This window comes from Pseudomonas sp. SW-3 (assembly GCF_016615645.1).
Taxonomy (GTDB): domain Bacteria; phylum Pseudomonadota; class Gammaproteobacteria; order Pseudomonadales; family Pseudomonadaceae; genus Aquipseudomonas; species Aquipseudomonas mandelii.
Genome location: NZ_CP067098.1, coordinates 4781646 through 4839316 on the forward strand (window position 1 = coordinate 4781646; position 57671 = coordinate 4839316).

The window sequence follows — 57671 nt, forward strand, 5'->3', positions numbered from 1 at the left end:
TCAAAACATCCCTGTAGCGGCCCAAGGCTGCGATCTTTTGACGTTTAGAGGGTAATCACGGAATCAGTCAGGCAACCAACCCCACAACCAGTGATTGAGGTTGTCGCCCCGCAGCATGAAATCGCGGTGAACCGCTTCACGCAATTCATCGCCCATACGGTAGCTGGCGTCCGGGTCGGCCAGGTGCATGCGGATCGCCTGCAGCCATTCGTCCGTGCTGTTGCTATAGACCCTGGTACACGGCAGATGGCCGCGATAGGCCTCGGTGTCGGTGCAGATCACCGGGTATCCACAGGCGCCGTACTCCAGCAAGCGCAGGTTGCTTTTGCAGTCGTTGAAGATATGGAATTCCAGCGGTGCCAGCGCCAGGTCGAGGTTCAGGCTGGCCAGTTTGAACGGGTAGCTCTGCAAGCCGATGGTGGAGTGAAACTCGTGGACATACGGACGCAAGGCATCAGGGCACATGCCGAAGAACACCCACTCGACTTGGTCCGCCAGTTCGCGCACAACCTCGGCAATGATCTCCAGGTCACCGGTGTGGCTGGTGCCGCCCCCCCAACCGACTCGCGGCTTGCTGGAGGTGCGCCGATGGCTGGTCAGCGTCGCCCATGGGGCCGGCGATAGCATGTTCGGTACTACGCGGATTTCGCTATGCATGCTCGACAAGGCATCGGCCAGCGGCTGAGTGGTGACCACTACGCGATCGCACAGGCCAATGCCTTCGCGCAACAGCTGCTCGGTATTGACCGGTTTGTTGCGGGCGTGGGTGTTTTTCTTCGGCGCACTGACGATGTAGTCGTCGAGTTCGAAAATTCGTAGCGCACTGGAGTACTTTTTCATCCGCAGAATGTCACCCGCAGCGCCTTCGCTGTAACGCCCTTGCAGAATGATCGTGTCTGGTGACAGACGCTCGATCTCCACGGTCGACGGCGACTCATAGGCCACCCGCGCGATCACCCGACCGGCTGCTTCGAGCTCAGCCAGTGGCGCGGTTACCCGGTAATGGCCAACGGCGGTGCTGTTAACCGGCAGACCGAGAATCAACGGCAAGGCACGGGTGCAGAACGGGTTCCAGTTATTGCGCAGTGACGGCTCCAGACTGAAGCTGGAAATCCCAAGGCTCAGCGCCGGGCTGTAGGCCGGATCCTTGGCGATCTTCGGCAGCCATTTGCGATAGAAATCCTCCTGTTCACGCTCGCGCAGTGCCAGTGTCGAAAGCCCTGCCGGCGACACCTCTTGCTGCACCCATACCACGCTGGCGTAAGGCGTCCAGACCACCAGATAACCATCGTTGCCTGCCCGTAAACACAAGTCGACGTCGCTGAGGCCCTGGGTGAAGGTCACCTCATCGAACTGCTCGAGTTCATCAAACACTTGCTTGCGCACCATCAGGCAGAGATTGCTCACCGCACTCCAATTCTGGGTTACGTGTAATCGCTGCATGTAGCCGCGAGAACCGGCCGCTTCGCCATAAAATGGCGAACCGACCGGCCCGGCCAGGCCAAGAATCAACCCGGCACTGACGATCGAGCCCTCGGGGCTGAGGATACGAGCACCGACCACACCCACTTCGGGGCGCTGGGCGTGATTGAGCATTTCATCCAGCCAGTCGCTGTCGCAGATCACTGTCTGCGCGCTGAGCAGCAGCAAATATTCGCCATGCGCCAGGCTCGCGGCAAAGTTACGGATCGCCGCGTCGTTGGCATCACCGGCGTAACGCAATACTCGCAGCATTGCGGCGCCCAGCTGCGCCATCGCCTCCAGCCAGTCGAGCATCGCCGGGTCGTCCGTGCCGCTGTCGACGATCAGGATTTCGTATTGGCCGTAAGCCGTGCGCTCGATCAGGCCTTCGATGCACCGCTGCAACGCGTACAGCGAATCGCCGGTCTGGATGATGATCGACACCAAAGGGCGCGCCCCATGGAGGTAGTCGATTCGGTTGATCAACGGCAACTCTTCCTGCCGGATCGAGTGCGCCACACCAATACGATCCAGGTGTGCGCTGACCATCCCGGCATTGTTCTCGATCACCTCCGGCAACGACAGCCAGGCGGCGAAAGACTGACTCGACTCAATCTGGATTTCGGCGATGTGCTCAATGGTTTGCGGCCCGGCCTCTTCCACCAGACGCCATAACAAATCGTGCGGCGCCAGCTCACCGTGAGCCGAATCGAAGCCGCCCAGCGTCATGAAGCGCTGCCGCTCGAAGGCCAGAGTTCGGCCGACGTAGGGATAAGCACGCATCAGATCGAGATTGAAATCGGGTTTGAACACCGGGTCGATCGACTCGCCATCGACCAGCGCGCCCTCATCGCTGTAGGCACAGAGAATGCCCGCCGAACCCGCAATGCGTTCAGCCAGGATCAGCAGGGCCGACTCGCGCAAAGTGTCGCCAGCTTGCAGCAGATAAAACCAGTGAGCGCCTTCCAGCTGCGGCACCACCGCGTTGAGTTGTTGCGCCCAATCCGCCTGGAACGGCAACTGCACCACACGATCGTCGGTCGCACACAAGGCATCAGAAAGCACCACCACCGCCTGCGGCGTGTAAAGCTGTCGGCTGATGCTTTGCAACGTAGTGTTCAACGCTGCACTGTCAGCGCCGCTGTCGATCACAATCGGCACGATCTGCGGACGGAACGCCCAGCTGTCGAGGCGTTGCGGCATGAGCTGCTGCTCGACATCGGAGAACCTGCGGATCGCCAGCCATTCGCGATAGAAATCGGCGTAGCTTTCGCTCTCCCCGCCCACCCGACCATTCACCACTGTGTTGCGGTTGCCCAAAATGCGCACCACGCACAATTCTTCCCAGGCGTGGGGCTGGTCGGTGATTTTAGTCAGCTCGATGTAGCGCACCCAACCCGATGCCGGTGCCGATTCACCGCTGCGTGCCGCGAGCATCTGCGAAAGCCAGCTCCACTCCACCGCTGCGGCCTTGACCATTTCCGGGGTTTTGCTCAGACGCTCCGGGTACAAACGTTCGGTACTCAGCACAGTGCTCAGCGACACCAGATTGCCGCGACGCATCAAGCACACGAACAAGGCGAAATCGAGCATGGCGACGAAACCGGCGCCTTCCTGAATCAGCGCCGGCAACAGCTCCAGTACATCGACGCGACGCATCAGGGTCGAACTGAAGTTGCCGAGGAAATTCTTCGGCGTACCTTCGAAGATCGCCAGCATGTCATCGCCCTTGAGCAAGGCGTCGTTCGGTGAGAACCGGCAATTGTCGACCCGTGGCGGCAGGATGAAATTGCCGGCGTCGCTGAGCATCCGCAGGGCAAAGACCACATTCACGTCCGCGTGGTCGATCAACACCTGCGCCTGCAAGGCTACGCTGGGTGAAAACAGACGGTCGTCATCACACAGCACTTTGATGAATTCGCCACGGGCTTCTTCGACGCAACGCAATACGTTCTTCTGCAAGCCCAGACGCTGCGGATTACGCAAGTAGCGAACCGGGTGAGCCGGGTGAGCCGGCTCGATGAAGGCCTCGACAATGTCGCGGATATCGTCGCCGGACGAATCGTCACAAATGACGATCTCGATGTGCTCGTAGGTCTGGGCGAGCGCACTTTCCAATGCCTGACTGAAGAAGCGCGGGTTGAAGGCTGGGATGACGATACTGACGAGGGGGCGTTGATTCACGGCAGGAAACTCTCGAGCGGCGGGCCTCTACCCTTTCAGGCAGAGGCCCCGGAACCGCTTACAAAAAGACGGTTGGCAGCTCGGCAGGCGCTGGCTCAGACCTTGTTGAACAGGCCCAACTGAGCGATCTTGCTGAAGGCCAGTTGCGAGGCCTGCAACATGGTTTGTTGCAAGGTCAGACGGGTCATCACTTCAGCCGGATCGGAATCGCGGATTGACGATTGGGTCTGGGCATTGGCCAGCGTCAGGCTCTGGTTGGTATCGTTCTGGGTCTCCAGAGCAGCACCGCGACCACCCACCGAACTCAAGGCGCTGGACAGCTGATCGGTGCCGCTGGCCAGGTTGGCAATACCGGAAGCCAGTGACGCTTGCAGCTTTTGAGTAGCGATCGGGTCACCATTGGTTGGTGTATTCAGAGCGGTTTTCAGTTGGCTCACGGTGTCCAGGATGTTCTGGGTTTCGTGAGTGTTGACCGCGATGCTGAACTGATCGTTGGCAGCCGGCGCACCGCTCAACGTGAAACTCACACCCGATGCAGTGGCGACGCTGCCGGCCATGGTTCCGCTAGACACAGGCTTACTGCTGGCCGTCAAAGGCGCCGCATACAGGTCGAAGGCGGTGGCGCTGGTGAACTTGAGGATCGCCGAACCGGTAGGGAAACTGGCGTGGTAATCCGCCGGGTTGGTGATGCTGCTGGTGGTGACCTGCGCCGCCGAAGCGTTGCCCGGGCTGCCGGTTGCACTGAAGGTGTCCGGCTTGGCCGCCAGGGTAAACGTGTGGCCAGGCAGCACGGTCGCCGCCGTATCGCCGGCACTCAGGTTGATGTTCAGGGTCAGCTCGACGCCACGGAAAGTGACGGCCTGGCCGTTCTTGCTGGCAGGGTCGAACGCACCGCCCTGACTGGCTTCGGCAGTCACGTCGTTGCCGCCCGAGTCAGTGATTTTCAGCTGGGTGCCGCTGACGAAGTCCACGGTATACGGCTCGCCGCTGCGGAATTTGGCGTTGTAGGTGACGTTCGACGACACCTGGCCGTTGGACAGGGTCACGCGGCCGTCATCCACGACCGGCGCGGTCCGGGTGACCTCGCTACGGCTGGTGTTGATCGCCTGCTGGAACGCTTCCCAACCGGTGCTGTTGGTGGCCATCGACATGGTGTCGCCGATCGCCAGGTCAAGCGTCACCTGGTCGCCGTTGTAGCTGTAGGTGCCATCGTTGTTACGCGTGAACGGAATTGTATCGCCCTTGGAACCGGCGAAGATGTATTTGCCGTTCTCGTCCTTGCTATTCATCAGGCTCAGCAACTGCTCTTCGATCTGCCCCAACTCCGATGCGTTGGCCTGGCGATCGGCATCGGTGTAACCGGCGTTGCCGGCGCCCACAGCCAATTCCTTGGCGCGCTGCAACACGCTATTGATGCTGGTCATCACCGCTTCGGTCGTGCCCAGGGTCGCCTTGATGGTCGTGGTATTGGCCTTGTACTGATCAAGCATCGACGCCTGTTGACCCAACTGCAGCAGACGCGAGGCGCCAACCGGATCATCGGCGGCGGTGTTGACGCGAACCAGGCTGCTGGCCTCTTCGCTGCTTTTGACTACGTTGGCGAAATTTTTCTGGTAGTTCGCAGCAGAGGACTCGTAAAACTGGGCGGTAGAAATGCGCATGGGCTACGACTCCTTAAAGACTGTTGATCAGTGTGCTGAAGATTTCCTGCGCAGCCTTGATGATCTGCGAAGACGCGGTGTAGTACTGCTGATATTTGACCAGGTTGCCGGTTTCCTCATCGAGGTCGACACCCGACAGCGAATCGCGAGCGCCCTTGGCGTTGGCCAGGATAGCGGTGGTCGCGGCACTGTCGAGCTTGCCTTGCGCGGCCTTGGCGCCGACGCCTTCGACCAGTTTGCCGTAGGCGTCGGTCAGGGAAATGCCTTTACTGGCCGAACCGGTATCCACGGTCTGCTTGGTCTGCAAGCCGGCCAGTGCGGTACCGTTACGGTTGTCCAGCGTACCCGGTTGACTGAGCGTGACGTTAATTGCACTGCCTTGACCTGGCGAACCGGCCACGGTCATATCAAAGGTCGCCGTACGCTGCACGGCGGGTGGCCCCGGATCCATGATCGCGGCGCCGCTGGCGTCGACCAGTGGAATGCTCAGGCTGAGCGTATTGTTCTGGCCAGGCACAATGGTGCCGCTGCTGAGTGCATTGCCTTTGGCATCGAGCAATTGGTAAGTCTGGGTGGTGCCACCGCCGGCACCGAAAACCACTTTGACCGGAGTCGAATTCTGCAGCCCGTTCTGAATGGCCAGAGTGGTCGCCGAGTCATAAATATCAAACTGCGTGGTCAGGGTCGGTTGACCACTGGCCGGGATCGTCAAGGTGCCGCTACCGCCCGGTGCGATGGACGCGCTCAACGGTGCCGCGATGGCCAGACGCTTGCTGTCGGTCATCTCGGTCTTGATGTTCGCCGCCGCGTTGCGGGTCGGCGTGATCTTGAACGTGTCGCCCGCCGCGGCGGTGCCGCCGGAAAGCTTCAGCGAGAAACCGTCGATTACCGGCGGCGGCGTGGTCAGGGTGCTGAAAGCGCCCATGGACGTGCCATCTGGCAGACGCGACACGGTGTAGTTGGTGCCGCTGGTGAAGGTGACCTTGTAGTCGTTGATGGTCAGCTTGCCGCTGTCTTCGATACTCACATCAAAGTTACCCGAGCCGGCACTGTTGCCGACGGTGGCAACACTGCGGCTGGCCATCTGCGCGGCACTGTTGATGCTGTTGAACAGGTTCGAGCCGAACGCACCGTTTTTGTCGATGCCCTGAGCCTGGAGGCTGTTCATCTGATCGGCGACAACCAGCGCCACGCGGCCCAGTTCGTTCATCGCCGGGTCCAGTACGGTGCTGCGATAGCGCAGCAAACCACCCATTTCACCACCGGTCATCACCGACGTGATGTCAACGGTGCTACCGGCGCGATTGAGCTGAATGCCCATGCGCGAAGGGTCGTTCAGGCTTGACGCCACGGACAGGGTGCTGGCGGTGCCGCCGATGACCAGCGGCTGGCCGCTGCCCAGATAAACGTCAAGGTTACCGTCGCGTTCGATGACCTGCGCACCGGTGAAGGTGGAGAGCTGACGCACGGTTTCGTTACGCGCATCGAGCAGCTCGTTCGGCATGCCGCCGGATTTGGAAATCTCGGAAATCTTCTGGTTCAACTGCGCCACGGTGGCGGCCAGTTTGTTGACCTGATCGGCCATGTTCGCCAGGTTGCCGTTGACGTTGGCGTTCTGCTGCGTCAACTGGCTGGAGATCGAGTTGAAACGATTGCTCAAGGCCTGGGCATCGCTGAGCAGCAGCTGGCGCGACGCGTCATCACCCGGCTTGGCGTTGACGTTCTGCACCGAGGCGAAGAACTTGGTCAGGGCGCCGTTGAGGCCGGTGCCGCTGTCCGAGAGCAAGGCGTCGAGCGGGCTGATCTGCCCGGCATACGCAGCCGCATCGCTGTTGAGCGAGGTGGTGGTCTGCAGTTGCGCATCGAGGTAGCTGTTGTAGACGCGACGCACATCGGCCAGGGTCGTACCGGTGCCGATGTAGACATTGCCGAACTGATTCGAGGCTTTGGTGCCCTGCACGGTTTGCTGGCGTGAATAACCGGCGGTGTCGGCGTTGGCAATGTTATTGCCGGTAGTCATCAACGAGGATTGGCTAGCAGCCAGACCCGACATCCCGATATTGAGCAAACTCATGGTTCAGACCTTATGCCTTGTGCCTATAGAGGCGTAGTAGAAGCGCCCGCCGCAGCGTAGTTTTGGTAACTCGTCATCTGCTTGGCTATCTGCGAAATCTTGCTTGCGTAGGCCGGGTCTGTCGCATACCCGGCTTTCTGCAGCTCGCGTACAAACTGTTCTGGGTTATCGGCAGACTTCAGAACATCTTGATAGCGATTATTGGTTTGCAGCAAAGTCACCAGGTCATGGAAGCTGTCTTTGTACGAATCGTAGGAGCGGAACTCTGCCGTCTCCTTGACCATCTCGCCATTCCTGAATTCGCTGGTGATCGCTCGCGCCGATTCCCCCTTCCAACTGCTGCTGGCCTTGATGCCAAACAGGTTGTGACTGCTGCTGCCATCCTGGGCACGCATGACCGATTTGCCCCAACCGGTTTCCAGGGCCGCCTGGGCCACCAGGTAACGCGGATCGACGCCGATACGGTCGGCGGCTTCCTTGGCCATCGGCAGCATGGTGTTGACGAATTCGTCGGCGGAACTGAAGGCTTTCTTCGGTGGTGCCAGCGGAATCTGCGCCATCGCACGGCCGTAAACCTGCAGACGTCCGCTCGACTTGTTATCGGTTGGCGAGGGCAGCCAGTCGCCATTGAACAGCGGGCCGGCACCGGTCACGACCGGAGTCGCGGCGCGCTCAGGCAGCAAGGCTTTGTTCGGGGTTGTAGCGGCAGTCGTTGCCGAAGGCACCAGGCCGGCGAGCAAGCGATCGGCCAGTTTCGGCGGCAAGGCCAGACGGCGCTGATTGATCAGCTCCATGTCATTGTGATGCGTGCCCTCGCCTGTTGGCGCTTTCACCGAACGCGAGGCCCACAACGGACGCTGACCATTGAGCCGCGACAGCGGACCGTCGGTGGCCGCGGTGCCTGCGGCAACCGGTGTCGGCACGGCCGCTTTCGCCGCTTCCTGCTTGGCGGCGGACGCGGCTGCGGCCTCGCCCGGCGCCAGCGGTTTGTTCTTCGACATCTGGCGCATCAGCACGTCCGCCAGACCGATACCGCCGCCCTCGCGGGACATGGAAACGGCCAACTGCTGGTCGTACATTTCCTGGTATTGCTTGGCCGCTGGCGTGTTGAGCGGATTGTCCTTGCCCAGCGCATCGGTGGCCGAGCGCATGGACTTGAGCATTTCACCGAGGAACAGCGACTCGAATTCCTGCGCCACTTTGCGCATGTTCGCGTCACTGTCCTTGTCGCCGACCTTGAGCTGGTTCAAACGATTCAAGTCCGAATAGGACCCCGAATCGTTGCTGCTGACACCCAGGCCGCCCTTGCGCATATCCATGGTCGCTGTCCTCAGATCACAATCAGGTCGGCTTGCAACGCGCCAGCCTGTTTCAATGCTTCGAGGATCGCCATCAAGTCACCCGGTGCCGCGCCGACCTGGTTCACCGCACGCACAATTTCGTCGAGGGTGGTGCCCGGGCCGAACTTGAACATCGGCTTGGCTTCTTGCTGAGCGTTGACCCGCGAGCGCGGCACAACGGCGGTCTGGCCATTGGACAGAGGGCCGGGCTGGCTGACAATCGGGTCTTCGGTGATGGTCACCGTCAGGCTGCCGTGAGTCACGGCGGCCGGTGAAACCTTGACGTTCTGGCCGATCACGATGGTGCCGGTGCGCGAGTTGATGATGACTTTCGCCACCGCCTGACCCGGATCGACTTCAAGGTTTTCGATGATCGACAGATAGTCGACGCGCTGACTTGGATCGAGCGGCGCGCTGACCCTAATCGAACCACCGTCGATGGCCTGGGCAACGCCAGGGCCGAGCATGTCGTTGATCTTGTCGACGATGCGCTTGGCGGTGGTGAAGTCCGAACGGTTGAGGTTCAGGGTCAGGCTGTTGCCCTGGTTGAAACCGCTTGGCACCGAACGCTCCACCGATGCACCGCCCGGGATACGACCGGCCGACGGAACGTTGACGGTGATCTTCGAACCGTCGCGGCCTTCGGCATCAAAACCGCCGACCACCAGGTTGCCTTGGGCGATTGCATAGACGTTGCCGTCGATACCCTTGAGGGGTGTCAGCAGCAAGGTGCCGCCGCGCAGGCTCTTGGAGTTACCGATGGACGAAACGGTGATGTCGACCTGCTGACCCGGCTTGGCGAACGCCGGCAGATCAGCACTGATCGACACGGCGGCGACGTTCTTCAACTGCACGTTGCCCGAACCCGGCGGCACCTTGATGCCGAACTGCGAGAGCATGTTGTTGAAGGTCTGCAGAGTGAACGGGGTTTGCGTCGTCTGGTCGCCGGTGCCATTAAGCCCGACCACCAGGCCGTAGCCGATCAATTGGTTGGAGCGCACGCCGGAAATACTGGCGATATCCTTCAGCCGCTCGGCTTGCGCGTTGAACGCAGCCGAGAGCATCAGGGCAGCCACCATCAGGTGTTTAAGATTCAACGTGGCCACCTAGAAAGGGAACAGCGGGCTGAGGAAGAAACGGTCGAACCAGCCTGGCTGACTCGCATCGGCAAACGCACCGGTGCCCGAGTAGGTGATGCGTGCATCGGCGACGCGGGTCGACGACACGGTGTTGTCGGTGGAGATGTCATCGGCGCGCACCATGCCGGCAATCCGCACCAGCTCATCGCCGGTGTTGAGCGTCAGCCACTTCTCTCCGCGCACGGCGATGATGCCGTTGGGCAGCACGTCAGCGACGGTCACCGTGATCGAGCCGGTCAGGCTGTTGCTCTGCCCGGACTTGCTGTCGCCCTTGGTCGCGCGATCACCTTCGTAGCCAACGTCCAGGCTCAGGCTACCGCTGCCCACAGGGTCGCTGGTGCTCAGGCCACCGCCAAAGAACGAGCTCAGGCCGATGTCGGTCTTGCTGTTCTTGCCGATTTGCGAGTTGGCGTTCTTGCTGGCCTGGGTGCGCTCGTTCAGGGTGATGGTGATGATGTCACCGACCCGGAACGCCTTGCGGTCGCTGTACAGGTTCTGTTCAAAGCCGGCCTGATAGATCGAGCCGTTATTGGCGGCAGCCGGCAACGGCGTGCGCGGCAACACCGGGGCGTAGTAAGGGTCATTGGGCTTGGGTGGCGGAGCGACGCAGCCCGCGAGCACGACGACCCCACTCAGTGCCAGAACAGATACAAAGCGATTCATGACCCTACCTCACGGTGTTGCAGACGACCTCATGGCCGCCTCATAGACTGATTACAGATTCTGCGTTACGAACGAGAGCATCTGGTCGGCGGTGGAGATCACCTTGGAGTTCATCTCGTAAGCGCGCTGAGTGGTGATCATGTTGACCATCTCTTCAACGGTGCTGACGTTGGACGTTTCCAGGGTGTTCTGCAGCGTGGTACCGAAACCGTTCAGGCCCGGGGTGCCGACTTGCGGCGCGCCGCTGGCAGCGGTTTCCAGGAACAGGTTGTTACCCACGGCTTGCAGGCCGGCCGGGTTGATGAAATCGGCGGTTTGCAGGTTGCCGATCACCTGGCTGGCCGGGTTACCCGGAACGGTGACCGACACAGTGCCGTCGCGACCGACCGTGAAGGTCTGCGCGTCGTTCGGAATGACGATGGCCGGTTCCAGGGCGAAGCCGCTGGCATTGACGATCTGGCCGTTGGAATCGAGGTGGAACGTGCCGTCACGGGTGTAGGACGTGGTGCCGTCCGGCTGCAGAATCTGGAAGAAACCGCGACCATCGACGGCCAGGTCCAGCGGCTGCTCAGTGGTTTGCAGGCTGCCGGCGGTGAAGTTTTTCTGGGTGCCGACGATGCGCACACCGGTACCCACTTGCAGACCCGACGGCAGTTCGCTGTCCTGGGTCGACTGGGCGCCTGGCTGGCGCTTGATCTGATAGAGCAAGTCCTGGAACTCGGCACGGTCACGTTTGAAACCCGTGGTCGACACGTTGGCCAGGTTGTTGGAAATGGTCGTCAGGTTGGTGTCCTGGGCGGACAGACCTGTTTTGGCAACCCATAGAGCCGGAAGCATTCGATTCTCCTCGTGCGCCTGTTTTACGGCGCGACGTTCTGATAATTAGCTGATCTGCAAGACCCGAGCCATGGCCTGGTCATCGTCTTTGGCGGTGTTCATCATCTTGATGTGCAGCTCGAACTGCTTCGACAAAGCCAGCACCGAGGTCATCTCTTCCACGGCGTTGACGTTGCTCGACTCAAGGAACCCGGACACCAGTTTGACGCCTGCATCGGCTTGCGCCGGCTTGCCGTCCTTGGTGTGGATCGAACCATCCAGGCCTTTGGTCATGTTCTTCAGGTCAGGGTTGACCAGCTTGATACGGTCGACTTCAGCCATCACACGCGGGCCTTCGCCCATCGCACGGATGCTGATGGTGCCGTCTTCGCCGACTTCGATCTGCTGCTCGGGCGGCACGGCGATCGGTCCGCCATTGCCCATCACCGGCATACCGTTGCCGGCACGCAGCACGCCCAGGGCGTCCACGTTCAGGCTGCCGGTGCGCACGTAGCTTTCAGCGCCATCGGGGGTCTGCACGGCGATCCAGCCGTTGCCTTGCACCGCGACATCGAGGTCGCGACCGGTTTCAACCAGCGAACCTGGTGAGAAGTCGGTGGCCGGACGCTCGGTCATGGCAAACGCACGCGCCGGAAAGCTGTCACCAAACACCGGCATCGAACGGGCCTGTTCCAGGTCCTTCTGAAAACCGTTGGTAGAGATGTTTGCCAGGTTGTTGGCATGAGCCTTCTGCGCCAGTGCATTCTGGCTGGCGCCGGTCATTGCCACATAAAGGTACTTGTCCACACTCTTTCCTCTGCATGCCGGACGTTTGCCGCCCACCGCTGTACTGTTGAGCGATAAGCAATTTACAGACCAACTTTTTTCTGGCGGTGCGAGGCCCGGCAAACAAAGGACTTGAGGGGTTTTGCGGGGATTGGGGAAATGTATCGGAGACGAAAAACCGGCGGTGTTATGCCGGTTGGTGGCAAGTGCTGGCCTTTGCAGCCAACAGGATCCCCTGCGGCGAGGGAGCTTGCTCCCGCTGGGCTGCGAAGCAGCCCCAAAAAGATTGGCCGAGCGTGACAGTCAGATCATGCCGGATGGTCTTACGGCCGCTTCGCGCCCAGCGGGAGCAAGCTCCCTCGCCACAAAGTTGTCATTGCTTCAGCTTAAGCGTCGGGGTCTTTGCCGACTTCATACTCACGCAACTTGTTGGCAATGGTCGTATGCGAAACCCCCAACCGCTTGCCCAGCTGCCGACTGCTCGGATGCTCGGAATACAACCTCTCCAGCACCGCTTTCTCAAAGCGCCCGACGATCGCATCCAGCCCGCCTTCGAGGGAGAAATCGCCAAGCGGCTGACGCACGCCGTAATCCGGCAAGCGAATGTGCTCGGCCTTCACGGTCCCGCCTTCGCACAACGAAACCGCCTGGAACAACACGTTTTCCAATTGCCGGACGTTGCCCGGCCAATGGTAATGACTGAGCCGCTCCATCGCCGCTGGCGCCAGCTTCGGCAGCGGGCAACCGATCTGACGACTGGCCTGGTCGAGGAAGTGCTCCACCAACGGCGTCAAACCATCGAGGCATTCACGCAGCGGCGGAATGTGCAGTGAGAGCACGTTCAAGCGGTGATACAAATCCTGGCGAAACTCGCCCCGCGCGCATAACTCGGACAAGTCCACCTGCGTCGCGCAGATCACCCGCACATCCAGATAGACCTCTTCATCACTGCCCACACGACGGAAGCAACCGTCCTGCAAGAAGCGCAGCAATTTCACCTGCAAGCGTGGGCTCATTTCCCCGACGCCATCGAGAAACAACGTACCGCCCGCCGTCAGCTCCAGCAGCCCAAGCTTGCCTTCGGCACGCGCGCCTTCGAAGGCGCCGGGGCCGTAGCCGAACAATTCGGTCTCGGCCATCGACTCCGGCAAACCGGCGCAGTTGAGCGCCATCAACGGCGACTGCCCGCGTGGGCTGGCAAGGTGGCAGGCGCGGGCCAGCAATTCTTTACCCGTGCCGGTTTCGCCTTCTATCAATAGCGGTGCATCCAGTGGCGCCATGCGCCGCGCTTCGCGGACCACCGCGGCCATGACCTTCGAGCTTTGGAAGATGCTGTCGAACCCGCGCAGTTCCTGCTTGCGCACGTTGTAGATGCGCTCCCCCACCCGATCAGCGCGGTGCAGCGTCAGGACTGCACCGGCCATGGCTTCGCTGTCGTCATGCTCGGATTGCAGCGGTGCGATGTCAGCGAGGAACACATCGCCCTTGACCTTGACCCGCAGCCCGTTGATGCGCGACTTGTTGGCACGCACCAGTTCCGGCAAATCAAAATCCTCGGCGTAACGCGACAGCGGAATCCCCGGCACCTCATCCACCCGCACCCCGAGCAACTGCGCCGCTGCACGGTTGGCCGCCACGATGGAGCCGCCCATGTCGATCGACAACACCGGAAACTCCAGGGCGCCGAGCAAGGCATTGAGCTCCATGTGCCGACGCTCGCTGGGCATCAGCCCTACACGCTTGACGCCAAATACCCCGGCAATCGACTCGAATTTCGGACGCAACGCCTGGAACTGAATATTGATCAGGTTCGGGCAGTGCAGGTAGATCGCATTGCCATGCTCACCGCCGACCTCGCCGCGAGCGACGTTGATTCCGTACTCGACCAACAAGTTGAGAATGTCGCGCAGGATGCCGATGCGGTTCTGGCAGTGGACTTTGATACGCATATAAAGGCCCAAGAGAAACGGTCAATAGGTTGGATGCCCGAGGTACAACCCTGTGGGAGCGAGCCTGCTCGCGAATGCGTCGGTGCATTCGGCATTGATGTGTCAGGCAGAACGCTTTCGCGAGCAGGCTCGCTCCCACAGGGTATTTTTTTGCTGGCACGCTCAGATAGCCGTCAAGATTATGTGACAGGCGCAACGCTTTTCAAACCCGAAAAACTCAATACTTGCGCCACCGCGATCCATTCGTAACGAAAACTTTACGAAAACTGGAGAGATTTCCTACACAGGGCACGATTCACCTACTGCAACGCGGCACGCCTTGGAGTATTTCTAAGTCCATAGCAGCACATAACAAGAATGAAATCCCCTAGCAGGAGAGCAGCATGAAGCAGACGCAGTACGTGGCTCGCGAGCCCGATGCGCAAGGTTTTATCGACTACCCCGCTGAAGAACATGCGGTGTGGAACACGCTGATTACTCGCCAACTGAAAGTGATCGAGGGGCGTGCGTGCCAGGAATACCTGGACGGTATCGAAAAACTCGGCCTGCCCCACGACCGCATTCCGCAACTCGGTGAAATCAACAAAGTCCTCGGTGAAACCACCGGTTGGCAAGTAGCCCGAGTGCCGGCGCTGATCCCCTTCCAGACCTTTTTCGAATTGCTGGCCAACAAGCAGTTTCCAGTGGCGACCTTTATTCGGACCCGCGAAGAGCTGGATTACCTGCAAGAGCCGGATATTTTCCACGAGATCTTTGGCCACTGTCCGCTGCTGACCAACCCTTGGTTCGCGGAATTCACCCACACCTACGGCAAGCTTGGCCTACAGGCCACCAAGGAAGAACGCGTGTACCTCGCGCGTCTCTACTGGATGACCATCGAGTTCGGCCTGGTCGATACACCAGAAGGCCTGCGCATTTACGGCGGCGGCATTCTCTCCTCGCCGAAAGAGACCGTTTACTGCCTGTCGAACGAACCTGAGCATCAGGCCTTCGATCCGCTGGAATGCATGCGCACGCCTTACCGCATCGACATCCTGCAGCCGCTGTACTTTGTCCTGCCGAACCTCAAGCGTCTGTTTGATGTGGCTCATGAAGACATCATGGCCATGGTCAAGCAAGGCATGCAGCTCGGTTTGCACGCGCCTAAATTTCCACCAAAAAAAGCCGCGTGATCCGCAGCTTTTAGAATCAAGTGAGCCTGTCAGGACACGACGCTTTGCTATAGCGTGGTGAAACTGACGGCCGATTTCCAATCATTCGATTTCAGGAACCCATCATGTCCACATTGAATCAAGCCCATTGCGAAGCCTGCCGCGCCGATGCCCCTCAGGTCAGCGACGAAGAATTGCCGATCCTGATCAAGCAGATCCCGGACTGGAACATCGAAGTGCGCGACAGCGTGATGCAACTGGAAAAAGTGTTCCTGTTCAAGAATTTCAAGCACGCCCTTGCATTCACCAACGCAGTCGGTGAAATCTCCGAGGCCGAAGGCCACCACCCTGGCCTGCTCACCGAGTGGGGCAAAGTCACCGTGACCTGGTGGAGCCACTCCATCAAGGGTCTGCACCGCAACGACTTCATCATGGCCGCGCGCACTGATGAAGTGGCCAAGAACGCCGAGGGCCGCAAATAATGCATTTCGACGCCATCGGTCGAGTACCCGGCGACCCGATTCTCGGCTTGATGGAAGCCTATGCGCAGGACCCGAACCCGCGCAAATTCGACCTTGGCGTGGGCGTCTATAAAGATGCCCAGGGCCTGACGCCGATTCCCCAGTCCGTGAAGCTGGCCGAGCAGCGCCTGGTGGATCGCCAGACCACCAAAACCTACATCGGTGGTCACGGCGAACCGGCGTTCGGCAAGGCGATCAACGAGCTGGTACTTGGCGCCGACTCCCCGCTGATCGCCGAACAACGGGCCGGCGCCACCCAGACACCGGGCGGCACCGGCGCGCTGCGCCTGAGCGCCGACTTCATCGCCCAGTGCCTGCCGGGCCGTGGCGTGTGGCTGAGCAACCCGACCTGGCCGATCCACGAAACCATCTTCGCGGCGGCCGGGGTCAAGGTCAGTCATTACCCCTACGTCGGCAGCGACAACCGTCTCGACGTTGAAGCCATGCTGGCAGTGCTCAAAGACGCGCCGAAGGGCGATGTGGTGTTGCTGCACGCCTGCTGCCACAACCCGACCGGTTTCGATCTGTCCCATGACGATTGGCGCCGCGTGCTGGACGTGGTGCGCAGCCGCGATCTGGTGCCGTTGATTGATTTCGCCTACCAGGGCTTCGGCGATGGCCTGGAACAGGATGCGTGGTCGACCCGGCTGTTCGCGGCCGAGTTGCCGGAGGTGCTGATCACCAGTTCCTGCTCGAAAAACTTCGGGCTGTACCGCGATCGCACGGGTGCGCTGATTGTCTGTGCGAAAACCGCTGAGAAGCTGATGGATATCCGCAGCCAACTGGCAAACATCGCCCGCAATCTGTGGTCGACGCCGCCGGATCATGGCGCTGCCGTGGTCGCGACGATTCTTGGCGATCCCGAGTTGAAAAGCCTCTGGGCCGACGAAGTGGAAGCCATGCGTTTGCGCATCGCCCAATTGCGCAGCGGCCTGATGGAAGCGCTTGAACCCCATGGTTTGCGTGAGCGTTTTGCGCATATCGGTGTGCAACGCGGGATGTTTTCCTACACCGGCTTGTCGCCGGAGCAAGTGAAACAGCTTCGTGATCATCACAGCGTGTACATGGTCGGCACCGGCCGTGCGAACGTGGCCGGGATCGATGCAACCCGCCTTGATCTGCTGGCCGAGGCCATCGCCGAAGTCTGCAAGTAACCTCAAGCCCTGCACACTCCCACCTGTGGGAGCGGCGGTGCGGCGATCCGACTTGCTCGCGAAAGCGCTGTGTCAGGCGACATAGATGTCGACTGAGACTCCCTCTTCGCGAGCAGGCTCGTTCTCACATTTGTTTGGTGCTGACCCTTCCAACAAACCAATCGCTGAAGTTGCGCCCGGCCGCGTCAGCGGCGAGAGGTCTGCAACCTCACCAGAGTGGGAGCGAGCCTGCTCGCGAAGGGCCAGTCAGAGCAATCCATCACTCTCGGGCAACTCATACTCCGCCGCAACCTTCCCAGCCCTCCCCGGCTTGCTCAGGGTCGGCTCCTTCTCCAGGCACTCCACCAGATAATCAATAAGCACCCGCAATTTCGGCGGCAAATAGCGCGTCGGCGAATGCAGCAACCAGGCGCCGCCATGGTAGGACGCGAGGAAGGTCCAGTCCGGCAGCACCTGCACAATCAACCCTTGCTCCAGCGCATAACGCGCCGTGAAATACGGCAGACTGCCAATCCCGATGTGCTGCAACACCGCCCCCAGCCGCACGCCTGTGTGATTCGCCGCATACCGACCGCGCACACCGACCGTCACAGCCTTGCTGCCTTTCTTGAATTTCCAGCGCGCATCGCTCGGGGTTTCACCCAGGTAGATACAGCTGTGGTTGAGCAAGTCGTGGGGATGCGTCGGCGTGCCATGTTCGGCGAGGTATTGCGGTGTAGCGCAGAGCAAATGGTCGATGGTGAGCAATTGCCGCCCGACCAACCCTGCGGGCGGTCGATCGGTAATCCGAATCGCCAGATCAACGTTGTCGTCGATCAGATCCACCTGCCTATCCTCAAGCAACAACTCCACATCCACTTTGGGATAACGGCGCAGAAATTCCGGCATATGCGGGTGAATCACAAATCGACCGACCGCCTTGGGCACGCTGACCCGAACCAGCCCTTCCGCTTCATGGGTGAACTGCCCGCTGATTTCCATCACGGACTTGGCCGCACTGACCATTTCCTGGCAACGCTTGAACACCTCTTCGCCACCGTCGCTCAAGCGCAGCTTGCGCGTGGTTCGCTGCAGCAGACGCGTGGCCAACGCTTTTTCCAGACGCGAAATACTGCGACTCACCGCCGAGGGTGAAGAACCCATCTGACGAGCCGCTTCGGAAAAGCTGCCGGTCTCGACAACCTTGACGAAAATCGCCATTTCACCCAGTAACGGCAGTGGAAGATTTATGCTCACAGCGCAACAGTCCTTTGATGTTTGAACGGATTATCACGCAATTCCACGATTCATATAATAAAAAGAGAAACTTTAATGAGGACATGGAATATGACGCTTCGCCTCTTTTTCCATAGTGATGACCTCAAGGCCAATGTGGAAGTCCTGGATTGCACGCCCCAGGAAAACGAGTTTGCGGTGGTGCTGCGCGCCACGTTGTTTCACCCCCAGGGTGGCGGCCAGCCTTGCGATACCGGCTGGATCGGCGAAAGCCAGGTGCTGCGCGTGGTCCAGGACCCGGACCGAATCATTCATTTTGTCGACCGGCCAATAAAACCCGGCATGACTCAGATCAGGATTGACGAGCAACGCCGCCGGTTCAATTCGCGCATGCATTCGGCCGGCCACCTGATCGGCCATTTTGTCCAGGCACTGGGCTGGATGCCGGTCAAGGCTCATCACTGGCCGGGCGAAGGACGCGTGCAATTCAAACCGTTGGAGTCGGCAAAAGAGATGGATGCCGAGATGATTCAGCACGGCATCGAGCAATGGGTCGCCCATGACCTGCCGCGCCTGACATCGATGCGCGAAGGCGCCCGGGAAATTGGTTTCGGTGAGCTGCCCGCCTACGGCTGCGGCGGCACCCATGTACGTAGCCTGAAGGATTTGGGCACGGTCACGATCGCTTCCCTTTCACTGAAAAAGGGAATGCTGTCAGTCCACTACAGCGTGGATTGAGCTTTCGGCGATGTCGTCCCCGGCATCGCCCGACGCCCGGGGAGCCCGCATTCGCGGGTTCTGTTGACTATCTAATAGATGGACCTAAGACATGATGCTTGACGTCGAGCGTCTCGATGAGACGTGCATAAAAAAACTGGCCAATGAAGAAGTCCTCGCCATCCGCGTCAAAGGCCTGCTGCCCCAGCCGCTGGCGATTCAGATTGGCGACAAGATCCTCGCCCCGGGTTTTGAAGGCTATATCAATGCGCCGAGCATCGGTCGCATCGGCATGGCGTTTTATGAGGCGGAAAATCAGCCGCTGCTGATCGAAGATTATTTCGAGCATGCCTCGCGCAACATCGCGGAATTACGCAAACGTTGCGCGCCCTACTCGTCCCCGGTCGACACCTTGCGCTGCATGCTCGATGAGTCCTGGCCGGCGGGTGCGCACCTGGAAAATCTCTACGGCCGCAAGATGTATGTCGGCCTGTCCCGCGTGGTGAAACCAGGGGTGTGCTTCCTGGCCCATCACGACATTTTCGCCAAGGATGCCCCCGACAGTTACCAGGCCAGAAGCCTGGAAGCGCAGTTCGCCTGCAACGTTTACCTGAACATGCCCTCCGAGGGTGGCGCCTTGCAGATGTGGGACCACGATATTTCTCCGGATCAATTCGACGAGATGCGTGGCGACAGCTACGGCATCGACCCGGCCTTGCTCGGCACGCCGGCCCTGGAGATTCGTCCTGAGCCGGGTGATTTCATCATGTTCAATTCGCGCTGCATGCACTCGGTAACACCCGGCGTGGCGGATCCGCGATTGAGCCTTTCGTTCTTTGTCGGCTATCGCGGCAATGCTTCACCCCTTACTTTCTGGAGTTGAAATGCTTTCGAATTACCTGGGCGAGTTCCTTGCGCTGGCGACTATTCACTTTCTGGCTGTGGTCGCACCTGGACCGGACTTCGCTGTCACCATCCGTCAAAGTGTGCGTTTCGGCCGGTTGGTCGGGATCTGCACGGCCCTGGGCATCGGTGCGGGGATTTCCGTGCACGTGCTCTACACCCTGCTCGGGGTCGGCGCGTTGATGCATACGACGCCCTGGTTACTGACGGTGGCCAAGGTGGTGGGCGGCGTTTACATTTTGTACCTCGGTGTCAGCCTGCTACGCAGTAAACCCAAATCCGCGCTTGAGGGGGACAAAGTCGCCAACGAGCCCGTCGTCGAACAAACACTGTTGAAGGCGTTCACCACCGGCTTTTTGACCAACGCGACCAACCCCAAGGCAACGCTGTTTTTCCTGGCAATTTTCACCACGCTCATCAGCGCTACGACACCCTTGAAGATCCAGGCGCTGTATGGGGCCTGGATGTGTTTTGTGAACGCGCTGTGGTTCGTGATCGTCGCGCTGTTCTTTTCCAGCGCCCGGGTGCGATTGCTGTTCATGCGCATGGGGCATTGGTTCGAACGCACCATGGGGGTGATTCTGATCCTGTTCGCCGGGCGTTTGATTCTCTCGATGTAAGAGCGCCTCAAACGCAAAAGGCCCGCTCAGTCTGACTGACGGGCCTTTTTCGTTTCTGCGCCGCTTTTGCATTTCTGTGCGACAGATCCCACATCAGGGACTCCCGTAACACTCCGTTACAGTGTTAGCTTGGAACCGTTTCTGTCTCATCGATCAGAAACTTCTCACTCCACTGCCTGCAAAGGAATGCCAACAGCAATGAATTTCTCACTCAAGCACCTGGCTGCGTCAACCCTGATACTGGCCAGCCTTTCGTCGTTCACCCTGACAGCGCAGGCCAACATCACCCCGCAACAGAGTGCGGCGATCCTCAAGACGTTCAGTGACACCTCCGTAACGGATTTCAGGCAATTCCTGGGAGGCCTGGCCAAGAGCGACCTCGGCAAAACCGACAATCTCGGCTCCGCCATCAGCGCCTTCCTCGACAACAAGACCCTCACTCCAGACCAGCAAAACGAAATCCATCGCCTGCTTGGTCTCTACGCACGGGTGAAATACGGTGCCGCCGCTACCGAGACCCTGCGCGAGCTGGTGGCTATCCCGACCTTCCGCGTCGAGGGCGTTGATCAACACGACAATCCCGAATTCATCAAGATCGCCGACAAGATCAAGGGCCTCGCCCAGGCGTTCAACCTGAACTTCCGCAACATTGACAACCGCGTCTATGAAATATCCCTTGAGGGCAGCGGCGACGAAGTCGTGGGCATTCATGCGCATGCCGATGTGGTGCCCGTAACGCCGGAGAACTGGGTTCTGAAAGACGGCACCAAACTTGATCCGTTCAAGGTCACCCTGATCGGCGACCGCATGTATGGCCGGGGCACCGAAGATGACAAGAACGGTATCGTGGTAGCGCTTTATGCGATGAAGGTCATCAAGGAAGAGAAGCTGCCGCTGGCGCGCAATTTCAAGCTGCTGGTCGATACCACCGAAGAAACCACCGGCGACGCCATCCCTTATTACTTCGAACACAACCCGACACCCAACTACAACCTGGCGCTGGATGGCGGCTACCCGGTAGTGATTGCGGAGAAAGGCTACGGCACCGTGATGGCGAACTTTGCCAAACGCAAGGCTGAGGGCAAGGGCGCCGAGATCATCTCGATGACCGGCGGCATGGCCACCAACCAGATCCCGTCGACATCGGTCGTCACCCTTTTGAGTGAGAAGCCTGTCGAGTTGGCCGCCAGCCTGCAGAAGGCCGGCGCCGAATATGCCAAAAGCAATGGCGGCAACTTCGACGTCACCGCCAAAGTTGATGGCAAGGATGTCAAATTGACGGTCACCGGCGTTTCCGCCCACTCCTCCGAGCCCGAATCCGGCATCAACCCGGTGTCGAGAATGCTGGGTTTCATCAATAGCCTCGACGGCAAGGTTGCGCTCAAGCACAACCACATCACCGACGCCGCCCGCTACGCTGCCGACAACTGGGGGCTGGATTACCTGGGAGGCAAATTGGGGGTCGGTTTTTCCGATGCTTTCATGGGACCGCTGACTGCTTCGCTGACCTATGTCGGGATGGACGATAAAGCCTTCAAGCTCGCGGTCAACCTGCGAGTGCCGAAGGGCAAGTCGCCGGAAACGCTCAAGTCTGAAATCGCCGATAAGCTTGATGCCTGGAGCAAAAAGACCCACGTCGCGGTGGCCTTAGACTACTCGATCGCCGAGCCGATGTACCGCAACCCTGAAGGTGAATGGGTCAAGGCCTTGCTCGCCGTGGCCAGCGAAAACCTGGGCATGGAACACAAGTACGGCACCTCTGCGGGCGCCACTTCGGTCCATGACCTGCCCAATGGCGTGCAATTCGGCCTGGCCAGGCCCGAGGTCAAGTACACCGGCCACACCGACAACGAGTTCAAGACGGTAGACCAGTTCCTGCTGGACCTGCAGATCGTGACGGAAATGATGGGGCGGATCGGGCAGTTGCCGAAACTCTGATCGCCTTTTCGGACCCGCTGTTGTGGCGGGTCCGACGCGTTGATCATCTTGATGCCGGCACCGTCAAAAAAAGGACCGTCGGGCCTTTTTATAAATGGCACACAAACAAAAACGCCGCTCATTGCTGAGCGGCGTTTTTGTTGAATATGGAGCGGGAAACGAGACTCGAACTCGCGACCCCGACCTTGGCAAGGTCGTGCTCTACCAACTGAGCTATTCCCGCAAATGGCGTCCCCTAGGGGACTCGAACCCCTGTTACCGCCGTGAAAGGGCGGTGTCCTAGGCCACTAGACGAAGGGGACACGCTAACTGAAACACATGGTGTGTATTTCAGTGCCCAAATCCGCATCCGAAGATGTCGGCTCTGGCTTCACTCAGCCCTGCCCGAAAGCAACGCTGCTTAAAATTGGAGCGGGAAACGAGACTCGAACTCGCGACCCCGACCTTGGCAAGGTCGTGCTCTACCAACTGAGCTATTCCCGCATATGGCGTCCCCTAGGGGACTCGAACCCCTGTTACCGCCGTGAAAGGGCGGTGTCCTAGGCCACTAGACGAAGGGGACACACGTACAACATTCACTCCCTACCGCGTTTCGCTGTGTGCTTTACGCTGTAAGTGGCGCGCATTCTATGGATGGATTGAGGGGTCGTCAACCCCCAGATATAAATTTATTTAAATCAATGACTTCGCCCCGCTTTCAGCCGGGATTCCGGCTTTTGCACCTGCTGACCTTTGGCGACTATATTCTGATAACCACCAAGACGTTATAGTCCGTCGCTGAAGATGATGGCAATCTGAACCACGATTGCCAGTATTTATATAAGTCGAACCCCGGCCGATATAAAGATAGCCACAACCGATTCAACTCGTCGAGCGGTCCTATGCGCCCAAATGCCAAGCCACTACACTCGATCGCGAACCCTATAAAGAGGTCTTACCGGTGACACCACTCATGATCACCCTGCTAGTCGTAGCCGGGATCGCACTATTGATCGCCATTGGCTACATGAACCATGTGGTGGAAAACAACAAGCTGGAAAAGGCCCGTACCAAGGTTGAACTCAACGACCGCCTGCGTCGCTGCGGCGAAATCACCGAGACCTTCCCCGGTCAGCTGATGACACCTGGCCTCAAGCTGCTGCTGACCCGCCTGGAACTCAATGTCTGCAAGCGTTTGCTCAACCTGGAAAAAACCAGTTCCAACCTCAGGGCCCGGATTACCGAACTCGAAGCCCTGGTCGCGCAAGGCGAATCGATCCCGGTCAACAATCCGCCGGCACCGATCCAGACCGAGGCCAAGGCCAAGGACGTGCGTTTCCTGCTCGAAGCCCTGCACGGCCAAATCACCCGCGCCGCACAGGATGGCTTCCTGCCGACCAACGAAGCCAAGCGCTGGATCCGCGAAGTGCGCCACATTCTGGTCCTGCTGCACATCGAGTTCTTCAATAACCTGGGCCAGCAATGCCTGCAACAAAACCAGCCAGGCCAGGCCCGCCTCGCCTTCGAGCGCGGTGTGCAATACCTGCGTAAACAGCAGGAACCACAGATCTACGCCGAACAGCTCGAATACCTGGAAAAACTCCTGGCGCGAGCCAACGCCATGGTGATGGACAACATCGCGGCCGTTGAAAGCGAGACCAACCAGTTGAACGCCGGCCTCAAAGAAGTTGAAGCGGATGCGGACTGGAAGAAAAAAGTGATCTACGACTGATCGGAAGAATCAAGGAAGCCACCGCGAGGTGGCTTTTTTTGGACTGGGTTTGGCGGGTGAGTACTGCCGGTCAAGATGGATTGGCGGCGAGGCCGTCATCACTGGCAAGCCAGCTCCCACAGGGTCAGGTGTTCACCTGCAAGTCATTGGTCGGCTGTCAGGCCGCCTTCGCGGGCAAGCCTCGCTCCTACAAGGGGTTCGCTGTACACGCTTCGCTCTTCACCACTCATCAGGCCGAGCGTTAGCTCGCCTGCAGCTTGGCCGTCATCGCTGGCAAGCCAGCTCCCACAGGGTTAGGTGTTCACCTGCAAGTCATTGGTCGGCTGTCAGGCTGCCTTCGCGGGCAAGCCTCGCTCCTACAAGAACTCAGCGTACAGCTTTTGATTCTCACCACTCATCAGGCCGAGCGTTAGCTCTCCTGCAGCTTGGCCGTCATCGCTGGCAGGCCAGCTCCCACAGGGTCAGGTGTTCACCTGCAAGTCATTGGTCGGCTGTCAGGCCGCCTTCGCGGGCAAGCCTCGCTCCTACAAGAATTCAGCGTACAGCTTTTGATTCTCACCACTCATCAGGCCGAGCGTTAGCTCGCCTGCAGCTCTTGATCTTGATCTACCCGCCCCTTTCGGGAGGCTGAGTGGAGGTGTTCATCCGGGGAGTGGCGCGTAGCGCCGTTCGACGCAGTCGAACACGCTGCATGTAGGTCGTCGCGAAGCAGACCGGAGGGCAGTGTCCCCGGATGGATACCGGAGCGAAGGAACGCCGAGCCTTAGCGAGGGGCCGGACGCTTGGGGCGAGACTTTTTGGTTCCTTTTGTGGCGTTTGACAAAAGGGACTCGCCGTAAGGGCGAAACCGCCAGCCGCCGTTACCGCAGAAATGGATATGTACCCGGTCAACCACAACATGGTCGGCCCGAAGGCCGCCATCGCGAGCAGGCTCACTCCCACATTAGATCTGTGCACATACGCAGGGAGACAAATCAGAGCCGGAAGTGTCCGACCATCCCCTTCAACTCAACCCCCAACTGCGCCAATTCAATGCTCGACGCCGCATTCCCCCGCATCGCCAACGAAGACTGATCCGCACTCGCACGAATACTCGTCACACTGCGATTAATCTCCTCGGCCACCGAACTCTGCTCCTCGGCGGCCGCCGCAATCTGCTGGTTCATCTGCTGAATCAACGACACCGCCGCCGCAATACTTCCCAGCGCACTCTCAGTCTGCAACGCGTCACTCACCGCCAGCTTCACCAGCTCACCACTGTTCTGAATCTGCTGCACCGACGACTGCGCCGCCGAACGCAAGGCGCTCACCAGACGCTCAATCTCCTCGGTCGATTGCTGAGTGCGCTTGGCCAACGCCCGAACCTCATCCGCCACAACCGCAAACCCCCTGCCCTGCTCGCCGGCCCGTGCTGCCTCGATCGCCGCATTGAGCGCCAACAGGTTGGTTTGCTCGGCGACACTCTTGATCACACTGAGCACCGTGCCGATGTTCTGGATTTCTGCACTCAGGCTTTCGATGCTCGAACTGGCCGACGTCGCCGAATCCGCCAGCTGCTCGATCCGCGCCATGCTTTGGCGCACCACCTGCTGGCCACTTTCCACCTTACCGTCCGCCGTTTGCGCAGCCTGAGCGGCTTCCTCCGCGTTACGCGCCACATCGTGCACCGTCGCCGTCATCTGATTCATCGCCGTGGCGACCTGCTCGGTTTCTTCCTTCTGGCTGCTGACCTCCAGGTTGGTCTGCTCGGTCACCGCCGACAAGGATTGCGCCGAGCTCGCCAACTGCTCGATACCGGCCTGCAAACCGCTGACGATGGTGCTCAGCCCCGCCCCCATCTGTTGCATGGCCTGCATCAACTGGCCGATTTCGTCACGGCGCGTCACTTCAACTGTCGCACTCAAATCACCTGCGGCGATCTGCTGCGCAACACGAATCACACTGCGCAGCGGCGCCACGATCAATCGGGTAATGACCCACGCCGCGATCAACCCGACCAGCAACGCCAGGGCCGAGGAGCCGATGATCAGCATCGAGTTCTTTTTCAATTCGGCCTGCATCGACTGGTCTTCGGCGACATACGCCTGATCGACCCGCTCCACCACCTGCGCAGCACGCTGGTGCAGTTGCTCATAGACGGTTTTTTCCTGGGCTAACAGACCGGTGTATTCGGTCAGTTTCTCGCTGAAACTGGTGATGTGACCCGCCACTTCATTGAGGACAGTCTGATAGCCCTCATCCTTGACTGTGGTTTTCAACTGCTCGGCCTGAACCTGCGCCTGATCGGCCTGCTCGATCTTGCCCTGAGCTGCGCTGTCATCGCCCTTGCGGCTCTGATCCAGACGCACACGTGCTTCGTTCATGGCCTGCAGCATCAACCGCGACACCTGGCTGACCTGATTGGCTTGCTCGATGAACTGCCCACCGTCCTTGCCTTCGGACTCCTTCAAGGTATAGGCGCCATCGTCGGCAAGCCCGGCTTGCAGGACATCCAGATTATTGGCCACGCTGGACACCGACCAACTGGCCATTTCCAGGGCCAGGTCCTTGGCCTGACTCAGCGAGACGAATTCGTCGAAGGCCTTGCGATAAGCCGCCAGGGACTGCTCGACGTCATTCATCACTGGCACGTTGGCCGCTGAAGCAGCCTTGAGCTGCGTCGCCAAGGCGATCAGGCCATCAACCCCCTGGCGCAGGGCATCCGCAGTTTTCGGGTTGCCGTGCAAGGCGTATTCCTGCTCAAGCAGTCGCACCTTGAGCAAACCGCTGTTGAGCGACGACATCTGCTTGAGCCCGTCGAAGCGCTGACTGATGGTTTGCAGGGACCAAACGCCGATGGCTGCCACCAGGGCCGTCAACAGCAGCACCAAGACAAACCCGACACCCATTTTTTTTGCCATACCGAGGTTGGCAAAACGTCCTTGCACGGCCGAAATCATTGCACTTAGTCCCCTGACATAGTCTGTTGACGCAGATTCGCAATGGGCATGGGCCAGCACAAGTCTCTGGCGTCGGAATAATGGCAAAAAGCTACGTCCACGTCGTTTTCAGAACGCTTTAGGTCGATTCGCAGCGGTCGCCTGAAAAAAAGCCCGGGCACGAGGATCACAGGCATAAGCGACGTTGATGCGCTGCCAATCTTTCGCCTGGCCGTCAGGACTGAAGGCCGTGGCAGAAGACAGCAGCACACCGCAGCGCCGGGCCTGTTTGCGCACCTGAGCGTAGTCGGACATCCGCGATCGCGCCCAGATAAACAGGCCACCAGCCGGCTTGCCGAAAACCTCCCACTCGGCGTCTTCGAGCACTTGCAAGGCCGCCTCTCTGTCCGTATTCAAACGCTGGCGCTGACGCTGTACCAGTTTGCGGTACGCGCCGCTGGCCAACAGGCAAGTCAGCACCGACTCGCAGAACCTTGAGGCGCCCATGCTGCTGATCATCTTGACCTCGGCCAATCGCGATATGACCCCTTCGCTGGCCACGACAAAGCCGACCCGCAATGAACTGCTGAGGGTTTTCGAGTAACTGCCAACGTAGATCACGTTGTCATCCCCCCCCAATGCAGCGAGGCGCGTGCCGGGGCCGTAATGCAAATCCGCATAGACGTCATCTTCAATCACCAGCACGCCATGGGTCTTGGTCAATTGCAAAACCTGCTGCGCCATCGCAGGCGTCAGGCAACTGCCCGTCGGGTTGTGGTAGAAACTGTTGATGAATAGCGCGCGGGGCCGGTGCTTTAACAATAGTAATTGCAGTTGCTCCGTGTCGGGCCCGCGCGGGGTACGAGGCACCTCGATCATCGTCACACCGTGCAGCCTGAGCAGGTCAAACAACAGTGGATACCCCGGACTTTCCACCACCACGCAATCTCCCGGCTTGAGCAAGGTGCGCACGATCAGGTCGAGCCCCTGACTGGCACCTGCGGTGGTCAGGATACGGTTTTCATCCACTTCGATACTGAGCCGTCCAAGGCGTTTGAGAATTTGCAGACGCAAGGCAGGCAGGCCTCGGGAAGTGCTGTAGTTGAACAACCCGGCCATGTCGGTACGGCTGACCTGACGAATCGCGTAGCTCAGGTCGTCAGTCTCGCGCCAGCTCTCCGGCAACCCGCCACAGCCCAGCTTAAGTTCGCCCGAGCAGCCGCCCTGTTTCAGTTCCGCCCCTTCGAACCAGAGGCAATCCTGTTGCCCCTGGGCGACCAGCGTTGGCGTGGCGACAATGAAACCGGCGCCATGACGCGGCGCCAGCACACCTTGAGTCACCAGCCGCTCACAGGCTTCGACGACGCTGGACTGACTGAGCAGATTGACCCGCGCGATGTGCCGCGCAGAAGGTAAACGTGTCCCTGGCTGCACCTCGCTCTGACGGAGCCAGACGGCCAACCCATCGACGATTTGCTGTACGACCGGCACCAATGCCTGTCGATCGATTCTCAATTCCATGAGCAAGCAAACTCCTGTCCATTTGCGGGGAGCAGTTAATCACAGGTGCGCAGGATCGGATGTGCGACAACGCCGCCAAAACCCTCGGTTCTAACCATTTGAAACACATTGTCCGCCGCCCTTCGCGACACCATGAAAAAGCCCGCACGTGTGCGGGCCTTTTCCTACGAGGCAGGTCTTGATGGGTCAGAACGCCGTGACACCACCGTCCACTGCCAGCGAGTGACCGGTGGTGAACGCCGCGCCGTCGCTGCACAGATACAGCACGGCACTGGCGATTTCCTCGACCTTGCCGATGCGGCCGACCGGGTGCATGGCGTTGGCGAACTCGCCCTTCTTCGGGTCCGCTTCATAGGCGCGACGGAACATGTCGGTGTCGATCACCGCCGGGCATACCGCGTTTACGCGAATCTTTTTCTTGGCGTATTCGATCGCCGCCGACTTGGTCAGGCCGATCACCGCGTGTTTCGACGCCGCGTAAATGCTCATCTTCGGCGCCGCACCAAGGCCCGCCACCGAAGCGGTGTTGACGATCGCGCCGCCACCCTGGGCCAGCAGCAACGGCAACTGGTACTTCATGCACAGCCAGACGCCTTTGACGTTGACGCCCATGATCGCGTCGAACTCATCAAGGGTGCCTTCAGCCAGTTTGCCTTTTTCGATCTCGATGCCGGCATTGTTGAAGGCGTAGTCCAGACGGCCGTAAGTATTCACCACTTCGTCCATCAGATTTTTTATATCGCTTTCCAGCGTGACGTTGCAGCGCACGAAGGTCGCTTCGCCGCCCGCTGTACGAATCAGCGCCACAGTGCCTTCGCCCCCGGCCGTGTCCATGTCGGCCACCACCACTTTCAACCCTTCAGCGGCGAATGCCTGGGCGGTCGCGCGGCCAATACCGTTGGCAGCGCCGGTCACCACGGCGACCTGGCCGGAAAACGTCATGCTCATTGTTATGCCCTCAAAGAGAAGAATGCGGGGGATCGTGTGTTTCCAGTCTAGCCACAGGGGCATGGGACACGGCAGCACTATCAGAAGCCCGGTTGAGTGACCATGAGTGGCAGTGATAGAACTGCGGCACCGACTATCACTGCACTGGATCGACGTCCATTCGCCGCATCAGCCAAACTTGCGGCATCGATCATGAAGGTCTATCAACAAGGCTTCATTCATCTTGAGTGCCTGTCATGACTACCCAGACCAATCGCCAGTTCCTGCTCGCCAAACGTCCGGTGGGCGCGGCTACCCGCGAGACCTTTACCTATCAAGAAGTGCCAGTCGGTGAACCGGCTGCGGGTCAGATCCTGGTCAAAAACGAATACCTGTCCCTGGACCCGGCCATGCGTGGCTGGATGAACGAGGGCAAGTCCTACATTCCGCCGGTTGGTATCGGCGAAGTCATGCGCGCATTGGGTGTAGGCAAAGTCGTTGCCTCGAACAATCCTGGATTTGCGGTCGGGGACTACGTCAACGGAGCCTTGGGCGTACAGGATTATTTCCTCGGCGAGCCACGAGGTTTCTACAAAGTCGATCCGAAACTGGCACCGCTGCCCCGTTACCTGTCCGCGCTGGGCATGACCGGGATGACCGCCTACTTCGCGTTGCTTGATGTCGGCGCACCGAAGGAAGGTGACACCGTGGTGCTCTCCGGCGCGGCCGGTGCGGTGGGCAGCATTGCCGGGCAGATCGCCAAGATCAAAGGCTGCCGCGTGATCGGCATCGCGGGCGGCGCGGACAAGTGCAAATTCCTGATCGACGAACTGGGGTTTGACGGCGTCATCGACTACAAGAACGAAGACGTGCATGCCGGCCTTAAGCGTGAATGTCCAAAAGGTGTCGACGTGTATTTCGATAACGTCGGCGGCGATATTCTCGACGCGGTGCTGGGTCGCCTGGCCATGAAAGCGCGCGTGGTGATTTGTGGCGCCATCAGCCAGTACAACAACAAGGAAGCGGTCAAGGGCCCGGCCAACTACCTGTCGTTGCTGGTCAACCGCGCGCGAATGGAAGGCTTCGTGGTGATGGACTACGCTGCTCAGTTCGCCGCCGCCGGGCAGGAAATGGCCGGCTGGATGGCCAAGGGGCAGCTCAAGAGCAAGGAAGACATTGTTGAAGGACTGGAGACCTTCCCGGAGACGCTGATGAAGTTGTTCATCGGCGAGAATTTCGGGAAGTTGGTGTTGAAGGTTTAACCCAACAGTTGATTCACCCCAAAACTAATGTGGGAGCGAGCCTGCTCACTCCCACATTTTTGATCTTCGGTGTTTGATCAGGCGATTTCGGCTACAACTTCGGCCAACGCCTTCGCTGGATCCGCCGCCTGGCTGATCGGACGGCCAATGACCAGGTAATCGGAACCGGCATCCAGCGCCTGACGCGGGGTCAGGATACGGCGCTGATCGTCCTGGGCGCTGCCCGCCGGGCGAATCCCCGGGGTCACCAGTTGCAGCGTCGGGTGCGCCGATTTCAGGGCGCGGGCTTCCAGAGCCGAGCACACCAGACCGTCCATTCCGGCTTTTTCTGCCAGTGCCGCCAGACGCAGCACCTGTTCCTGCGGCTCGATGTCCAGGCCGATACCCGCCAGATCCTCACGTTCCATGCTGGTCAGCACGGTCACGCCGATCAACAGCGGTTTGGGGCCGGTACGCTGATCCAGCACTTCACGGCAGGCGGCCATCATGCGCAGACCGCCGGAGCAATGAACGTTGACCATCCACACGCCCATTTCCGCCGCGGCTTTAACCGCCATCGCGGTGGTGTTCGGGATGTCGTGGAACTTGAGGTCCAGGAACACTTCAAAGCCCTTGTCACGCAAGGTGCCGACGATTTCCGAGGCGCAGCTGGTGAACAGCTCCTTACCGACTTTGACCCGGCACAGTTTAGGATCCAACTGGTCGGCCAGCTTCAGTGCGGCGTCACGGGTGGGGAAATCCAGGGCGACGATGATAGGAGTCTGGCAGACGGACATGTGCGGGCTCTCAGGCAGGACGAAATCGGCGCGCATTGTAGCGGAACCAGCGCCACTGCGGGACCCGATGATCGGTAAATCGTCCCGAAGACTCCAGCAAGACTAGTCCCTGCGCCGATTGTGTCGAGTTCGATACACACACGACACGCCCACTACACCCTTCCTCGCTACCCTCGGCAGCCGCAACACGTCCTTACAGCACTTCCCGCCTCCGGGCCGGACGCCTATGCTGGAACCACAACCTCGCAGCCCATCTTTGTGGTTGGCAGCCTACCTGGCAGATGAACGCACGCATGCACAGCACCCCAGCACCTCTGAACGACGATCAAAAAGCACCCGCTGACGACAAACGCTGGAGCATTCGCGCCCTGATCGTCGACGATGACGTCCCGATCCGCGAACTGATGATCGACTACCTGGCCCGGTTCAACATTCACGCCAGCGGCGTCACCGATGGCGCTGCCATGCGCCTGGCGTTGCAAGCGGAGCATTTCGACGTGGTGGTGCTCGACCTGATGCTGCCCGGTGAAGACGGGTTGTCCCTGTGCCGCTGGCTGCGCGCCGAATCGGACATTCCGATCCTGATGCTCACCGCACGCTGCGAACCCACCGACCGGATCATCGGCCTGGAACTGGGCGCCGACGACTACATGGCCAAGCCCTTCGAACCAAGGGAACTGGTCGCGCGGATTCAGACCATTCTGCGTCGGGTGCGCGACGATCGCACCGAACAGCGTGCGAATATTCGCTTCGACAACTGGCGCCTGAACAGCGTGCTGCGGCAATTGATCGCCGCCGACGGCCTGGTGGTGCCGCTGTCCAACGCCGAATTCCGCCTGCTGTGGGTGTTCATTGAGCGTCCGCGCCGGGTGCTCAGCCGTGAACAACTGCTGGACGCTGCCCGTGGTCGTTCCATCGAAGCGTTTGATCGCAGCATCGACTTGCTGGTCTCTCGCCTGCGCCAGAAGCTCGGTGATGACCCGAAAGCCCCGCAGTTGATCAAGACCGTTCGCGGTGAGGGTTATCTGTTCGACGCACGAGACATCGGCTGATGCGGGCGCGCTTCGATACGCTGTTCGGCCGCCTGTTTGGCGTGCTGCTGCTGGCGATCATCCTGGCGCACCTGTTGGCGTTTGCCTGGTTCCACCATTACGGTCCTCCCCCGCCTCCACCGCCGCCGGGATTTTCCGAAGGCATGGGCGGACAGCGCCCGCCGATGGACCCGCGCTTTGAAAACCGGCCACCGCGGCCTTGGTTCGGCGGCCCCTTGGTGCCGCTGACGTTCCAGTTTGTCACGCTGATCATTGCCGCCTGGTACGGCGCCAAACTGCTCAGCCGGCCGATCCAGCGGCTGAGCGACGCCGCCGAACGCTTGAGCGAAAACCTCGACAGCGCGCCGCTGGATGAATCCGGCCCAAGGGAAGCTCGACAAGCGGCCTACACCTTCAATTTGATGCAGAAACGCATTATCGAACAGGTGCAGCAGCGCTCACGGATGCTCGGCGCGGTGTCCCACGACCTGCGCACGCCGCTCTCTCGCCTCAAGCTGCGGCTGGAGCAGATCGAAGACCACAAGCTGCAGGGCCAGATGCGCCAGGACTTGGACGACATGATCAGCATGCTCGATGCCACCCTCACCTATTTGCACGAGCAGCGCACCAGTGAAGCCGGGCAATGGATGGACGTGCAGGCGCTGGTGGAATCCTTGAGCGAAAACGCTCAGGACCAGGGGGCAGATGTTCAGGCCAGCGGCCACTGCGCGCCGCTGCAAGTGCAGCCCATGGCGTTGCGCTCGTGCATCAATAATCTGCTGGACAACGCCCTGCGCTATGCCGGGCACGCGCGGATCACGCTCGAAGACAACCGTGAGCAACTGGTGATCCGCGTCATCGACCACGGCCCGGGTATTGCGGCGGACAAACGTGAAGCGGTGTTCGAGCCGTTCTTTCGGCTGGAAGGTTCGCGTAATCGCAATTCGGGCGGCGTCGGGCTCGGTATGACCATCGCTCGCGAGGCGGCGGAACGACTGGGTGGGCAGTTGAGTCTGGAAGAAACACCCGGCGGCGGTCTCACCGCCGTCATCCGCCTGCCCCGCGCCTGAACCACACACCAATCCCTGCAGGAGTGAGCCTGCTCGCGAAGCGGTCGATCATTCAACATTGATGTCGACTGACCCGCCGCTTTCGCGAGCAGGCTCACGCCTACATGATCCGAGCCTGGCCTGAGACTTGTGTGTACCAATCGGTACAAACCTCACACACCCACGACACCTTGCCCCTTGACGCTGCATAAGCCGGTGCGCCCACCGGTTTTCCATTCCAGGGAGTGAGTCCAATGATTGGTAGTGTCAGCAACTACACGAGCTATACCAGCACCAGCAGCACCTCGACCAACAGCGCCCGCAGCCAGCAATTCCAGAAAGAACTGTTCGCCAAGCTCGACAGCAACAGCGACGGCGCGGTAGATCAGGGCGAACTTGAAAGTGCCCTGTCGCAGAAAACCGATGACGGCCTGCTGGTCAGTCTGAGCAAAAACTTTGGTGATCTGGACAGTGACGACAGCGGCAGCTTGAGCAGCGAGGAAATGGCGGCAATGGCACCGCCGCCACCACCGCCGCATGACCAGGCACCCAACACCGAACTGGCCGACGCGCTCGTCAGCGCCCTGGACGCCGACGGTGACGGCGCCATCAGCAGCGACGAATTGAGCAACGGCCTGAACAACGCAGGCAGCAGCGCCGACAGTACAGAAATCTTCTCGGCCCTGGACAAGAACCAGGACGGCACCGTCAGCAAGGACGAACTCGCCGCCAGCCTGACCCCGCCGCCACCGCCACCGCAGCAGGTGTCCAGCGAAGAATTGTTCAGCCAGCTGGATACGGACAGCGATGGCAGCGTAACCACCACCGAACTGAGCAGCGTGCTGCAGGCCAGCGACAGCACCTCATCGACCAGCACCGACACCAGCGCTGCGTTGCTCAAGGAGTTGGACAGTGACGGCAGCGGTGAGGTCAGCAGCGATGAACTGAACGCGGCGCTGCAAGCAGGTCGCGAGAAAACCAGCGACAACTCCACCGCTCAATTCAACGTCAATGAAGCGCTGAACAAAATGATCGCCAACCTGAGCAAGCAGTATTCGCTCGATAACGTGGCGAGCGTGGGCAAATACTTGAACGTATCGACCTGAGTCAAAAGCTTCGCGAGCAAGCCCGTTCCCACAGTAGAGCTGCGCCTTTCACAAATCCCCTGTGGGAGCGAGCCTGCTCGCGATGAGGCCCTCAGCCCCGCCGAAAATCTCAGGGCCGGCGATCGTCTACCCGCGCATGACTCTTGCTCCAGTCCGTCAACAGACTGTACGCAACCGCCAGCAACGTAGGCCCGATGAACAGCCCGATAAACCCGAACGCAATCAACCCGCCAAACACGCCGAGCAACACGATCACCAATGGCAGATTCCCGCCCCGGCTGATCAGGTACGGCTTCAGCACGTTGTCGACGCCGCTGATGATGAACGTGCCCCAGCACCCGAGGAACACCGCCATCCCGTACTCACCCTTCCAGGCCAGCCACGCGGTGGCCGGAATCCACACCAACGGTGGCCCCATCGGAATCAGACTGAGCATGAACGTCACGATGCCCAGCACCAGCGCCCCGGGCACCCCGGCAATCAGGAACCCGATCAACGCCAGGACCGCCTGCGCCGCCGCTGTGCCGATCACCCCGTTCACCACCCGCTGCACCGTCCCGGCCACGAGTTCGATGTAGTACCCGGCGCGATCACCGATCAGGCGCTCCAGCAGCCCATGGACAAACGCCGCCAGCCGCGGCCCGTCACGGTAGAAAAAGAACACGAACACAATGCTCAATGTCAGCTCGAGAATCCCGCCGCCAATCTGCGCACTGCGTGCCAGCAGCCAGTTGCCGACCTGACCCAGATACGGTTTGACCGCCACCATCATCGCCGCGCCTTGCTCATCGATGCTGTTCCAGATCACCATCAACCGCTCGCCCACCAAAGGAACGCCGCCCAGCCAGGTCGGTGCTTCGGGCAAACCGTCCATCTGCACATCCTTGATGAACGCAGTGGCATCACGCACGTGATCCGCCAGGTTGAACCCGAGCCAGACCAGCGGCACCGCCACCAGCAACATCCAGCCCAGTGTCAGCACCAGCGCGGCCAGGGATTCCCGGCCGTTGAGCCAGCGGGTCAACAACCGCATCAGCGGCCAACTGGCGAACGCCAGCACCGCGCCCCAGAACAAGGCCGACCAGAACGGCGCCATCACCCAGAGGCTCGCGCCAAACAGCACCAGGAGCAGGATCTGCACCAACAGCCGATCGTTATTGAGCATGTAGGTTCTCGAAAAAATCAGTCAACAAAGAGCAGGCAAACGCGCCAGCCGCGTTTACCTGATGAAGCTTATCGCAACAGTTCGATGTGCAGGCCAGGGCTTTTGGCACTGCCGGCTTCCATTCGCGCCGCCCGCACGCCCTGCCCGATCAGCGCCTGGCGCCACGCTTCGGCGTTTGGCCCGGAAACACTGACCCGCAAGGTGGTGTCGAGGTTCAAGCCGCGAGAAATGAGGCGCAGCCAGGTGGCATCAGGATCGGCGCTCAATGTGGGGAAATCGAGTTCGCCCGTACTTTTCAGCTCTCGCAGCAAGGTCGCCGACGTCGGCAGCAAATCACCCAGCGGCGCGGCAGCGTCGAACTGCTCGACGTGCAGGTAGGCTTTGCGATTGCCGCGAGTGATGCTGTAAAGCGCCACCAACGTATTGTCCCGGGGCGCCGCGAGACGCAAGAGCAAGTACGCCTGTTGATCGTCGGCACCGTACAACTTGGCGTTCCCAAAGACCTCATTGGCCCAGAGGCTGCTTTCACCGCAATCACGTGCCTGACACCAGAACAGCAAGCCGGCACCCTGCTCTTGCAACGCTTCACGCGCGGCAGTGAAGGCGTCGGTTGACGAATGCTCCGGCGGCAACTCATAGGTCACCGATGTCGCCGTTCCCCGGGCGCTGACCTGACCATCGAAGCGCAACTGGCCGCTGATCTTACGGATCGAACCCAGCGGATAAATCCGCTCGAGCTCAACGCCGGGGCGATAGTCGACGATCTGCGCGTCGGCCATGCGCGGCACGATCGGCAAGTCCTGACTGCCCGGGACATCGGCGGCAAATAACAAGGGACTGAAACAACACAGCACCAGCACACTGAATGAACGCATGGATAGACTCATCGGATCAGCATGGCCTGGGCACCCTTGACGACACTGGCATCATCGAAGCGCTCGGGCACCAGCAAACCACGCTGGACCGCCGGACGCGCTTCCATGGATGCCATCCAGCGCTGCAAGGCCGGCAAACCGTCAACCTCGACGCCCGACCACTCATGGCCACGCACCCACGGATAGGTGGCAATGTCGGCAATGCTGTACTCGCCCGCGAGAAACTCCACGGCTTGCAGGCGTGTATCGAGCACCTCATAGAGGCGACGTGTTTCATGTTGATAGCGGTCGATGGCGCCCTGGAGTTTTTCTGGAAAGTAACGGAAAAACACGTTGGCCTGCCCCTGCATCGGCCCGATCCCACCCATCTGAAACATCAGCCATTGCAGGACGACCGAGCGCCCCTTCGGGTCCTGGGGCAGCAGTTTGCCGCCCAGCTCAGCGAGGTAAATCAGGATGGCGCCGGATTCGAACACGGCAAAATCGCCGTTGGCGCGGTCGACAATGGCCGGAATCCGGCCATTGGGATTGATCTTGAGGAAGTCAGGTGACTTCTGTTCCTTTTTGTCGAAACTCAAGGCGTGCACCGTGTAGGGCAGGCCGAGTTCCTCGAGCACGATAGAGACCTTGTGGCCATTCGGGGTCGCAGCGGTGTAGAGATCTATCATGGTTGTCTCCCATTTCAACCCGCCCAGCCTCGACAGTTGCCCGGCGCAAGTCAAGGAACGGCGAAGAACCGATTGAAACAGTCTGCGACAAGGTCGGCGCCGGGTTCGTCATTCAGGTGCAAATGATGGCCGCCAGGCAGCTGTTCACGGCTAAAGGGTAGACGCTCCAGCAACTCGGGATGTTTGGCGAGCATGCCGTCAGCTGCTACCACTAATAACGCAGGGCAACTGACCCGCTGGACGAAGGCCATCGCCTGTTCGGTTGTCAGACGCAGGGGCGATGGCAGCGTGAGTCGGTTGTCAGTGCGCCAGGTGTAACCGCCCGGCACCGGCATGAGTCCACGCTGGGCCAACAGCTCGGCGGCTTCGCGACTGACCGCCACCAGGCCTTTCATGCGTGCCTCGATGGCTCGATCCAGGGTGTTGTAGACCGGTTTGCGTTTTTCCCGCAGATCCAGCTGGGCTTGCAGGGCCATGCCCATGCGTTCGGCGGCATTTTCGCCTTTGTCTGTCGGAGGAATGATGCCGTCGATCAACGCCAGATGCGTGACACGTTCCGGCATCGACCCGGCAATAATCAACGAAGCGATCGCCCCCATCGAGTGCCCCATCAGTGCAAAACGCTTCAGGCCCAACTGCTCGGCGACTTGCAGCACGTCGTGAGCGTAGTCCCACATCGCGTAACCGGCGCCGGTCGGGCGATGCCCGGAATGTCCGTGACCGGCCATGTCGAGGGCGATGATGCGCAGGCCTTTGAGCTTCGGTGCCAGCCGGGCGAAGCTGTTGGCGTTGTCCAGCCAGCCGTGCAGGGCGATCACCGGCAGGCCGTCTTCGGGACCGAACAGGTGCGCGGCCAGCTCGATGTGCGGCAGGCTCAGGCGAACTTCTTCGACAACGTGGCTCATGCGCAATCCTGTTGGCGACGACCTTCCCAGCGGCTGAACAGGTTTTTCAGCAGCGTGGCGGTGTCTTGCGGACGTTCGAGGGGGAACATGTGGCCACCGGGCATGGTCAGGGACTCACCCAGCGGCATACGCCCGACGGAGCTTGCATGGTGACGCATCACCACCCGGCTCTTGTGCCCGCGCACCACCGCCAGCGGCACTTTCAACTGGCGTGCCTGGCCTGGACTGGTGTGCGGGACGCCACGGTAGATGCTGATCTCCGTGGCCGGGTCGAAACGCAGGCGCAGCTTGTCGCCGACTTTTTGCAAACCGTGTTGCAGGTAAGCGTCGAAGCACTCGGGATCAAAGCTGCGGAACAGGGTTTTGCCGGCGAAATAGAGCCGTGCCGCGTCCAGGTCGGCGAACTCTTCCCGGCGCCCCAATGTACGGCCGGCGGGGGTCAGGCGGTCGATGAAACCGAAACGCTTGGCCGCACGGATCACCCATTGATCGGCGCGGGTCAGCACCGGCGAATCGAGCATCACCACGCCCCGATACAGTTCAGGGCAACGCAACGCCGCGTGCAGGTGCAGCACGCCGCCGAAGGAATGGCCGACGCCCCAGACCGGCTCCGGTTGCTCTTTGAGGTGATGGATCAGCTCATCCACCAGGTTGCGCCAATTGTCGTCCGCCGGAAAACGCGGATCGTGGGCGTGCTGTTCCAGATGCGTCACCTGGTACTCGGGCGCCAGCGCCGCGAACAACTTGCCGTAGGTGCCCGAAGGAAAGCCATTGGCGTGGGCGAAAAATATCTGTTGCGACATACCGGCAAATCCATAAGCGAAAACAAGGGTTGATTGTCCGTAAGACGCGAGGCGGCGGCAATGACTGTAAGTGCCAGGAATGATGACAGTCCGGTCAGGGGCATGAGCATTCAGACATCGCCGAACCCTGTGGCGAGCGAGCTTGCTCGCGTTCGGCTGCGCAGCAGGCGCAAAACCGGTGCACGCCGCGAGAGGCGTGCCGGCAAGGGCTGCTGCCGCAGCCAACGGGAGCAAGCTCCCTCGCCACAGGTAATCATCGGGCCGGAAGATGTGGTTCGCTCGACAATCAACGGGCCGGTGGATTCTCACCCAACGGCACGACCGCCATGGTCAACCGCGACACGCAACTGGCCTTGCCCTCGTCACTGCTCAAACGGATATCCCAGACATGAGTCGTGCGCCCAATGTGAATCGGCTTGGCCACTGCCGTCACTCGCCCGCTGCGCAATCCGCGCAAGTGATTGGCGTTGATTTCCAGACCCACGCAGTAGAATTTGCTGGCATCGATGCACAGGTAACTGGCCATGGAACCGACCGTCTCGGCCAGCACCACCGACGCGCCGCCGTGCAGCAAACCGTAAGGCTGGTGGGTGCGGTGGTCGATGACCATGCTCGCGGTCAGGGACTCGTCATCAAAGGCTTCGAAGCGAATATCCAGCACTTCGCCAATGGTGTTTTTCTGGATTGCGTTCAACTGCTCGACGTCGGGAATGGTACGCCACAGACTCATCTTGCTTTCCTTTGTTGGTTTTATTGGTGGCTCAATCCTGCCACAGCACCGTCTCGCTGCGCTCGCTCCATTCTTCGAACCGAGCGCCGTAAGACGCTTCGATCACGTTGCGCTTGATCTTCAGGGTCGGTGTCAGGAAGCCGTTTTCCACCGCCCAACTGTCCTTGACCACCACCAACTGGCGCAAGCGTTCGTGTTTGTCGAGGCCGCCATTGACCTCCTCCAGCAGCTTTTCCAGGCTTGCATGCAACCCTGCCCGCGCCGTTCCCCCGGCGTCCTGCTGACCGACCGCCGAGAGCACGCACAGCCCCAGCGGCGCACTCAAGCCATCACCGACCACGCACACCTGTTCGATCCGCGAATGCACCGCCAGCCGATTTTCGATCGGCGCCGGCGCGACGTATTTGCCTTTGCTGGTCTTGAAGATCTCCTTCAGTCGCCCGGTCAGGCGCAGGTTGCCTTCGGCATCTTGTTCGCCCTTGTCGCCGGTGCGCAGGAAGCCGTCCTCGGTGATGGTTTCTGCGGTTTTCTCGGGCTCCTTGAAATAGCCAAGCATGGTCGCACCGCTGCGCACCATGACTTCGCCCGAATCGGCGATCCGCACTTCAACCTCCGGGCAAGGCTTGCCGATCCAGCCGGGTTTGTTCTCGCCGGGCCGGCCGATGTGGGAGTAACCGCAGCTTTCGGTCATGCCGTAGACCTCCAGCACATCCAGTCCAAGCTTGCGGTACCACAACAGCAAGGTCTGCGGCACAGGCGCGGCGCCGGACAACGCCACGCGCAACGCATCCAGCCCCAACCCGACGAGCACTTTGTGCCCGACCCGTTTGCCGATAAAGGGCAGGCCGAGCAGGAAGTCGAGGCGTTTTGCCGCAATCTTGCTGTACACGCCCATCTGGAACTTGGTCCAGATTCGCGGGACGCCGAACAACGCGGTCGGCCGCGCGCGCTGCAAATCGGTGAGAAAGGTGTCGAGGCTTTCGGCAAAGAACACGGTTTGCCCGGTGTAGATCGACGCCAGCTCGACGAACATCCGCTCGGCGACATGGCACAGCGGCAGGTAAGACAGCAGTCGATCCGACTCGTTGAGACCGAACAGCTGAGTGCCGCGCGTGGTGGCAAAGCCCAGATTGCCGAAGCTATGCATCACGCCTTTGGGCACCCCGGTGGTGCCGGAGGTGTAAATGATGGTCGCCAACTGGTCGGCGGACGGCTTGGGATCGTCCTGGATCGGTGAGCTCTTTTGCAGATCGGCCCAGCTGTAGTCGAAAGTACCCGGCGGATGCAACGGCAGGCTGATGGTCGGCAGATCGGCACTGACCCCGCGAGACATGCCTGGCCAGTCATCGAGCTTGCCGATGAACGCCAGCGCCGCTTCCGAGTGTTCGAGCACTTGCGCCACCGACTCGGCGGTGAGGTTGGGGTACAACGGCACCGAAACGTGCCCGGCCATCCAGATTGCCAGGTCGGCGATGATCCAGTGCGCGCAGTTTTTCGAAATCAGGGCGATGTGGCTGCCATGGGGCAGTTCGCGTGCGCGCAGCCAATGCGCGGCGCAGCGAGCCTGATGGCCGACGTCGGCCCAGGTCAGGGTCTCGACGTGTCCGCCGCCGGTAGGTTGGACCAGAAAACGCTGGCGGGGATGACGGGCTTCACGCTCGTAAAAGACGTCCAGCGGCAAACGAAAAGCAGCAGACATGCGACTCGCTCCTTTATTTTTGGTCTGGAGCAAGCGTAGTCAACCAAGCGGTTGCTTGGTTGACTATTTCACACAAAATCCCGGAACACCGCCGCCCCCTGTAGGCGCGAGGCTTGCACGCGAAGGGCTTTCAACGACGGCAACAGCTTCGCGGACAAGCCTCGCGCCTGCAAAAAGCCAAAGCAAATGCGGTTACGGGTGTTTGATGCTGTTGAGCTTCATCGAACCTATCAGCAGTTCAGCGCTCTCGAGCTCGGCCAGGCCAGCGGTGCTGACCCTCTCTGGTGGATAGCCGGCACCATGCTGCAAGTAACTCAACAGGTTCCCCACCAACGGGTTGTGACTGACCAGAAGGACGTCACTCACCGACACGAGTTGCTCGGCCACCTTGTCTGGATCAGTGTCCGGGGTCAGCCACTCGACAGTGCGAATCTCCGGTTCGAAACCCAGCGCCTCGCGCACCAGCTGCGCGGTCTCCTGCGCTCGCAGAAACGGGCTGGCATAGATGGCTGTAATCGGCTGACCGATCAGTTCAGCAGCGATGCTCAGCACCTCTGAACGACCATGTTCCGTCAGCGCGCGCTCCGAATCGTGTGGCTTGGAACCGTGTGGCTCGGCTTCACCATGACGCAATACCCAGAGTTTCATAGTTTCGGCTCCTCATCTCGGGCCGGATGTGGCGCTGGCGGCACGGCGTGCGGCGCTTCGCCTTCCGGTGTACGCGGCGTCGGCCAGTCGGCGAACGGCCAGGGTTTCTGGTCGCTGTGGAAGGTGCCGAAACGACCGATCTGCGCCAGGAACTGGCTCAGGCTGTCGCCGAAGTTCATCAGGCTGGCGCTCGGGGCGCCATAAATCAAACGATAGATCAGTTGCACCAGCACCACCGCCCCCAGGATGAACTGCGCCACTTGCCAGACCAGCAAGAAGACGATCATCCATAACACCCGCAGCAGAATGGACTCGTAGGTGGCCTCTGTTTTCGGATCGTTCATGTGCAACTCCCTGCTTTATCTCGAAAGCGTGATCAGTTGAAACCGCTGGTGGAAATGAAGTCCACATCGGTTTTGGGTTCGCCGCGCATCAACAGTTCAATCACTTGATTGAGCGTGCGCCCTTCGAACAGAATCGCGTGCAACCCGGCGACCAGCGGCATATAGACGCCCACTTCCTGAGCCTTGGCCTTGAGCACCTTCAGCGTGTTCACGCCTTCGGCGACTTCGCCCAGGCGGGTCACCGCCTCTTCCAGGCTCAACCCCTGGCCGAGGGCAAACCCGACCTGGTAATTGCGGCTTTTCGGCGACGAACACGTGACAATCAAGTCGCCCACGCCCGCCAACCCAAGGAAGGTCATCGGGTTGGCGCCCTGATTCACCGCGAAGCGGGTCATTTCCGCCAACGCCCGGGTGATCAGCATGCTCTTGGTGTTTTCACCCATGCCCAGCGCCACCGCCATGCCGGCGATGATCGCGTACACATTTTTCAGCGCCCCGCCCAACTCCACGCCGAAGCGGTCGGCGCTGGCGTACACGCGAAAGGTCCGGCCATGCAACGCCTCCTGGACCCGCTGGCAGAGTTCTTCGTCTTCGCTGGCGACCACGGTGGCGGTCAGTGCGTGCTCGGCGATTTCACGGGCCAGGTTCGGCCCGGACAACACGCCGATGCGCGCTTGCGGGGCGATTTCTTCGAGGATCTCGCTCATCAGCTTGAACGTGTGGGCTTCGATGCCTTTGGTCAGGCTGACCAGCAATTTGCCGCTCAACCGTGCGGCGTGCGGGACCAGTACCGAACGCAGCGCGCTGGACGGCAGCGCAACAAAGCACAGGTCGCAAGCGTCCAGGGTCGCTTGCAAATCAGTCACCGGTTCTACCAGGGGAAGAATCTTGATGCCTTTGAGGTAACGCGGGTTTTCGCGATTGACCCGCATGGACTCAGCCTGCTCGGGGTCACGCATCCACTGCCGGACCTGATGCCCGTTCTCGGCCAACAGATTAGCCACGGCGGTACCAAAACTTCCGCCTCCCAGGACCGCAATTGGGCGCTGTTCAGTCATATGCAATCCGTTAATCCATACCAGTGGCGATGTCGGCATTATACGGAGCGTCCCAGTGGCGGCCAGCCCCCGTATCAATTACCGGCACTTGTAGGAAGAAGACCAATAAATCCTAGGAAAATGCCGGCATCGTGAATGGAAAAGTCGAACAGCTCGGTTAACATGCGCGCCATCTCATCGTTATCAAGGACGTTTCGTGTCGTTTGGCTCTCCTTCACCCTCCTCTCCGCTGGTTCTGGCATTGCTTTTCAGCTCGCCATTGCTGGCCGACGACTTGTTCCTCGACAACGAATCGCTGCCGCAAGTGCTCACGGCCACCCGCCTGAAGCAGTCGCCGGCCGCAGTCCCGGGAAGCATGACGGTGATCGACAGCGAACTGATCAATGCCAGCGGTGCACGGGACATCAGCGAATTGCTGCGCCTGGTGCCGGGCATGATGGTCGGCAATATCAGCGGTAATCAGGCGGCGGTGAATTACCACGGCACCAACGCCACGGAAGCGCGGCGCATGCAGGTGCTGATCGACGGCCGCTCGGTGTACCGCGCTGGCCTGGCCACGGTGGACTGGAGTGATATCCCGGTGGCCATGGAAGACATCGAGCGCATCGAGGTTTTCCGCGGCCCCAACACGGTCAGCTACGGCGCCAATGCGTTGATGGCGGTGGTCAACATCATCACCCGCAACCCGGCCGACAGCCACGGCACGCGGATGAAAGTCACCCGTGGCCAGCGCGGCATCGATGATTTTTACGCCAGCCAGGGTGTGGGCTGGGACGGCGGCGACCTGCGTCTGTCACTGTCCGGCCAGCAGGACGACGGCTTCGACACCGACAGCAACGGTGCTGATTATCGCGACAGTCGCCGCTTGAACCGCTTCAACCTTGCCGTCAGCCAGACCCTGAGTGAAAACCAGAGCATCGACTGGCAGTTGAACGCCAAGGACGGAACCAACCAGCGGCCTTATACCTACCGCCCGGTGTTCTCCGGGATTACCGCAGCCGGGAACAATTCCGACGTCGTTGCCAAGGACTACGCCGGTTCGTTGCGCTGGAACCTGGACATCAATCCTGATCACAGCCTTTATATCCAGGGTTCGGCTCAGCACTGGGACCGTCAGCAGACCTGGCGCGCCTGTGATGCGGAAGTTTCGTTCAGCCCGCAACTGACCGAGCTCTGGCAGCTCAACCCGAACTACACCGAACGCCTGGCGCGCAACATCGAGCGCTTCACCGGTCCCGGCGCGCCGGCCGGCACGGCGGCGGAACAAGCGCTGGGCAATCAAGTGCTGGCGCAATGGCGCAACGGTGCCCGGCAAACCCTCTGTGGCGACATCGACCAGAGCGCCCGGGAAACGCGCTACGACCTGGAACTGCAAGACACCCTCAGCCTGTCCGACAGTCTGCGACTGGTCAGCGGCATGAACTATCGTTACGACCGGGCAAATTCCGAGACCTACTTCAATGGCACGCTCGACGACACCACCTGGCGCGCATTCGGCCAACTCGAGTGGCGCGCCACCGAGCACTGGTTGCTGCAGGGCGGCGCCATGTTCGAAGACACGCAATTGACCGGCAGCTCGCTGACCCCGCGGGTAGCGGTCAATTACCTGATCAACCCGCGTCACGGCTTGCGCGCGGTGTACTCGGAAGCCATCCGCTCACCGGACATGTTCGAGAACAACGTCAACTGGAGTTACCAGGTGACCAACCTGCGGCCCAGTGCCTACGGCCAGACCAGCGCCCGGTATTTCGTCAAGACCCGCGGCCCCGGCGACCTCGAACAAGAACGCATGCGCTCGCGCGAGCTGGGCTACAACGGCTACTTCGCGGAGCTTGGGCTGACGGTCGATGTGAAACTGTTCTACGACGAAATCAGCGGCATGATCAGCGAACCCCTGCGCAACAATCAGTACATCGCCAGCAATTCCAACAGCTCGCGCTTCAAGGGCACGGAAACCCAGCTGGACTGGCGCCTGAGCAGCGCCGACCGGCTGCGCCTGACTTACGCCTACGTCGACGCCGAGGCGAGCAATCCGCAGGATGAGCGACTGACGGCGCGCAACAGCGGTTCCGCCGGTTGGCTGCGCAACTGGGGCCACGGCTGGAACAGCGCCCTCTTCTATTACGGGGACGACGCCCTCAACGGTTACCGCTTCGAACGCGTCGACACGCGCATCGCCAAACGCATCGGCCTGGGCAAGGCCAATCTGGAACTGGCCGGCGTGCTCCAGCAGCGCCTCGACCATCAACCCACCACCTTCGTCGACAACAACTATGACGAGCGTCGGGTGCTCTACTTCAGCGCGGAGCTGACGTTTTAAATGCTGCATCGCCTGTCGCGGAAGTCGCCAACCCTTGGCCGCCTGCTGGCAGGGGTGTGCCTGGTGTTTGCCGGCCTGCTTGGCAGCCTGACGATTCAGGCCGCCGACATTCTGCTGACCGGCGCCGAAGACAGCCCGGGCGTGCAATCCTTTGTGCAGGCGCTGAGCGGCATGCGCCCGGCCGACAGAGTTCGCTTCCAAGTACTGGACAGCTTGCCGAGGCCGGGCGCACTGCCCGGCGATACCCGTTTGATCCTGCTCGATCTGCCGAGCCTCGACTGGCGCCTGCAAGAGACACAAGGTCCGCCAACGCTGGTGCTGCGTATCAGTCGCCTGCAAGCCCATCATCGTTTCGGCGCTGACTTTCCATCGCACCTCAGCCTGCTCTGGAGCGATCCGCCGCTGGATCGGCAATTGCGACTGACCCGGCTCATCCTGCCCGAGGCCCGACGCATCGGCGTGCTGTACGACAGTCACAGCGAATTCCTGCTCAGAGAATTGCGGCTGTCGGCACAAGCGTTGGGCCTTGAAGTGATCGCCGAGCGATGGGACAACACCAACGACAGCCGCCCTTTACAGAATTTGCTGAAGAACTGCGACGTGCTGCTGGGACTCGACGACGCCGATCTGTACAACCCGAAAACCGCAAAAAACCTGCTGTTGAGCAGCTATTCGCGACAACTGGCGCTGGTCGGCCCGAACGCCGCGTTCGTCAAGGCTGGTAGCCTGGCCAGCACCTACAGCGATCAGAACGATTGGCTGGAAGTGCTCGACGAATTGCTCGATCGGCCGCAGACAGGCTGGCCCCGTGCGTTGTATCCAAAACACTTCAAAGTGTTAAGTAATCCGCAGGTGGCTCGTTCATTGGGTATTGAACAGGTGACTGAAGCGTTTGTCGCAGCACAGTTGGCCGAAGGAGAAAGCCGCCCATGACCTTCCGTCGCGGTTGGGACATCAACACCCGCACGCAGATCATCAGCCTCGGCCCCGCCCTGTTGCTGACGTTGCTGCTGATCAGTTTCTTCACCTTCGTGCGGATCCAGGACCTGCGCCAAGAGCTCAACCACACCGGCCAGCTGATCGCCAACCAATTGGCCCCCGCCACGGAATACGGGGTGATCTCGGGCAACAACGAGGTACTCGAAAGTTTGCTCAAGGCGACGCTGGCCACGCCCAACGTGCGCTTTCTCGAAGTCCAGGACAGCGCCAACCGGATTCTGGTGTACGTCGAGCAACCGTCGGAAACCCATGCCCGCTCGCATCAGGTCGAAGTGTTCCAGGCGCCGGTGCGGCTGCAACGGATCGCGCTGAACAATGATTTCTTCCAGGGCAGCAACGTCGCCAACACGGCCCCGCCCGAGGACTATCTGGGCCGGGTGATCGTCGGCTTGTCCAATGACGCCTTCAGCCAGCGTCAGCAGGAAATCCTGTTCAAGGCCGGGATTCTCGCCTTGTTCGCGCTGCTGTTTACCTTTCTGGTGGCCCGACGCCTGGCCGGCAGCCTGTCGCAGCCGATCCGCGACATCGGCCACGCCGTGAAGGCGATTCAGGAGGGTGATTACAAAACGCCGCTGCCGATCGTCGATGACACTGAGTTGGGCGCGTTGTCGCAGCACATCAATAACCTCGCGCAAGGCCTTGAGCAGGCCAGCCGTGAGCAGCAGCAGGCCATGGCGCAATTGATCCAGACCCGCGAAGAAGCGGAAAAGGCCAACAACGCCAAATCCGACTTCCTGGCGATGATGAGCCACGAACTGCGCACCCCAATGAATGGCGTGCTGGGCATGCTGCAACTGCTGGAAACCACCGACATGACCGAGGAGCAGATCGAGTATGCGGCGCTGGCTTCGGAGTCGACCGAACACCTGCTCAAAGTCATCAACGACATTCTCGACTTCTCGCGCATCGAGCGTTCTGAACTGGAGCTGGAACACATTCCGTTCAACCTCGCTGACCTGATCAGCAGCTGCGCCCAGTCGTTCCAGCACAGCGCGGCGCAACGCGGGCTCGATCTGGCCCTGGCGATTCCCGAGGACATGCGCGCCTTGCAGGTTCAAGGCGACCCGACGCGGATCCGGCAGATTCTGGTCAACCTGGTGGGCAATGCGCTGAAGTTCACCGAGCAAGGCCGCGTCAGTATCGAACCGCAATGGCAGTCACTGGATCACGAACTGCTGTGGTTCACCTGCACCGTGCGCGACAGCGGCATTGGCATCTCGGCCGAAAGCCTGGAGTTGATGTTCAACGCGTTCCAGCAGGCCGACAGTTCTATTTCAAGGCGTTACGGCGGCACCGGGTTGGGATTGCCGATTGCCCGCACCCTGGCCGAACGGATGGGCGGCACCTTGCGCGCCCAGAGCGAAGAAGGCCTGGGCTCGGTGTTTACCCTGGAAATTCCGTTGGCCCTTTATAAGCAGTCACTGCCGGAGTTGAAACCACGGACACAGAGCGGCGACGGCCATGGTGAAGGACGCAATGTGCTGCTGGTGGAGGACAACCCGGTCAACCAGACGGTGATCGAAGCAATGTTGCGCAGTCTGGGCTTTACTGTCAGCGTCGCGACCGATGGCGCGCAGGCGGTGCAAAGCGCCAAAAGCCTGATATTTGAAGCGATTCTGATGGATTGCCGACTGCCGATCATCGACGGCTACGAAGCAACCCGCCAGATCCGCCTGCTCCCCGGCTGCGCAGACTTGCCGATCATCGCCCTGACCGCCAATGCCTTGCAGGGCGACCGTGAAGCGTGTTTATCAGCTGGAATGAACGATTACCTGGCCAAGCCCTTCAAACGCACTGATCTGCAGCAAATTTTGCAGCGCTGGGTGCAGTAGTACAGGCCTTTCGACCATCTGCGACTGGCGTGAAAGGCGAAAGTGCGGCAGTCTTAGGCACCCGAACAGGCCCGAAAAGGGGCTTGAATAATAATTTCAGTGCACAAGTGTACATTCATGTCCTTGGTGCTGTGACTTTCACCACAACGCAATAGTCTATGAGTAGGCTGCTGACTCGAGGCATGAACGCCTCGGTCGGCCGGGAAGATTTGCCCCACCCTGCCGCATGGGACTATTGAGGAGCTCGCATGACCCAACAAAACGCCTTTACTCGGGAAGACCTGCTGCGCTGCAGTCGCGGTGAGCTGTTCGGCCCGGGTAACGCACAACTGCCCGCCCCGAACATGCTGATGGTGGATCGCATCACCCATATCAGTGCCGAGGGTGGCAAGTACGGCAAAGGTGAATTGGTCGCCGAGCTGGATATCACTCCTGACCTGTGGTTTTTCGCCTGCCACTTCGAAGGTGATCCGGTGATGCCAGGCTGCCTGGGCCTCGACGCCATGTGGCAACTGGTCGGTTTCTTCCTCGGCTGGCAAGGTCTGCCGGGCCGTGGCCGTGCGCTGGGTTCGGGCGAAGTGAAATTCTTTGGCCAGGTCCTGCCGACCGCCAAGAAAGTCACCTATAACATTCAGATCAAGCGCGTGCTGAAGGGCAAGCTGAACCTGGCCATCGCCGATGGTTCGGTCAGTGTCGACGGCCGCGAGATCTACACCGCCGAAGGCCTTCGGGTCGGCGTTTTCACCTCCACTGACAACTTCTAAGGGTTATCCGCATGCGCCGCGTCGTTATCACTGGTCTGGGCATCGTATCGTGCCTGGGCAATGACAAAGAGACCGTCTCCGCTAACCTGCGTGCAAGCCGCCCTGGCATCCGGTTCAACCCGGAATATGCCGAAATGGGTCTGCGTAGCCAGGTTTCCGGCTCCATTGACCTTCCCCTCGAAGAGCTGATCGATCGCAAGATCTATCGCTTCGTCGGCCACGCGGCGGCGTACGCCTACCTGGCCATGAAAGACGCCATCGCAGACTCCGGCCTGACCGATGAGCAAGTCTCCAACCCGCGTACCGGCCTGATCGCCGGTTCCGGTGGCGCCTCCACGCTGAACCAGATGGAAGCGCTGGACATCCTGCGCGAGAAAGGCGTGAAGCGCGTTGGCCCATACCGCGTCACGCGGACCATGAGCAGCACCGTTTCCGCTTGCCTGGCCACACCGTTCAAGATCAAGGGCCTGAATTACTCCATCGCTTCTGCCTGCGCCACCAGTGCTCACTGCATCGGCAACGCCATGGAACAGATCCAGATGGGCAAGCAGGACGTCGTGTTCGCCGGCGGCGGTGAAGAAGAGCATTGGAGCCAATCGTTCCTGTTCGACGCCATGGGCGCACTGTCCAGCCAGTACAACGAAACCCCGGAAAAAGCTTCCCGTGCCTACGACGCCAAGCGTGACGGTTTCGTCATCGCCGGCGGTGGCGGCATGGTCGTGGTCGAAGAGCTGGAACACGCTCTGGCCCGCGGCGCGAAGATCTACGCGGAAATCGTTGGCTACGGCGCGACCTCCGACGGCTACGACATGGTCGCCCCAAGCGGCGAAGGCGCCATCCGCTGCATGCAGATGGCCATGTCCACCGTCGATACTCCGATCGACTACCTGAACACCCACGGCACCTCGACTCCGGTCGGCGACGTCGCGGAAATGAAAGGTGTGCGTGAAGTGTTCGGCGACAAGGCCCCGGCCATCAGCTCCACCAAGAGCCTGTCGGGTCACTCCCTGGGCGCCGCCGGCGTTCACGAAGCGATCTACTGCATGCTGATGATGGAAGGCAACTTCATGGCGGGCTCCGCCAACATCGAAGAATTGGACCCGGAAGTGGCAGACATGCCGATCCTGACCAAGACTCGCGAAGACGCCACCATCAACACCGTGATGAGCAACAGCTTCGGCTTCGGTGGCACCAACGCCACCCTGGTACTGAAGCGCTGGACCGGCAAGTAATACTCCGCCGTCTCGCAGCACACAAAAACGCCCCGACTGGTTCGGGGCGTTTTTTTATGCCTGAAAAAATGTGCACTGCGATGCTTTTTGTAGGAGCCAGGCTTGCCGGCGAAGGCGCACTGAAGGACGCCTTCGCCGGCAAGCCTGGCTCCTACAGATACCGTGTTCTACCAGCGAGATATTCACGGCGAACATGAAGCTTTTGTCATGAAACTCAATGCCCTGCGACCGAATGCCACGTGTTTGGCGGGCTGCAGGACTATTGTCGGTTTCGCAAAAATTCGTTACCGAACTCAGTCGTTTACTTAGCAGGCTAACCAAACATATAACAGAGTCCTGCACACGCCTTGCTGCAGATAACAGAGATTGGAGCTAGCAGATGACTGTAAAAGTAACTGAACGCGACGATTCACATAAATCCCATGAAGGCATAGCCGCCGGTATCCGTATCTGGGATGTACATCAACAAGACATGCTGGTGGGGATGTTTCATTCCGAAACCGACGCCCACAGCTACAAGGCTGAACTGGAAAAACAGGAGCAGCAACGAGCGCTCCGATCTGCATAAGCAATGACAGCATTGAAAACGACAAACCCCGCCATGAGCGGGGTTTGTCGTTGTTGAAGCCGTTAAAGGCTTACCACATCAGATCATCAGGGATCTGATAGGCCGCGTATGGATCATCTTCGGCAGCGACTTCTTCAGTCTTGACGTTCAGCTGCACGATGCGCCGAGGATCGCGCTCCTGAATCTTCAGGGCCGCCTCACGCGGGATCACTTCGTAGCCGCCGGCATGGTGCACGATCGCCAGGAAGCCATTGCTCAACTGGTTGCGCATCAGCGTGTTGACGGAGATACGCTTGACCTTCTTGTCGTCAACGAAGTTGTAGTAGTCCTCGGTCGTCAGCTTCGGCAGGCGCGATACTTCGATCAATTGTTTGATCTGCGCCGCTCGAGCCTTGGCCTCGACTTTCTCCTGTTGCTGACGGTTCAGCTCCTGGTCGCGCTTGACCTTCTCGGCCATGGCTTCCTGGGCGGCACGCTGCTGCGAGTCATCGAGTTCAATCTGGCCTTTATGGGCCAGGCGTTGCTGCTTCTGCTTCTCTTTGCCGACCTGTTTGGCCTGCTTTTGGTTGACCAGCCCTGCTTTGAGCAACTGGTCGCGAAGGGAAATGCTCATGGTGCTTATTTCTCACTTAGGCCACTGCTCAACCGCAGCTGGGCAAATTCTTTTCCTGACGTTTGGCTTCGCCCCACAAGGCGTCCAACTCTTCGAGGGTGCAATCTTCCATGGGACGGTGGGTGTCGCGCAATGCCTGTTCGATAAAACGGAAGCGTCTTTCAAACTTGCTGTTGGCGCCACGCAGTGCAGTTTCCGGGTCGACTTTCAGATGACGCGCCAGATTGACCACGGAAAACAGCAAATCACCCACCTCATCGGCAATCGCTGCCGAGTCATTGTCGGCCATGGCTTCGAGCACTTCATCGAGTTCTTCGCGCACCTTGTCCAGCACCGGCAAGGCGTCCGGCCAGTCGAAACCGACCTGCCCCGCGCGCTTCTGCAACTTCGCCGAGCGGGACAATGCAGGCAGCGCGGCAGGCACATCGTCGAGCAAGGACAGCTGTTCGGGCGCGGATGATTTTTCGGCGCGCTCCTCAGCCTTGATCTCTTCCCAGCGCTGCTTGACCTGCTCTTCACTCAGACGCGGAACATCCAGCGGCGCGTACAGATCACCGGTTGGAAATACGTGAGGATGGCGACGGATCAGCTTGCGGGTGATGCTGTCGATCACACCGGCGAATTCGAAGCGCCCCTCTTCCCGGGCCAACTGACTGTAATAAACCACCTGGAACAGCAAATCGCCCAACTCGCCCTGCAAGTGATCGAAGTCACCGCGCTCGATGGCGTCAGCGACTTCGTAGGCTTCCTCAAGGGTGTGCGGGACGATGGTGGCGTAGGTTTGCTTGATGTCCCACGGGCAACCGAACTGCGGGTCGCGCAGACGGTTCATCAGGTGCAGCAAGTCTTCAAGTGAATACATCAATCAATCTCTACATCTGCAATGCGGTATGTCGGCCCAACCGTAACCTTGTAGGAGCGAGGCTTGCCCGCGAAGGCGGTGTGTCAGGTATGACGCCTTCGCGGGCAAGCCTCGCTCCTACAGGGATCATCATCACGGTGTACGGTTACGCCGGGTTTCGATGATGTTCGGCAACTGGGAAATCCGTCCCAGCAACCGCCCCAATGCATCCAGCCCCGGAATCTCGATGGTCAGGGACATCAGCGCGGTGTTGTCCTCCTTGTTCGAGCGGGTGTTGACCGCCAGCACGTTGATCCGCTCGTTGAGCAATACCTGCGACACGTCACGCAGCAAACCGGAACGGTCGTAGGCGCGGATGATGATGTCCACCGGGTAGGTGAGTACCGGCACCGGGCCCCAGCTGACCTGAATGATCCGCTCCGGCTCGCGCCCGCCCAGTTGCAGCACCGAGGCACAGTCCTGACGGTGAATGCTCACGCCACGGCCCTGGGTGATGTAACCGACAATGGCATCACCCGGCAACGGCTGGCAGCAGCCGGCCATTTGCGTCATCAGATTGCCGACACCCTGAATCTGAATGTCGCCGCGCTTGCCCGGTTTGTAGCCGGTGGCTTTGCGCGGGATCAGTTCCAGCTGCTCATTGCCGCGTTCCGGCTCGACCAGTTGTTGCGCCAGGTTCACCAGTTGCGCCAGGCGCAGATCGCCCGCGCCCAACGCGGCGTACATGTCTTCGGCGGTCTTCATGTTGGCCTTGTCGGCCAGCTTGTCGAAGTCCACCGCTGGCAAGCCGAGACGACTGAGCTCACGTTCGAGCAGGGTTTTACCGGCCGCGACGTTCTGATCACGCGCCTGCAACTTGAACCAGTGAACGATCTTTGCCCGTGCCCGCGAGGTGGTGATGTAACCCAGGTTCGGGTTCAGCCAGTCGCGGCTCGGAGTGCCGTGCTTGCTGGTGATGATCTCGACCTGTTCACCGGTTTGCAGGCTGTAGTTGAGCGGTACGATGCGCCCGTTGATCTTCGCGCCACGGCAGTTGTGACCGATTTCGGTGTGCACGCGGTAGGCGAAGTCCAGCGGGGTCGCGCCCTTCGGCAGGTCGATGGCATGACCGTCCGGGGTGAAGATGTAGACCCGGTCCGGCTCGATATCGACCCGCAACTGCTCAGCCAGACCGCCGATGTCACCCAACTCTTCATGCCACTCGAGGACCTGGCGCAGCCAGGAAATTTTCTCTTCGTAGTGGTTGGACCCGGATTTGACGTCGGTGCCCTTGTAGCGCCAGTGCGCGCAAACGCCCAGCTCGGCTTCTTCGTGCATGGCGTGGGTGCGGATCTGCACTTCCAGCACCTTGCCCTCGGGGCCGATCACCGCGGTGTGCAGCGAGCGGTAGCCGTTCTCTTTCGGGTTGGCAATGTAGTCGTCGAATTCCTTCGGAATGTGCCGCCACAACGTATGGACGATGCCGAGCGCGGTGTAGCAGTCGCGCATTTCCGGCACCAGCACACGAACGGCGCGCACGTCGTAGATCTGGCTGAACTCCAGCCCCTTGCGCTGCATTTTGCGCCAGATCGAATAGATGTGTTTGGCCCGGCCGCTGATGTCGGCGTCGACGCCGGTGGCCTGCAACTCGACTTTCAGCTGGTTCATCACATCGGCAATGAAACGCTCGCGATCCAGACGCCGCTCGTGCAGCAACTTGGCGATCTGCTTGTACTGATCGGGCTCAAGGTAACGGAAGGACAAATCCTCCAGTTCCCATTTGATATGACCGATACCGAGACGGTGAGCCAGCGGCGCATAGATGTCGAAGACTTCACGGGCAACGCGATTACGCTTTTCGTCGTCGGCGGTTTTCACCGCACGGATCGCGCAGGTGCGCTCGGCCAGTTTGATCAGCGCGACGCGCACGTCGTCGACCATGGCCACCAGCATTTTGCGCAGGTTTTCGACCTGGCCCTGGGTGCCCAGCACCAACGATTGACGGGGGCTCAGGCTGGCGCTGATCGCCGCCATGCGCAACACGCCGTCGATGAGTTTGGCGACCACCGGACCGAAGCGCTGGCTGACCGCCGGCAGTTCGATCTGGCCTTCGCGCACGCCGCGGTACAGGACCGCTGCGACCAACGAATCCTGATCGAGTTTGAGGTCGGCGAGAATCTCGGCGATCTCAAGGCCGGTGCGGAAACTCGAGGTCCCTTCGGACCATAGATTCTTCGCCGCATTGGCCTGTTGTTCAGACACGCGAGCGAACTCGCACGCTTCCTTCAAGGCTTCGCGATCCAGTGCCAGATCGACACTGACCGCATGATCGAGCCAAGCCTCGAGATTGATACTGCCGTCAGTGTTGATCGGCTGGTGTGCTCTCACCTGTACCATCTTGCTTACCTTCCCTACGACGCAGATTCAATGCGTCAATTCGCTGACCTTCATTGCCCGATTGCCCTCACGGGGCTACTGCAAGAGCGGCACGGGCGGCCAGTCGGACCAGACGAGCCGTCCTAGCTCGCTTCAAATAACGCCATGGCCTCGACATGTGCCGTCTGAGGAAACATATCGAGAATCCCGGCACGTTTTAACCGGTAGCCCTGCTTGATCAATTCGACCGTATCGCGCGCCAGCGTTGCCGGGTTGCACGACACGTACACCAACCGTTTGGCGCCCAGGGACGCCAGCTTGCGCACGACCTCGAAAGCACCGTCACGCGGTGGGTCCAAGAGTACCGCACAAAAGCCTTCGCGCGCCCATTCGGCATCGGTCAAAGGCTGGGATAAATCGGCCTGAAAAAAAGTCGCATTATGAAGATTGTTGCTAGCTGCATTCGCGGCTGCTCGCTCGACCATCGCCTGCACACCTTCCACTGCCACCACTTCGCGAACGACCTTGGCCAGCGGCAATGCAAAGTTACCCAACCCACAGAATAGATCGAGAACCCGTTCCTCCGCTGTCGGCTTCAGCCACTCCAACGCCTGGGCGATCATCGCTTCATTGACCCCGGCGTTGACCTGGATGAAATCTCCCGGTCGGTACGCCAGATTCAAGTCCCACTGTTCAAGTCGATAACCCAACGACTGGTCAGTCTCGACCGGTTGCGGTTCACCGTCTCCGTGCAGCCACAGTTGGGCTTCATGGAACGCGCAGAAATCCTTGAGGATCGTCATGTCGGCGTCGGACAGCGGCGCCATGTGCCGCAGCAACACCGCCAACGACGAACCGCTGAACAATTCCACATGCCCCAGCGCCTGAGGTTTGCTCAAGCGTCGAAGCATTTCCGGCAAGCGGGTCATGATCGGCTGCAAGGGCTGGACCAACACCGGGCATTCGTTGATGGCCACGATGTCCTGACTGCCCGCCGCGCGGAAACCGACTTCGAGCTTCTTCGCTTTCATGTCCCAACGCACCGCCACTCGAGCGCGACGGCGGTAACCGAATTCCGGACCGCTCAACGGCGCTGCCCACTCTTGGGGTTCGACACCGGCGACCTTGGACAGTTGTTCGGCGAGCATGCGCTGTTTCAGGGCAAGTTGTTCAGTGTGCGGCAGATGTTGCACGCTGCAACCGCCACAGCGGCCGGCATGCAGGCACGGCGCCGGACGACGCAACTCACTGGCCTGGAACACCCGTTCGGTGCGCGCCTCGACCACTTTGCCGTGGGCACCCAACACGCGCGCCTCGACGTCTTCGCCCGCCAGCGCGCCGAGGACGAACCAGGTGCGACCTTCGAAAAACGCGATACCGCGACCGTCATTGGCCAGGCGCTCGATGCTCAAGCGCTGCTTTTTGCCGGTCGGAATTTGCGGGGCCTTGCTGCCACCGGTGGGTTGGAAGCGCAGGCCTCTCTCTTGCTTGGCCATCAGTTGGGCGCGTCGAAAATGCCGGTCGACAAGTAACGGTCGCCACGGTCGCAAATGATCGCGACGATCACCGCGTTTTCAACTTCCCGGGACAGGCGCAGCATCGCTGCCACCGCACCGCCCGAGGACACGCCGCAGAAGATGCCTTCTTCGCGGGCCAGACGACGGGTCACGTCTTCAGCTTCGCTTTGCGCCATGTCGACAATGCGGTCGACACGATCGGCTTGATAAATCTTCGGCAGGTATTCCTGCGGCCAGCGACGGATACCCGGAATCGCCGAGCCTTCCATCGGTTGCAGGCCGATGATCTGCACGTTGTCGTTCTGCTCTTTCAAGTAGCGCGAGACACCCATGATGGTGCCGGTGGTGCCCATCGAACTGACGAAATGAGTGATGGTGCCCTCGGTCTGGCGCCAGATTTCCGGGCCGGTGGTGGTGTAGTGCGCTTCGGGGTTATCGCCGTTGGCGAACTGATCCAGCACCTTGCCACGGCCTTCGGCTTCCATTCGCTGAGCGAGGTCGCGCGCGCCTTCCATGCCTTCTTCCTGGGTGACCAGGATCAGCTCGGCGCCATAGGCCGTCATCGCGGCCTTACGTTCGGCGCTGGAGTTGTCCGGCATGATCAGGATCATCTTGTAACCCTTGATCGCGGCAGCCATGGCCAGCGCGATACCGGTGTTACCCGAAGTCGCTTCGATCAGCGTATCGCCGGCGTGGATCTGCCCACGCAATTCAGCGCGGGTAATCATCGACAGCGCCGGCCGGTCCTTGACCGAACCCGCCGGGTTATTCCCTTCGAGCTTGAGCAAAAGGGTATTGCTGGTGGCGCCAGGCAGGCGCTGCAAACGGACCAGCGGGGTGTTGCCGACGCAATCGGCGATGGTTGGGTACTGCAAGGTCATGGCGTATTCGCAATCCAGACTGCGGGGGCGCCTATCATACCGGCAAACGCGAGCAGGCCATATCACGCAAAGTGCGGTGCTTATGGCTTATGGGAATAAGGGGCTGTTTCAGCGTTACGCTCCCACAGGGTGCGGGGTTGATCAGACGATTTGTGGTCGGCAAAGATCCACTGTGGGAGCGAGCCTGCTCGCGATGGCGTCGTCACTGACGCCATCACTCTCAGCCACTAACCGAATATT

The 57671-nt window shown here is 60.3% G+C and carries 48 protein-coding genes, 4 tRNA genes and 1 pseudogene (1 of these 53 only partly in view); 18 read left to right on the plus strand and 35 right to left on the minus strand.

What is annotated here, in order from left to right:
- Positions 1-63 precede the first annotated feature (63 nt).
- The 9 genes from JIO00_RS21490 to JIO00_RS21530 form a co-directional block, all read right to left on the minus strand.
- Positions 64-3645 (minus strand): glycosyltransferase, encoded by a 3582-nt coding sequence (locus tag JIO00_RS21490; RefSeq protein WP_200666806.1) that lies wholly within the window; start codon positions 3643-3645, stop codon positions 64-66.
- A gap of 95 nt (positions 3646-3740) precedes the next feature.
- On the minus strand, positions 3741-5306 hold the full coding sequence (locus JIO00_RS21495; protein WP_172791454.1) for a flagellar hook-associated protein 3: 1566 nt from the start codon (positions 5304-5306) through the stop codon (positions 3741-3743).
- Between the two features lie 13 nt (positions 5307-5319).
- On the minus strand, positions 5320-7380 hold the full coding sequence (gene flgK / locus JIO00_RS21500; RefSeq protein ID WP_010457010.1) for a flagellar hook-associated protein FlgK: 2061 nt from the start codon (positions 7378-7380) through the stop codon (positions 5320-5322).
- 23 nt (positions 7381-7403) lie between these two features.
- On the minus strand, positions 7404-8699 hold the full coding sequence (flgJ, locus tag JIO00_RS21505) for a flagellar assembly peptidoglycan hydrolase FlgJ (RefSeq protein ID WP_010457011.1): 1296 nt from the start codon (positions 8697-8699) through the stop codon (positions 7404-7406).
- Positions 8700-8710: 11 nt separating this feature from the next.
- Positions 8711-9799 (minus strand): flagellar basal body P-ring protein FlgI, encoded by a 1089-nt coding sequence (locus tag JIO00_RS21510; RefSeq protein WP_010457013.1) that lies wholly within the window; start codon positions 9797-9799, stop codon positions 8711-8713.
- Between the two features lie 27 nt (positions 9800-9826).
- A complete protein-coding gene (gene flgH / locus JIO00_RS21515) occupies positions 9827-10522 on the minus strand; it encodes a flagellar basal body L-ring protein FlgH (RefSeq protein ID WP_010457015.1) in 696 nt (231 codons plus the stop codon).
- A gap of 51 nt (positions 10523-10573) precedes the next feature.
- The gene (flgG, locus tag JIO00_RS21520; RefSeq protein WP_010457017.1) at positions 10574-11359 is read right to left on the minus strand and encodes a flagellar basal-body rod protein FlgG; all 786 of its coding nucleotides are present in this window, start codon (positions 11357-11359) and stop codon (positions 10574-10576) included.
- A 45-nt stretch (positions 11360-11404) separates the two neighbouring features.
- Positions 11405-12145, minus strand: coding sequence for a flagellar basal body rod protein FlgF (locus JIO00_RS21525; RefSeq protein ID WP_010457018.1), 741 nt, complete (start codon positions 12143-12145; stop codon positions 11405-11407).
- Between the two features lie 365 nt (positions 12146-12510).
- Positions 12511-14073, minus strand: coding sequence for a sigma-54-dependent phenylalanine hydroxylase transcriptional regulator PhhR (locus tag JIO00_RS21530; RefSeq protein ID WP_010457020.1), 1563 nt, complete (start codon positions 14071-14073; stop codon positions 12511-12513).
- A 383-nt stretch (positions 14074-14456) separates the two neighbouring features.
- Between JIO00_RS21530 and phhA the strand changes: the two genes are divergently transcribed.
- From phhA to JIO00_RS21545, 3 genes are all read left to right on the plus strand, one after another.
- Entirely contained in the window at positions 14457-15245 is a 789-nt protein-coding gene (phhA, locus tag JIO00_RS21535; RefSeq protein ID WP_200666807.1) for a phenylalanine 4-monooxygenase, read from the plus strand.
- A gap of 104 nt (positions 15246-15349) precedes the next feature.
- Positions 15350-15706, plus strand: a complete 357-nt coding sequence (locus JIO00_RS21540; protein WP_010457024.1) for a 4a-hydroxytetrahydrobiopterin dehydratase — start codon at positions 15350-15352, stop codon at positions 15704-15706.
- A complete protein-coding gene (locus JIO00_RS21545) occupies positions 15706-16899 on the plus strand; it encodes an amino acid aminotransferase (RefSeq protein WP_442793935.1) in 1194 nt (397 codons plus the stop codon). Before JIO00_RS21540 ends, JIO00_RS21545 begins: the two co-directional genes overlap by 1 nt.
- A gap of 246 nt (positions 16900-17145) precedes the next feature.
- Here the strand turns inward: JIO00_RS21545 and JIO00_RS21550 are convergent, their stop codons facing one another.
- Entirely contained in the window at positions 17146-18135 is a 990-nt protein-coding gene (locus JIO00_RS21550; RefSeq protein ID WP_010457027.1) for a LysR family transcriptional regulator, read from the minus strand.
- A 90-nt stretch (positions 18136-18225) separates the two neighbouring features.
- On the opposite strand from JIO00_RS21550, the gene JIO00_RS21555 reads away from it, so the two are divergent.
- The 4 genes from JIO00_RS21555 to JIO00_RS21570 all read left to right on the plus strand — a co-directional run bounded on the left by JIO00_RS21555 (position 18226) and on the right by JIO00_RS21570 (position 22292).
- A complete protein-coding gene (locus JIO00_RS21555; RefSeq protein WP_200666809.1) occupies positions 18226-18852 on the plus strand; it encodes an alanyl-tRNA editing protein in 627 nt (208 codons plus the stop codon).
- 91 nt (positions 18853-18943) lie between these two features.
- Positions 18944-19714: a 2OG-Fe(II) oxygenase gene (locus JIO00_RS21560; protein ID WP_010457032.1), complete on the plus strand. Its 771-nt coding sequence runs from the start codon at positions 18944-18946 to the stop codon at positions 19712-19714.
- 1 nt (position 19715) lies between these two features.
- Positions 19716-20354 carry a LysE family translocator gene (locus JIO00_RS21565; RefSeq protein WP_077748608.1) on the plus strand — a complete coding sequence of 213 codons (639 nt, stop codon included), beginning with the start codon at positions 19716-19718 and terminating at the stop codon, positions 20352-20354.
- Between the two features lie 198 nt (positions 20355-20552).
- Complete coding sequence (locus tag JIO00_RS21570; protein ID WP_200666810.1) at positions 20553-22292, plus strand: dipeptidase; 1740 nt, start codon at positions 20553-20555, stop codon at positions 22290-22292.
- Positions 22293-22439: 147 nt separating this feature from the next.
- Here JIO00_RS21570 and JIO00_RS21575 read toward each other — a convergent pair.
- The 4 genes from JIO00_RS21575 to JIO00_RS21590 all read right to left on the minus strand — a co-directional run bounded on the left by JIO00_RS21575 (position 22440) and on the right by JIO00_RS21590 (position 22854).
- A tRNA-Gly gene (locus JIO00_RS21575) sits at positions 22440-22515 on the minus strand.
- A gap of 3 nt (positions 22516-22518) precedes the next feature.
- Positions 22519-22594, minus strand: a tRNA-Glu gene (locus JIO00_RS21580).
- Positions 22595-22699: 105 nt separating this feature from the next.
- Positions 22700-22775, minus strand: a tRNA-Gly gene (locus JIO00_RS21585).
- Between the two features lie 3 nt (positions 22776-22778).
- Positions 22779-22854: transfer RNA gene (locus JIO00_RS21590), tRNA-Glu, on the minus strand.
- 378 nt (positions 22855-23232) lie between these two features.
- On the opposite strand from JIO00_RS21590, the gene JIO00_RS21595 reads away from it, so the two are divergent.
- Entirely contained in the window at positions 23233-24003 is a 771-nt protein-coding gene (locus JIO00_RS21595; RefSeq protein ID WP_010457037.1) for a hypothetical protein, read from the plus strand.
- Between the two features lie 974 nt (positions 24004-24977).
- Here JIO00_RS21595 and JIO00_RS30205 read toward each other — a convergent pair.
- The 4 genes and pseudogenes from JIO00_RS30205 to JIO00_RS21610 all read right to left on the minus strand — a co-directional run bounded on the left by JIO00_RS30205 (position 24978) and on the right by JIO00_RS21610 (position 29390).
- Positions 24978-25859: a methyl-accepting chemotaxis protein gene (locus JIO00_RS30205; protein WP_370655173.1), complete on the minus strand. Its 882-nt coding sequence runs from the start codon at positions 25857-25859 to the stop codon at positions 24978-24980.
- 27 nt (positions 25860-25886) lie between these two features.
- Positions 25887-26942, minus strand: a pseudogene (locus tag JIO00_RS30210) (HAMP domain-containing protein); the annotation flags it as partial.
- Between the two features lie 108 nt (positions 26943-27050).
- Positions 27051-28442 carry an aminotransferase-like domain-containing protein gene (locus JIO00_RS21605; RefSeq protein WP_200666812.1) on the minus strand — a complete coding sequence of 464 codons (1392 nt, stop codon included), beginning with the start codon at positions 28440-28442 and terminating at the stop codon, positions 27051-27053.
- Positions 28443-28628: 186 nt separating this feature from the next.
- Positions 28629-29390 (minus strand): SDR family oxidoreductase, encoded by a 762-nt coding sequence (locus JIO00_RS21610; protein ID WP_200666813.1) that lies wholly within the window; start codon positions 29388-29390, stop codon positions 28629-28631.
- A gap of 236 nt (positions 29391-29626) precedes the next feature.
- Here JIO00_RS21610 and JIO00_RS21615 point away from each other — a divergent pair, with 236 nt between their 5' ends.
- Positions 29627-30631: an NADP-dependent oxidoreductase gene (locus tag JIO00_RS21615; RefSeq protein WP_172791458.1), complete on the plus strand. Its 1005-nt coding sequence runs from the start codon at positions 29627-29629 to the stop codon at positions 30629-30631.
- A gap of 77 nt (positions 30632-30708) precedes the next feature.
- Here JIO00_RS21615 and pyrF read toward each other — a convergent pair whose 3' ends face one another.
- Complete coding sequence (gene pyrF / locus JIO00_RS21620) at positions 30709-31407, minus strand: orotidine-5'-phosphate decarboxylase (protein ID WP_167362277.1); 699 nt, start codon at positions 31405-31407, stop codon at positions 30709-30711.
- Positions 31408-31700: 293 nt separating this feature from the next.
- On the opposite strand from pyrF, the gene JIO00_RS21625 reads away from it, so the two are divergent.
- The 3 genes from JIO00_RS21625 to xopAW all read left to right on the plus strand — a co-directional run bounded on the left by JIO00_RS21625 (position 31701) and on the right by xopAW (position 34593).
- A complete protein-coding gene (locus JIO00_RS21625; protein ID WP_077749216.1) occupies positions 31701-32459 on the plus strand; it encodes a response regulator in 759 nt (252 codons plus the stop codon).
- Positions 32459-33508, plus strand: a complete 1050-nt coding sequence (locus JIO00_RS21630; protein ID WP_154912268.1) for a sensor histidine kinase — start codon at positions 32459-32461, stop codon at positions 33506-33508. Before JIO00_RS21625 ends, JIO00_RS21630 begins: the two co-directional genes overlap by 1 nt.
- Positions 33509-33741: 233 nt before the next feature.
- Positions 33742-34593, plus strand: a complete 852-nt coding sequence (gene xopAW, locus JIO00_RS21635) for an EF-hand domain-containing protein (protein ID WP_154912267.1) — start codon at positions 33742-33744, stop codon at positions 34591-34593.
- Positions 34594-34702: 109 nt separating this feature from the next.
- Here the strand turns inward: xopAW and JIO00_RS21640 are convergent, their stop codons facing one another.
- The 10 genes from JIO00_RS21640 to JIO00_RS21685 all read right to left on the minus strand — a co-directional run bounded on the left by JIO00_RS21640 (position 34703) and on the right by JIO00_RS21685 (position 43488).
- Positions 34703-35758 carry an AI-2E family transporter gene (locus JIO00_RS21640; RefSeq protein WP_077749214.1) on the minus strand — a complete coding sequence of 352 codons (1056 nt, stop codon included), beginning with the start codon at positions 35756-35758 and terminating at the stop codon, positions 34703-34705.
- A gap of 68 nt (positions 35759-35826) precedes the next feature.
- Positions 35827-36633, minus strand: coding sequence for a DUF4892 domain-containing protein (locus JIO00_RS21645; protein WP_042932656.1), 807 nt, complete (start codon positions 36631-36633; stop codon positions 35827-35829).
- A gap of 8 nt (positions 36634-36641) precedes the next feature.
- Entirely contained in the window at positions 36642-37301 is a 660-nt protein-coding gene (locus JIO00_RS21650; RefSeq protein WP_077749213.1) for a glutathione S-transferase family protein, read from the minus strand.
- Between the two features lie 50 nt (positions 37302-37351).
- The gene (locus JIO00_RS21655; RefSeq protein ID WP_010457064.1) at positions 37352-38206 is read right to left on the minus strand and encodes an alpha/beta hydrolase; all 855 of its coding nucleotides are present in this window, start codon (positions 38204-38206) and stop codon (positions 37352-37354) included.
- Complete coding sequence (locus tag JIO00_RS21660) at positions 38203-39009, minus strand: alpha/beta fold hydrolase (protein ID WP_010457066.1); 807 nt, start codon at positions 39007-39009, stop codon at positions 38203-38205. Before JIO00_RS21660 ends, JIO00_RS21655 begins: the two co-directional genes overlap by 4 nt.
- A gap of 286 nt (positions 39010-39295) precedes the next feature.
- A complete protein-coding gene (locus tag JIO00_RS21665) occupies positions 39296-39739 on the minus strand; it encodes a hotdog fold thioesterase (protein WP_010457067.1) in 444 nt (147 codons plus the stop codon).
- A gap of 31 nt (positions 39740-39770) precedes the next feature.
- Positions 39771-41438, minus strand: coding sequence for an AMP-binding protein (locus JIO00_RS21670; protein ID WP_169856620.1), 1668 nt, complete (start codon positions 41436-41438; stop codon positions 39771-39773).
- 192 nt (positions 41439-41630) lie between these two features.
- The gene (gene sixA / locus JIO00_RS21675; protein WP_010457071.1) at positions 41631-42086 is read right to left on the minus strand and encodes a phosphohistidine phosphatase SixA; all 456 of its coding nucleotides are present in this window, start codon (positions 42084-42086) and stop codon (positions 41631-41633) included.
- Positions 42083-42430 (minus strand): DUF4389 domain-containing protein, encoded by a 348-nt coding sequence (locus JIO00_RS21680; protein WP_010457073.1) that lies wholly within the window; start codon positions 42428-42430, stop codon positions 42083-42085. The genes sixA and JIO00_RS21680 overlap by 4 nt, the downstream gene beginning before the upstream one ends.
- A 32-nt stretch (positions 42431-42462) precedes the next feature.
- On the minus strand, positions 42463-43488 hold the full coding sequence (locus JIO00_RS21685) for an NAD(P)H-dependent glycerol-3-phosphate dehydrogenase (RefSeq protein ID WP_010457075.1): 1026 nt from the start codon (positions 43486-43488) through the stop codon (positions 42463-42465).
- A gap of 196 nt (positions 43489-43684) precedes the next feature.
- Between JIO00_RS21685 and JIO00_RS21690 the strand changes: the two genes are divergently transcribed.
- From JIO00_RS21690 to JIO00_RS21715, 6 genes are all read left to right on the plus strand, one after another.
- Entirely contained in the window at positions 43685-45808 is a 2124-nt protein-coding gene (locus JIO00_RS21690; RefSeq protein WP_145309693.1) for a TonB-dependent receptor plug domain-containing protein, read from the plus strand.
- On the plus strand, positions 45809-46741 hold the full coding sequence (locus JIO00_RS21695; RefSeq protein WP_200666814.1) for an ABC transporter substrate-binding protein: 933 nt from the start codon (positions 45809-45811) through the stop codon (positions 46739-46741). It begins immediately after the preceding gene.
- Positions 46738-48639 carry an ATP-binding protein gene (locus tag JIO00_RS21700; protein ID WP_010457080.1) on the plus strand — a complete coding sequence of 634 codons (1902 nt, stop codon included), beginning with the start codon at positions 46738-46740 and terminating at the stop codon, positions 48637-48639. The genes JIO00_RS21695 and JIO00_RS21700 overlap by 4 nt, the downstream gene beginning before the upstream one ends.
- Before the next feature lie 248 nt (positions 48640-48887).
- On the plus strand, positions 48888-49403 hold the full coding sequence (fabA, locus tag JIO00_RS21705; protein ID WP_008148022.1) for a 3-hydroxyacyl-[acyl-carrier-protein] dehydratase FabA: 516 nt from the start codon (positions 48888-48890) through the stop codon (positions 49401-49403).
- A gap of 11 nt (positions 49404-49414) precedes the next feature.
- On the plus strand, positions 49415-50635 hold the full coding sequence (fabB, locus tag JIO00_RS21710) for a beta-ketoacyl-ACP synthase I (protein WP_010457084.1): 1221 nt from the start codon (positions 49415-49417) through the stop codon (positions 50633-50635).
- Between the two features lie 379 nt (positions 50636-51014).
- Complete coding sequence (locus tag JIO00_RS21715; RefSeq protein WP_010457086.1) at positions 51015-51203, plus strand: hypothetical protein; 189 nt, start codon at positions 51015-51017, stop codon at positions 51201-51203.
- A gap of 70 nt (positions 51204-51273) precedes the next feature.
- On the opposite strand, the gene JIO00_RS21720 is transcribed toward JIO00_RS21715, so the two are convergent.
- The 6 genes from JIO00_RS21720 to JIO00_RS21745 form a co-directional block, all read right to left on the minus strand.
- Complete coding sequence (locus JIO00_RS21720; protein WP_010457087.1) at positions 51274-51816, minus strand: DUF2058 domain-containing protein; 543 nt, start codon at positions 51814-51816, stop codon at positions 51274-51276.
- A 28-nt stretch (positions 51817-51844) separates the two neighbouring features.
- Positions 51845-52678, minus strand: a complete 834-nt coding sequence (gene mazG / locus JIO00_RS21725; RefSeq protein ID WP_010457090.1) for a nucleoside triphosphate pyrophosphohydrolase — start codon at positions 52676-52678, stop codon at positions 51845-51847.
- A gap of 132 nt (positions 52679-52810) precedes the next feature.
- A complete protein-coding gene (gene relA / locus JIO00_RS21730) occupies positions 52811-55054 on the minus strand; it encodes a GTP diphosphokinase (protein WP_010457093.1) in 2244 nt (747 codons plus the stop codon).
- A 122-nt stretch (positions 55055-55176) separates the two neighbouring features.
- Positions 55177-56529 carry a 23S rRNA (uracil(1939)-C(5))-methyltransferase RlmD gene (rlmD, locus tag JIO00_RS21735; RefSeq protein WP_200666817.1) on the minus strand — a complete coding sequence of 451 codons (1353 nt, stop codon included), beginning with the start codon at positions 56527-56529 and terminating at the stop codon, positions 55177-55179.
- Positions 56529-57431: a cysteine synthase CysM gene (gene cysM / locus JIO00_RS21740; protein ID WP_042932649.1), complete on the minus strand. Its 903-nt coding sequence runs from the start codon at positions 57429-57431 to the stop codon at positions 56529-56531. The genes rlmD and cysM overlap by 1 nt, the downstream gene beginning before the upstream one ends.
- Before the next feature lie 141 nt (positions 57432-57572).
- Positions 57573-57671 carry the end of a sensor histidine kinase gene (locus JIO00_RS21745; protein ID WP_200666819.1) on the minus strand. Its footprint extends 1326 nt past the window's final position, so the window shows 99 of its 1425 coding nt (coding positions 1327-1425); the start codon falls outside the window, past its right edge — the gene reads right to left on this strand; its stop codon occupies positions 57573-57575.

What these genes read in the sequence shown, in the direction of transcription:
- JIO00_RS21650 (WP_077749213.1), bottom strand. Translation starts at nt 37,301, where the DNA reads ATGATAGATCTCTACACCGCTGCGACCCCGAATGGCCACAAGGTCTCT.
- mazG (WP_010457090.1), bottom strand. Translation starts at nt 52,678, where the DNA reads ATGTATTCACTTGAAGACTTGCTGCACCTGATGAACCGTCTGCGCGAC.
- JIO00_RS21625 (WP_077749216.1), top strand. Translation starts at nt 31,701, where the DNA reads ATGCACAGCACCCCAGCACCTCTGAACGACGATCAAAAAGCACCCGCT.
- JIO00_RS21670 (WP_169856620.1), bottom strand. Translation starts at nt 41,438, where the DNA reads ATGTCTGCTGCTTTTCGTTTGCCGCTGGACGTCTTTTACGAGCGTGAA.
- JIO00_RS21700 (WP_010457080.1), top strand. Translation starts at nt 46,738, where the DNA reads ATGACCTTCCGTCGCGGTTGGGACATCAACACCCGCACGCAGATCATC.
- JIO00_RS21720 (WP_010457087.1), bottom strand. Translation starts at nt 51,816, where the DNA reads ATGAGCATTTCCCTTCGCGACCAGTTGCTCAAAGCAGGGCTGGTCAAC.
- pyrF (WP_167362277.1), bottom strand. Translation starts at nt 31,407, where the DNA reads ATGTCCGTCTGCCAGACTCCTATCATCGTCGCCCTGGATTTCCCCACC.
- JIO00_RS21570 (WP_200666810.1), top strand. Translation starts at nt 20,553, where the DNA reads ATGAATTTCTCACTCAAGCACCTGGCTGCGTCAACCCTGATACTGGCC.
- flgK (WP_010457010.1), bottom strand. Translation starts at nt 7,380, where the DNA reads ATGAGTTTGCTCAATATCGGGATGTCGGGTCTGGCTGCTAGCCAATCC.
- cysM (WP_042932649.1), bottom strand. Translation starts at nt 57,431, where the DNA reads ATGACCTTGCAGTACCCAACCATCGCCGATTGCGTCGGCAACACCCCG.
- JIO00_RS30205 (WP_370655173.1), bottom strand. Translation starts at nt 25,859, where the DNA reads ATGCAGGCCATGCAACAGATGGGGGCGGGGCTGAGCACCATCGTCAGC.
- JIO00_RS21560 (WP_010457032.1), top strand. Translation starts at nt 18,944, where the DNA reads ATGATGCTTGACGTCGAGCGTCTCGATGAGACGTGCATAAAAAAACTG.
- flgH (WP_010457015.1), bottom strand. Translation starts at nt 10,522, where the DNA reads ATGAATCGCTTTGTATCTGTTCTGGCACTGAGTGGGGTCGTCGTGCTC.
- JIO00_RS21640 (WP_077749214.1), bottom strand. Translation starts at nt 35,758, where the DNA reads ATGCTCAATAACGATCGGCTGTTGGTGCAGATCCTGCTCCTGGTGCTG.
- JIO00_RS21665 (WP_010457067.1), bottom strand. Translation starts at nt 39,739, where the DNA reads ATGAGTCTGTGGCGTACCATTCCCGACGTCGAGCAGTTGAACGCAATC.
- sixA (WP_010457071.1), bottom strand. Translation starts at nt 42,086, where the DNA reads ATGAAACTCTGGGTATTGCGTCATGGTGAAGCCGAGCCACACGGTTCC.
- flgG (WP_010457017.1), bottom strand. Translation starts at nt 11,359, where the DNA reads ATGCTTCCGGCTCTATGGGTTGCCAAAACAGGTCTGTCCGCCCAGGAC.
- JIO00_RS21540 (WP_010457024.1), top strand. Translation starts at nt 15,350, where the DNA reads ATGTCCACATTGAATCAAGCCCATTGCGAAGCCTGCCGCGCCGATGCC.
- JIO00_RS21655 (WP_010457064.1), bottom strand. Translation starts at nt 38,206, where the DNA reads ATGAGCCACGTTGTCGAAGAAGTTCGCCTGAGCCTGCCGCACATCGAG.
- JIO00_RS21645 (WP_042932656.1), bottom strand. Translation starts at nt 36,633, where the DNA reads ATGCGTTCATTCAGTGTGCTGGTGCTGTGTTGTTTCAGTCCCTTGTTA.
- rlmD (WP_200666817.1), bottom strand. Translation starts at nt 56,529, where the DNA reads ATGGCCAAGCAAGAGAGAGGCCTGCGCTTCCAACCCACCGGTGGCAGC.
- JIO00_RS21610 (WP_200666813.1), bottom strand. Translation starts at nt 29,390, where the DNA reads ATGAGCATGACGTTTTCCGGCCAGGTCGCCGTGGTGACCGGCGCTGCC.
- phhA (WP_200666807.1), top strand. Translation starts at nt 14,457, where the DNA reads ATGAAGCAGACGCAGTACGTGGCTCGCGAGCCCGATGCGCAAGGTTTT.
- JIO00_RS21615 (WP_172791458.1), top strand. Translation starts at nt 29,627, where the DNA reads ATGACTACCCAGACCAATCGCCAGTTCCTGCTCGCCAAACGTCCGGTG.
- JIO00_RS21495 (WP_172791454.1), bottom strand. Translation starts at nt 5,306, where the DNA reads ATGCGCATTTCTACCGCCCAGTTTTACGAGTCCTCTGCTGCGAACTAC.
- JIO00_RS21660 (WP_010457066.1), bottom strand. Translation starts at nt 39,009, where the DNA reads ATGTCGCAACAGATATTTTTCGCCCACGCCAATGGCTTTCCTTCGGGC.
- JIO00_RS21715 (WP_010457086.1), top strand. Translation starts at nt 51,015, where the DNA reads ATGACTGTAAAAGTAACTGAACGCGACGATTCACATAAATCCCATGAA.
- JIO00_RS21680 (WP_010457073.1), bottom strand. Translation starts at nt 42,430, where the DNA reads ATGAACGATCCGAAAACAGAGGCCACCTACGAGTCCATTCTGCTGCGG.
- JIO00_RS21545 (WP_442793935.1), top strand. Translation starts at nt 15,706, where the DNA reads ATGCATTTCGACGCCATCGGTCGAGTACCCGGCGACCCGATTCTCGGC.
- JIO00_RS21510 (WP_010457013.1), bottom strand. Translation starts at nt 9,799, where the DNA reads ATGGTGGCTGCCCTGATGCTCTCGGCTGCGTTCAACGCGCAAGCCGAG.
- JIO00_RS21695 (WP_200666814.1), top strand. Translation starts at nt 45,809, where the DNA reads ATGCTGCATCGCCTGTCGCGGAAGTCGCCAACCCTTGGCCGCCTGCTG.
- JIO00_RS21555 (WP_200666809.1), top strand. Translation starts at nt 18,226, where the DNA reads ATGACGCTTCGCCTCTTTTTCCATAGTGATGACCTCAAGGCCAATGTG.
- JIO00_RS21530 (WP_010457020.1), bottom strand. Translation starts at nt 14,073, where the DNA reads ATGCGTATCAAAGTCCACTGCCAGAACCGCATCGGCATCCTGCGCGAC.
- xopAW (WP_154912267.1), top strand. Translation starts at nt 33,742, where the DNA reads ATGATTGGTAGTGTCAGCAACTACACGAGCTATACCAGCACCAGCAGC.
- JIO00_RS21605 (WP_200666812.1), bottom strand. Translation starts at nt 28,442, where the DNA reads ATGGAATTGAGAATCGATCGACAGGCATTGGTGCCGGTCGTACAGCAA.
- JIO00_RS21565 (WP_077748608.1), top strand. Translation starts at nt 19,716, where the DNA reads ATGCTTTCGAATTACCTGGGCGAGTTCCTTGCGCTGGCGACTATTCAC.
- JIO00_RS21630 (WP_154912268.1), top strand. Translation starts at nt 32,459, where the DNA reads ATGCGGGCGCGCTTCGATACGCTGTTCGGCCGCCTGTTTGGCGTGCTG.
- flgJ (WP_010457011.1), bottom strand. Translation starts at nt 8,699, where the DNA reads ATGGATATGCGCAAGGGCGGCCTGGGTGTCAGCAGCAACGATTCGGGG.
- fabA (WP_008148022.1), top strand. Translation starts at nt 48,888, where the DNA reads ATGACCCAACAAAACGCCTTTACTCGGGAAGACCTGCTGCGCTGCAGT.
- relA (WP_010457093.1), bottom strand. Translation starts at nt 55,054, where the DNA reads ATGGTACAGGTGAGAGCACACCAGCCGATCAACACTGACGGCAGTATC.
- fabB (WP_010457084.1), top strand. Translation starts at nt 49,415, where the DNA reads ATGCGCCGCGTCGTTATCACTGGTCTGGGCATCGTATCGTGCCTGGGC.
- JIO00_RS21685 (WP_010457075.1), bottom strand. Translation starts at nt 43,488, where the DNA reads ATGACTGAACAGCGCCCAATTGCGGTCCTGGGAGGCGGAAGTTTTGGT.